Here is a 56768-nt window from a genome sequence, read left to right as displayed (position 1 = left end):
GCCTCGACTTCGCGGTCGCGCGCCGGCGCATGGGTGTGCAGCGAGGTCAGGAGATTTCGCGCAGCCTCGGAGACCTCGGCTACTGCGCGGTCGAACGCCGCCTCGTTGGCCTGCGACGGCTTGTTGAAGCCGGACAGTTTTCGCACGAACTGGATCGCGCTGGCGTGGATCTCATCCTCCGTCGCCGGCGGCTCGAAGTTGAACAGCGTCTTGATGTTGCGGCACATGCAGGGGCCTCTTCCGGATGTTTCCTTGAAGACGATCGGCGGAGCCGAAATCCTACATCCTTCCGTGCACTTCTGCTAAGTTCCACCGCAACGCGGCCGCCGACCATGAGCCGCAATGGGGAGAGAAACATAACATGAAGGCTTCCTGCGCCGCGCTGTCGGCTGCCCTGCTGTCCTTTTCAATGCCGGTCCTGGCCGCCGATTATCCGGCACTCAAGCAGGGCGACTGGATCGCCAGGGACTTCAAGTTCCATACCGGTGAGACCATGACGGAGCTGAAGCTACACTACACCACAATCGGCGAGCCCTCGGGCCAACCGGTGCTGGTGCTGCACGGCACCGGCGGATCCGGCGCAAGCATGCTGTCACCCGCCTTCGCCGGGGAGCTGTTCGGCGCGGGGCAACCGCTCGACGCCTCCAAATATTACATCATCCTTCCCGACGGCATCGGTCATGGCAAATCGTCGAAGCCCTCCGACGGGATGAAGACGAGCTTCCCGAAATACGATTACGACGACATGGTCGTGGCGCAGCATCGCCTGGTGACGGAGGGCCTCGGCGTCAAGCATTTGCGGCTCGTCATCGGCAATTCGATGGGCGGCATGCACACCTGGCTGTGGGGCGAGAAATATCCGAACGCCATGGACGCACTGATCCCGATGGCCTCGCAACCGACCGAGATGGCTTCGCGCAACTGGATGCTGCGGCGGATCATGCTCGACACCATCCGCAACGACCCCGACTACAATGGCGGCAACTACACCAGCCTGCCGCGCATGATGAAATATGCCATCACCGCCTACGGCATCGCCAGCATCGGCGGCACGCTCGCCTATCAATCGCAGGCACCGACCGCGGCCAAGGCCGACAAGATCGTCGACGACCGGCTGGCGACGCCGATCACGGCGGATGCCAACGACTTCGTCTACCAGTGGGAGTCCTCGCACGACTATAATGCCGGCGAGAAGCTGGAAGCCATCGAAGCATTCCTGCTGCTGATCAATTCCGCCGACGACGAGCGCAACCCGCCCGAGACCGGCATCACGGACGCGGCCATGAAGCGGGTCAAAAACGGCCGCCTCTATCTGATCCCGGCGAGCGCCGAGACGCGCGGCCACGGCACCACCGGCAATGCGAAATTCTACAGCGAGCAGGTGCGGCAATTGCTGGAGAGCACGCCCCAACAAACGATCGAATCGGCGCGCCGCTGATTTTGCAGCGCATCATGTGCGGCACTTCGGAGCCGCATATTATTTGGGCATGCAATGCGCTGACAGCTCGGGCTTAATCGCGTCACCAATGGAATCGACGCGAGCAAGACTCGCGCGCGAATAGCGGGACGCGACGAGGAGGGATCGCATGCACAGGCTCGCACTGTGCGTTTGGCTGGTCGCGATGACGGCGCTGACCAGCGCCGCACTCGCATTCGACAACGGGCAATATGACCACATCCCGCCCGATATCCGCGCCTGGTTCAAGAGCGTGATCGCGCCGAACGGCGTGCCCTGCTGCGACGTCTCGGACGGCCATCGCACCGACTACGATGTGCGCAGCGGTGCTTATTGGGTGCCGATCGAAGGACAATGGATGGAGGTGCCCGAGCGCGCCATCATCCGCGACCGGGGCAATCCGGTCGGCCAGGCCGTGGTGTGGTACGTTCGCCACCGCGGCGCTATCATCATCAGCTGCTTCGTGCCGGCGGATGCCGTATAAAACGTCTTATCGATTCCATTGGCTGGAGGCGGCCCGATCGGGTAGCTTGCCGCCAAGCTGAAGCGGAGGCCGCCGTTGACCGATCTTTGCGCCGAAGACCTCGCCACCATCTATGCCAATCCGAGCCCGCGCGTGATCGCGAAAGCGCGTCCCGCGATCGATGCGCATGCGAAGAAGTTCATCGAGATGTCGCCGTTCTGCGTACTCGCGACGTCGGGCGCGGACGGCAGCGTCGATGCCTCGCCACGCGGCGGCGGCACCGGCTTCGTCCACGTCGCCGGTCCCAACCAATTGCTGATGCCTGACCGCTCCGGCAACAACCGGATCGACAGTTTTCGCAACGTCGTCGAAGGCTCGGGCTTCGTGCATCTGTTGTTCTTCGTGCCCGGCATCGACGAGACGCTACGCGTCGGCGGACGCGGCACGCTGTCGGCCGATCCGGATCTGCTCGCCGCGATGGTGGAATTCGGCAAGCCGCCGCGCGCGGTGCTGAACGTCACTGTGAGCGAAGTCTATTTCCATTGCGGCAAGGCGCTGATGCGCTCGAAGCTGTGGTCGCCCGAGAAAGTGCAGCGCTCGGTGATGCCCAGCATCGTCACGGTCATTCACGACCAGACCGGCCTCGGCGAACCGGCGAGCCAGGAGACCGTGGAAGAGATCTACAAGACGCAGTTGTAGTTGGAGCTCAGTCCGCAAGCGAGCCGTCATGCCCGGGCTTGTCCCGGGCATCCACGTTCTCAGTGCTGTGGGCAAGAACGTAGATGGCCGGGACAAGCCCGGCCACGACGAATGGAGGGGGCTGACGCCGGAGCTTAATGCCCCTCGCCCTCGAGCCCACCGACGTGCTTCTGGGTGTAGAGCTCGAGGCCGATGCGGCCGATCAGGTCGAGCTGGGTTTCGAGGAAGTCGATGTGGTGCTCCTCGTCGCTCATCAGCTTCTCGAACAGGTCACGCGTGACGTAGTCCTTGACGCCGTGGCAGTAGGTCGCCGCTTCCTGGTAGAGCGCACGCGCGCTCATCTCGGCAGCGAGGTCGCACTCGATGATCTCCTTGACGTTCTGGCCGATGCGCAAGGGATCGAGCACCTGCATGTTCGGAAAGCCGTCGAAGAACAGGATACGCGCGGTGAGCTTGTCGGCGTGCTCCATCTCCTCGATGGACTCCTTGCGCCAGACCTTGGCCATGTCGAGGAGGCCCCAATTGTCGAGGAAGCGGTAGTGCAGCCAGTACTGGTTGATCGCAGTCAGTTCGTGACGCAGCGCCTTGTTGAGATAGTCGATGACTTTTGCGTCGCCCTGCATGGTTCACTCCAGCTCTTGCAGTCCAAATCGGCCCAAAACCGAATTTAGAATGCTTCTAAGTCAGTTTACGAATGAGGGCAACTGGCTACGGCGGCGCGGCCGGGGGAAAAGCTCAGCCGAGCTGGCGAAGGCTTTCAGCAGGCCGCGAGGGCAAACTGGGCGGGCTCGGCCGCCTCGTCATTGGCAGCCACAGTGTGGTTGTGCGGGCAGCCGGCACAGCAGGACTGGGCGCAGGGGCCAAGGGCTTCGTCGATGATGGTCTTGATCGTCCGGGCGCAGCGGCCGCATTCGGCGCTACAGCCGAGGCATCCATAGACCTGCTTGGCATGGCGCACGGCGTCGTCGGACTCGGCGACGGCGGCGCGGATGTCGTCATCGCTCAGCACGTTACAGGAACAAACGATCATGGAAGCGGTAGGCCCTTCGGTGATGCGTCATCATCGATATTTAACAGGCCCGCCGGATGCAAAAGGAAAAAGCGGTATTTGAAGCTATTCCAAACTGGCCCAAAAGCAGCCTAGAACGGTCCTAAATTTCAGCGTTGCGCTGGATCAAGATTGGAGCGGATCTAATCGCCGCCACCGCCTCCCCCACCGTCGCCGCCGCCCCCGCAATCGCCGCCACTGCTGCCGCTGTCACTGCTGGAACAGCTGCCGCCGTCGGCCGAGCTGCCCGAACTGTCGCTGGAAAACCAGCTTCCCAGCGAGAAGCCGTTATTGCTGCCCGAATAGGTATCGCTGCTGCTGCTGCCGTCGCCGCCCGCCCCGGCGCGGGAGCGCCGCTGGCCGCGGTTCTGGAGATGGGTGATCCAGCCGTAACCGATCGCGGACACCACCCCGGCGGCAATCAATGCATTGATCATCGCGTTGCCCATCATCGCCTCCTGGCCGAGCCTTGCGGTCCATATCAATTGGTCGCCCGCCACCAAGGTGCCGTTCATTGATCATTCAAACGAAGTATGGAACTCTGCTCCCAAAGAGTTCCCGCGTGTTGGTACGAAAGGTCAAGCCGATGAAGAAGTTGCTCCTGACGGTCGCCGCCGTCGCCTCCCTGGCCGTTGCGGCCGGAACCCCGGCCCATGCACAGCGCGGCGTCGCGGCGGGCGTAGCGGCCGGCATCATCGGCGGCGCCATTGTCGGCGGCGCGCTGGCCTCTCCGTATTACTACGGACGCGGCCCCGGCTATTACGAACCCGGCTATTACCCGCCCCGTTACTATGCGCCGGGTCCGGGCTATGTCTCCGACGACTATTATGGCGGCGGCTGCGTCTGGCAGAAGCAGCGCTTCTGGGACGGCTATGCCTGGCGCGTCCGCCGCGTCAGAGTCTGCGGCTGAGGCGACTCGAACCGGTCCATCGCGACTGCTTCGGCTGACCGGTTCGCTACGGATGCGCCGTTCATCTCCGGGCCCGAAAAAGACCGCTTTTTCTCGTCACAGCTCCGTGCGCGTTTACCGTGGGTTGACCAATTGCGCGCTTCCTAGCTGCACGGCCAATTCCATCAGCGTGTGCGTGAACCTTTGAAACCCGGGCGCCTCTAACAAGAGGAACCCATCTCCCAGGAGAGCCAAGAGCATGAAGAAGACTTTAGTTGCCGCCCTCACGGTTGCGACGGTCGCCGGTTCGCTGGTGACCGCCACTCCGTCCGCCAAGGCCCATGACGGCGTTGGCGCCGGCATCGCGGCCGGCCTGATCGGCGGTGCCATCGTCGGCGGCGCCATCGCGTCGAGCCGTCCCGCCTATGGCGGCCCCGTTTACGTCGCCGAGCCCGGCCCGCCGCCCCCGCCCTGCTACTGGCAGCGTCAGCGTTATTGGGACGGTTACGGCTGGGTCGTTCGCCCGGTTCGCGTCTGCTACTGATCTGATCGCACCGGCGCTCGTGAGCGCCGCGATCGAAGCCCGGCCGAGACCATCGGCCGGGCTTTTTCTTTGGTCGCGCGCTATCGCGCCGCCTGGATCGAGCGCAGCACCTCTTCGCTCGGCCAGCAATCGACCTTGAGGCCGGCCGACTTCTGATAGGCACCGAGCGCGGCGCGCGTCTGCATGCCGGCCTTGCCGTCGATCTTGTCCTTGTAGAGCCCGACGCGCGTAAGCCCACGCTGCATGGTCTCGACATCTTTGGTGCGCATTTGCTTCGAGGCCGCCCATGGCGTTGCGAACGGAAGCGGGCTCGTCATGCGGTCGGCAAGGTGCCCGACGAACAGCACGTAGAGATCGGAGAAATTGTATTCCTTGATGACGAAGTAGTTCTTCGTGGTCAGGAACGAGGGGCCATAGATGCCTTCCGGCTGGAGCAGCGAGGCCGGCTGCGCCTGTTCGATGGCACTCAGCTTCTGCCCGCGCACAGGCACGAAACCTTCACGCAGCCACTGGCCGAGCGGCTTCGTCACCTCGGGCACACCGGTGGTGCAATCGACCTTGGCCGGCGCTTGCACCTCGTAGGCCCAGCGCACGCCGCTCTGCCAACCCTTGTTGACGAGCTGCTGCGCGGCCGAGGCCAGCGCGTCCGGCACCGAATGCCAGATGTCGATGCGGCCGTCGCCGTCGAAATCGACGCCGTGCTTGTAATATTCGGACGGCAGGAACTGCGTCAGCCCGGTGGCGCCGGCCCAAGACGAGCGCATGTCCTTGCGCGTCACCACGCCTTCGCCGAGGATCTTCAGCGCAAGGATGAACTCGGTGCGGTATTGATCCTTGCGGCGCCCGACATAGGCCTGCGTCGCCAGCACGCGGACGAGATCGTAAGGCAGCGTGTAGCGGCCGTAATCGGTCTCGCGGCCCCAGATAGCGAGCATCACGGTTGCCGGCACGCCGGACTTCTTCTCGATCTCGCTCAGCGAAGCGCGATATTTCTGCAGCAGCCGCTGCCCCTCGCCCGCAAGCCGCGCGATCGAGGCTTCCTTGACGTAATCGGCCGGCACCTGCACGAACTCGGCCTGCGACGGCGCACCTAGCGCGGGCCGTCCCGGCAGGATCAGATCGGGCAGCTTGTAATCGGGCTCGAGCCCGCGCGTCTGCTCGTCGAACGTCTTGCGCGAGACGCCTTCTGCCTGCGCCTCCGGCCACAGCGAGGCGATGAACTGGGTGAAGGCGGCGTCGGCGGCGCGGGCGGACGACCAGCCGCAGGTGACAACGATCACCGCAGCAATGAGCGCCCGCCGCATCATGCCGAAATCACCGCGTCAGCTTCTTGTACTTCACGCGGTGCGGAATGATGCTGTCCTGACCGAGACGGCGCATCTTGTCCTTCTCGTAGTCCTGGAAGTTGCCTTCGAACCATTCGACATGGCTGTCGCCCTCGAAGGCCAGCATGTGGGTCGCGATGCGGTCGAGGAACCAGCGATCATGGCTGATGATGACGGCGCAGCCGGCAAAATCCTCCAGCGCCTCTTCGAGCGCGCGCAGCGTGTCGACGTCGAGGTCGTTGGTCGGCTCGTCGAGCAGCAGGACGTTGGCGCCGGACTTCAGCATCTTGGCGAGATGCACGCGGTTGCGCTCACCGCCGGAGAGCGCACCGACCTTCTTCTGCTGGTCGGCGCCCTTGAAGTTGAAGGCCGAGCAGTAGCCGCGCGAGTTCACTTCCTTCTTGCCGAGCAGGATCAGCTCGTTGCCGCCGGAGATCTCCTCCCACACGTTCTTGTTGCCGTCGAGCGCGTCGCGGGACTGGTCGACATAACCGAGATGCACGGTCTCGCCGACCGTGATGGTGCCCTTGTCCGGCGTGTCCTGCTTGGTGATCATCTTGAACAGCGTGGTCTTGCCGGCGCCGTTGGCGCCGATCACGCCCACGATGCCGCCGGGCGGCAGCTTGAAGGTGAGATCGTCGATCAGGAGGCGATCGCCAAAGCCTTTGCTGAGACCCTCGAAGTCGACCACGTTGGCGCCGAGCCGCTCGGCAACCGGAATGATGATCTGCGCGGTCTGGGTCTGCTTCTCACTCGCCTGCTTGAGCAAGTCTTCGTAGCGCTGGTAGCGCGCCTTGGACTTGGCCTGGCGCGCCTTCGGCGACGAGGCGACCCATTCCTGCTCGCGGGCAAGCGTCTTCTGGTGCGCGGCGTCCTCGCGTCCCTCCTGCTCCAGCCGCTTCTGCTTCTGCACCAGCCAGGATGAGTAGTTGCCCTCGTAGGGAATGCCCTTGCCGCGATCGAGCTCGAGGATCCAGCTCGTGACGTTGTCGAGGAAGTAGCGATCGTGGGTGACGATCAGGATGGCGCCGGGATAGTTGCGCAAATGGCCTTCCAGCCACGACACCGATTCGGCATCGAGATGGTTGGTCGGTTCGTCCAGCAGCAGCAGCTCGGGCTGGTCGAGCAGCAGCTTGCACAGCGCGACGCGGCGGCGCTCGCCGCCCGAGAGCTTGGTGACATCGGCATCGTCGGGCGGGCAGCGCAGCGCGTCCATGGCCTGGTCGACCTTGCTGTCGAGATCCCAGAGGCCCTGGGCCTCGATCTCGTCCTGCAGCTTGGTCATCTCGTCGGCGGTTTCCTCGGAGTAGTTCATCGCCAGCTCATTGTAGCGATCGAGGATGGCCTTCTGCTTGGCGACGCCCAGCATGACGTTCTCGCGCACGTTGAGTGCCGGATCGAGATGCGGCTCCTGCTCGAGATAGCCGACACGGGCGCCCTGCGCGACCCAGGCCTCGCCGTTATACTCCTTGTCGAGGCCAGCCATGATCTTGAGCAGCGTCGACTTGCCCGAACCGTTGACGCCGAGCACGCCGATCTTGGCGTCCGGGTAGAACGACAGATGGATGTTATCGAGCACCTTCCGGGTCGGGTAGCTCTTGGTCAGGCCCTGCATGAAATAGATGAACTGGCGCGCCATCGGTCCCGAAAACCTTCGATTTGAGGAAATTTGCTTAGCCTGCGATGTAGCGATCCCGCCCCCAAAGGGCAACGTTTTCCGTCCGTTCACCACGGATGAATACGGGACGGACACCATCCGGCCACCGATCCGGACAATTGAAACCATCTTTTAATAAATCAGGCCGAAAGCTCGGTTTCGCGCGGAAACAGCGCCACCCGCTCAGAACGAACGGGAGCACAGCGAGGCCGCATCATGGCTCTGATCGAGACCAACTCACTTCCTGTTCCGGCAGAAGCCGGCCACGTCTCCGGGCTCGTCTCGGAGGTCATGGGATTCTGGAAGCGCTTCTTCGCCACCGCCTTCAATCCCTACCGGCCCGAACTGCACTACATGCGTGGCCCCGGTCCCGCCTGGCGCGCCAAGCACGGCATGGATGCGCCGTTCCGGCTGAAGCCTCGGGATCTCTGAGGGCCTCCTTCCTATCGGACTTTTGAAGACGCAAGCGGCTTGCGCGCCGTCCTGATTGCGCGCAACCATGGCCTGGTTCCGACGGCGGCGCTCGCCCAGCGCCCTCACCTCTCGCCATCAACTCTGGCCCTGGATGAACGCTGATGAGCCGGCTGCGCTGTGCAATTCTCGACGACTATTTCAACCTCGCGCTCGACGTCGCCGACTGGCAGAAACTGTCCGACCGCCTCGACGTTACCGTGTTCAGCCATCCCTTCGCTTCCGAACAGGCCGCAGCCAGCGCACTGGCCGATTTCGAGATCATCTGCGCAATGCGCGAGCGGACGGCCTTCCCGAAGAGCCTGTTCGAGAGCTTGCCGAAGCTGAAGCTGCTGCTGACGTCAGGCATGCGCAATGCCGCGATCGACATGGACGCCGCCAAGGCGCGTGGCGTCACCGTCGGCGGCACGCAATATTCGCGCGATCCCACGGCACCGCTGACCATGGGCCTGATCCTGGAGCTGACCCGCGGCATCGGCCGCGAGAACGCGCGCATGCATGCGGGCGAGCCCTGGCAGACCTTTGCCGGCGTCGAGATCGAGGGCATGACGCTCGGCATTGTCGGGCTCGGCAAGCTCGGCAGCAGGATGGCCGGGATCGCCAAGGCGTTCGGCATGAACGTGATCGCCTGGAGCCCGAACCTCACGCCGGAGAAATGCGCAGGCGCCGGCGTCGGCTACGCCACCAAGGAGGAGCTGTTCGCCAAGGCCGACATCGTCACCATCCACGTGGTGCTGAGCGAGCGCTCGCGCGGGCTGGTCGGCGCCGCCGATCTCGCGCGAATGAAGCCGACGGCGTTCCTCGTCAACACCGCGCGCGGGCCGATCGTGGACGAGCAGGCGCTGCTTGAGGCATTGCAGCAGCGCAAGATCGCGGGCGCCGGCATCGACGTGTTCGCGGTCGAGCCGCTGCCGGTCGACCATCCCTTCCGCAAGCTCGACAACCTCGTGCTGACGCCGCATCTCGGCTACGCCACCGAGGACGGCCTGCGCATCCATTACGGCCAGATGGTCGAGGCGATCGACGCCTTCACCAAAGGCAGCGAGTTGCCGCGCAAGCTGGCCTGAAACGAAGAAGGGCGTGCCGATGGCACGCCCTTCTCAATCTGAATTCTCGCAAAGCGCTTAGCGCACGGTGACCGGCGCGGGCAGCGGCGGCACCACGGTCGGCTGGGTGCCGGGGACCGGACCGGCCTGGGCGGCCATCGGAGCCGGACCTGCGGCAGGACCGGGCGCGGGCGCAGCGGACGCCGTCGCCGTTCCCGGCGGCGGGCCACCCGGCATCACCACCACGCGGGTGCCGACCTTGACGCGATCGAACAGGTCGGAGACGTCCTCGTTCAGCATGCCGATACAGCCCGACGAGACGAACTTGCCGATCGTCGAGGGCTGGTTGGTGCCGTGGATGCGGTAGACGGTCGAGCCGAGATACATCGCGCGGGCGCCGAGCGGATTGCCGGGGCCGCCGGCCATGAAGCGCGGCAGATAGGGCTGGCGCTCGATCATCTCGGTCGGCGGATGCCAATCCGGCCACTCGGCCTTGCGGGTGATCTTCTGCACGCCGGTCCAGGTGAAGCCGTCGCGGCCGACGCGGACGCCGTAGCGGATCGCACGGCCGCCTCCGAGCACGTAGTAGAGATAGGTGTTGGGCGTATCGACCACGAGCGTGCCGGCCGGCTCCTTGGTCTGGAACGAGACCTCCTGGCGGCGCAGGTTTTGCGGCAACTGCACCGGCGCAGCATCGGGCTGCTCCTCGGGCGGCAGCGCCGCCATCGTCATCGGCCTTCCGTCAGCGCCGACCGGCGGCTGTCCGGCCTGGACCGTTCCGGTCGCGGCGGGACCACCAACGGCCTCCGGCGGACGCATGCCGTCACCGGCGGGAGCCTGCCCCTGCTGGCCCGGACGATTGGCGTAGATCACCGGCGGCGGACCGGCGGGGCGGCCGTAGCGGGGATCGTCGGGCGACATCACAGGGCCCTGCGACGGGGCGGCCGAATAGACCGGCGGAGCGCCAGCCGGGCGGCCATAACGCGGATCATCCGGCGACATCACCGGACCCTGCGGCGGCGCTGTCGAGTAGACCGGGGGAGCGCCGACCGGGCGGCCATAGCGCGGATCGTCGGCCGGGCCGGGCGGCGGCAACGATGCCTGCGGCATCGCGTCGTCGTCATCTTCCAGCGCGTCGAAATTCGGCGTGCGGTCGCCGGGCCGATATTCGGCCGGGGCGCCGTAGCTCGGTGCCTGCTGAACCGGATAGCTCTGAGCCTGCGCGAGCGAGGTTCCCGCCGCAGCGACTGTTGCGGCAGCGCATATCGTCAGAAAGTGTTTGATCATCATCGCTCTTGTATAGTCCCCAAGCCCGATCGGACCGTTAACGGCCAGATGGCCGAAGATAGCGGCACATTCAAGACATATCAGGCTTATTTGCGCCGGACCTGCCGATTTGTGATCCGCAAGACTACCGTTGCTCCGTTGCATCACGGGGCGGAAATCAGCCCATGGCGTCAATTGCCGGAGTCTTCGGCCCCGTTTTTTGCGGAACGGGTCGGAATCGTTGCGGTATGTTCGAATCAGCCTGATTCGCCGCCCATTTGAGCTCCCGATCCCCGCGTGGCGAACGCGGCAAACAGTACCGTCACCGCGTTCAGATGGCTCTTGGGCCCTGGCCTCTTCGCCGCCGGGGCGGAAATTCGCAACCGCTCGATGCTTCCCGGCTTTCGCTTCCTGTTTGCCGCGATCCTGCTGTCAGTCTCCATCCTGGTGTTCGGCCTGGGCGCCGCCGCACTGCTGCGGGCGAGCCACGAGCAGTATGTCAGCAACCCCTCCTGGCGGAACGGCCCGCAGGAGCAGGTGTTCGCGCAGGCTCCCGAGCCGGCCCAGCCGGTGCTCGCGGTCCTCCGCGCCGAGCCGGAGCTGACCGCTGAGCCCGAGCCGTCGCTGCGCGACAAGGTGCCGACCATTGGACTGCCCGAAAGCGAGCCCGACCAGGTCGCCGTGCTGACGACCGAGACCGAGTCCCAGGTCGCGGCACCTCCGGCTGACGTGCCGGTCGCCGAACCGGCCAAGGCCGAGACGACGACGGAGGCCGCAGCGCCGGCGCCCGCCGACACGCTCACCCCGGCCGACACCACGGCGTCGATCCCCGCGGCCGAGCCTGCCGCGACCGCCAGCGAGCCGGCGCCGGTCGATCCCAGCGCGGCCCTGGCCTCCTCCGCACTCGATGCCGCCTCGGCCAAGCTGGCCGCTTTGAACGAGCCGGCGACGACGGCCGTGAAGGATACGCCGGCGAAGCCCAAGACCGAGAGCAAGGCAGATACCAAGGCTGACGACAAGGCGACCAAGCGCAAGGCGGCGAAGGCGAAGAAGCGACACCGCGTGGTGCGACGTCCGCCGCCTCAGCAGCTGCAGCAGCAGCTCGATCCGTTCGGCCAGCCTCAGACCTTCGCGACGACGACCACGCGCACGCGTTGATGCGCTTGCTTTACCTCGCCCCGCTTGCGGGGAGGGAGCGCACCTTCAGCGCGGCGATATCCGAATGACTCACGCCGGACCGGTCGCGATCGGCGGGCCTTTTTCCTGGCCCCATTCCGACCAGGAGCCGTCATAGAGCGCGGTGTCGGTGATACCCAGGCGATAGAGCGCGAGCGTCAGCACCCCGGCTGAGACGCCGGAGCCGCAGCTTGTCACGATCGGCGCATCGAGCTTGACGCCGGCGCTCGTGAAGGCGGCGCGCAGATCCTCGAGCGGCTTCATCGTGCCTGTCGCCGCATCGAACAGCAGATTGTAGGGCACGTTGCGCGCGCCGGGGATGTGGCCGGAGCGGATGCCTGCGCGCGGCTCGGGCGCGCGGCCCTCGAAGCGGTCGGCGGCGCGCGCGTCGATCACCTGCTCGGCACGGCTTTCGACATTGGCGATCAGCTGCTGCATGCTGCGCACGCGATTTGAATCGTAGCTCGCCTTGAACGTCGCCGGCTTCGGCCTCACCTCGCCGCTCTCGACCGCTCGCCCCTCGGCGCGCCACTTCTTCAAGCCGCCATTGAGGATGCGCACGTTGTTATGGCCGAAGGCCAGGAACATCCACCAGGCGCGGGGCGCTGCGACCCAGCCGCCGGCATCGTAGAGCACGACGGTGTCGGCGTTGGAGATGCCGAGATTGCCGATGTCACGGCCGAACTGCTCGGCGCTCGGATACATGTGCGGCAGCGGGTTGGAATGATCCGACACCGCATCGACGTCGAAGAACGCAGCGCCCGGCAGGTGCGCGGCGAGATAATCGTCCTTCGGCAGCGGCAGCACGCCCGGCAGCTTGAAGCTGGCGTCGATCACTTTGACGTTGGCATCGTTGATATGGGCGGCGAGCCATTCAGTGGAGACGAGCGGGTCGGTGGCGGTGGTCATGTTTTCTGTACTCTCCAATCGTCATGGCCGGGCTCGACCCGGCCATCCATCCTTCTTGAAATGATGGACACGCGGGTCAAGCCCGCGTGTGACAAGTTTTAGCCCTTCTTCTTCGGCTCCCACTGCTCGGTCGGCCCGCCGGCATCGCGCCAGGCGGCGTAGCCGCCGGCGATGTGGGCGACGGGCTTCAGGCCCATGTCCTGCGCGGTCTTGGCCGCGAGTGCGGAGCGCAGGCCCCCGGCGCAGTGGAAGACGAACTTCTTGTCCTCCTGGAAGACCGGCTTGGCGTAGGGGCTCTGCGGGTCGATCCAGAATTCCAGCATGCCGCGCGTGCAGGCGAACGCGCCGGGGATGCGGCCGTCGCGCTCGATCTCGCGGGGGTCGCGGATGTCGACGATGACGACATCGCCGTTCTTGGAGATCTCGATGGCGTCCTTGGCGTTGAGCGTCTCGATCTCGGCATTGGCCTCGTCGATCAGCGCCTTGATGCCGCGGGTGATGTTTTGGGGCATGTGGTTCTCCCTCTTCTTTGCTGTCATTCCGGGGCGCGACGAAGTCGCGAACCCGGAATCTCGAGCGGCAGTTGATCATCTCGAGATTCCGGGTTCTCTCTGCGCGAGCCCCGGAATGACGATGGATGGCGCTAGTGCGTCAACTCCTTCATCGCACCCTCAAGCCCCTCGATCGTGATCGGGTACATGCGGTTCGCAAAAATGCGTTTGATGATGGTGGTCGATTCCGAATAATCCCAATGCTTCTGAGCGACCGGGTTCAGCCACACTGCATGCGGATAGGTGCGGATGATGCGGTCGAGCCAGACCGAGCCGGGCTCCTCGTTGACGTGCTCGACCGAGCCGCCGGGCACCATGATCTCGTAAGGCGACATCGAGGCGTCGCCGACGAACACGATCTTGTAGTCGTGCGGGTATTTGTGCAGCACGTCCCAGGTCGGCGTGCGGTCGGTGAAGCGGCGCTTGTTCTGCTTCCACACGCCTTCATAGAGGCAGTTGTGGAAGTAGAAATACTCCATGTGCTTGAACTCGCTCTTCGCCGCCGAGAACAGCTCCTCGACCTGCTCGATATGCGCGTCCATGGACCCGCCGATGTCGAAGAACACCAGGAGCTTCACCGCATTGCGCCGCTCGGGGCGCATGTGCACGTCGAGATAGCCGTGATTGGCGGTCTCGCGGATCGTGGTGTCGAGATCGAGCTCATCGGGCGCGCCGGTGCGCGCGAATTTGCGCAGGCGGCGCAGCGCCACCTTGATGTTGCGGATGCCGAGCTCGACATTGCCGTCCAGATCCTTGAACTCGCGCTTGTCCCACACCTTCACGGCGCGGTTGTTGCGGTTCTTCTCCTGGCCGATGCGGACGCCTTCGGGATTGTAGCCGTGGGCGCCGAACGGCGAGGTGCCGGCGGTGCCGATCCACTTCGAACCGCCCTGGTGGCGGCCCTTCTGCTCCTCGAGGCGCTTCTTCAGCGTCTCCATGAGCTTGTCCCAGCCCATGGCCTCGATCTGCTTCTTCTCTTCGTCGGTCAGGTATTTCTCGGCGAGCTTCTTCAGCCACTCCTCGGGGATCTCCGCCTTCTCCATGGCGTCGAGCAGGTTTTCCAGCCCCTTGAACACCGTGCCGAAAACGCGGTCGAACTTGTCGAGGTTACGCTCGTCCTTCACCAGCGAGGTGCGCGAGAGGTAATAGAAATTCTCGACAGAATAATCCGACAGATCGGCGTCGAGCGCCTCCATCAGCGTGAGGTATTCGCGCAGCGTCACGGGGACCTGCGCGTCGCGCAGAGAGGTGAAGAATTGCAGGAACATGGGTGACAGATTGCCCGTCGGGTGGCTGACGTCAAGGGGCGGAGACCGTCGCGGGGTGCTGGACCGGGAAGCTTTTTGCTCTAGAATTGGGGCTCTCACGGGGTTGTTTTGGGGACGTTTGCAATGGGAATTGTCGCAGCGCTCATCATCGGGGCGATCGCAGGCTGGCTTGCGGGCAAGATTGTCCACGGGGCGGGATTTGGACTGATCGGCAACATCGTTGTCGGCATCATCGGCGCGCTGGTCGCAAGCTGGGTGTTGCCCCAGCTGCACGTTCAGCTGGCAACAGGCACGGTCGGCGCCATCGTGGACGCCACGATCGGCGCGGTGATTGTGCTCGTCATCCTTTCGCTGATAAAACGGGTCTGAAAGCCTGACCGAACCAGGAACGGCCGCCGCGAGCGGCCGTTCCCTTGTCGCGACCGGGGCCCGCGCCTCGCGCCGACGATTACCCAAGGACACGCAATGAAATTTACCGGCACCAAGGACTATGTTGCGACCGACGATCTCAAGGTCGCCGTCAATGCCTCGATCGTGCTGGAGCGCCCGCTGCTCATCAAGGGCGAGCCCGGCACCGGCAAGACCGTGCTGGCGGAGGAAGTCGCCAAGGCGCTGAACGCCCCGCTTCTGACCTGGCACATCAAGTCCACCACCAAGGCGCAGCAGGGCCTCTACGAATACGACGCGGTGTCGCGCCTGCGCGACAGCCAGCTCGGCGACGCGCGCGTGTCCGACATCAAGAACTACATCAAGCGCGGCAAGCTGTGGGAAGCCTTCACCGCCGAGCAGCGCCCGGTGCTCTTGATCGACGAGATCGACAAGGCCGACATCGAATTCCCGAACGATTTGCTGCTCGAGCTCGACCGCATGGAATTCCATGTCTACGAGACCGGCGAGACGATCAAGGCCAAGCAGCGCCCGATCATGATGATCACCTCCAACAACGAGAAGGAGCTGCCGGACGCCTTCCTGCGCCGCTGCTTCTTCCACTACATCAAGTTCCCCGATGCCGACACCATGCATCGCATCGTCGACGTCCACTTCCCCGGCATCAAGAAGCGCCTGGTGGAAGAGGCGCTGCGCATCTTCTTCGAGGTGCGCGAGGTGCCCGGGCTGAAGAAGAAGCCGTCGACCTCGGAGCTACTCGACTGGCTCAAGCTGCTGCTCAACGAGGACATGAGCGTCGAGCAGCTGCGCGAACGCGACCCGCGCAAACTGATCCCGCCGCTGCACGGCGCGCTGCTCAAGAACGAGCAGGATGTGCATCTGTTCGAGCGGCTGGCGTTTTTGAGCCGACGGGAAGTGTGAGCTTCTCGTGTCCCGGACGCGCTGCAGCGCGTCGCAAGATGCCGTAGGGTGGGGAAAGGCGCAAAGCGCCGTGCCCACCATTGCTGCGTGATGGATGCAGATCGTGGGCACGCTACGCTTTGCCCACCCTACGATGTCCGCGCATGTGGCAACAGCTTCGCCATTTCAGTCGCGTTTTGAATCGCAGACACGCCTTCGCATCCTCGCGGCTCATCTCGCCCGAGCTTTGCTTCAATCGCTCCACCCTCCAAGAACGAGGGCGCAGGGAAGGCCGGGTGCTGGCTCGCACCCGCGGTCTGCTGCGCAAAAGGCACACGCAGAAAACCGCACAGCAGCATACAGGTGTGGCCGAACACACGGCCTTCCCTGCGCGATGGTCGGACGGCTTATGCCGTGCTCTCCCGGGAGCCGAACTTTCCTTCTGGCCTCCCTCGCCCCTGCGAATTGACAATGCCGTCCACCCGGTTGGGCTCGCGCACATCTCCGCAAAGGCTTGACCGTGGCAACGACGGCCAGGACCACACGGTTTTGCCGTACGCGCTCAGCGCCGTTCGTCTACACGCGGCCTCGGGCTCACAGGGACTACCCGCCCTGCCCGCTACCTCTCGTGCCGACGCTGCCGCGTCCACCGCAACCCGGCCCGCGTTTCGAACGACTCGCGAACCGCCCCTCTTCGTCGGGCCGGGCTGCGTCGATGTATGCCGCAATTCCGAATTTCGGTAAAGCGGAATATATTTGCGAGGAGGGGTTGACGGGCGGCGACACAGCCGGGCTCCGAGCCAGAAACGAGCGTGCGTGTCCCGGACGCGCTGCAGCGTGCAACGCTGCTGCGCAGAGCCGGGACCCAGGAGTCACTGGAGATTGTAGTGAGATGGGCCCCGGCTCAGCAGCGCACCGCCAAGAGCGCTGCGCTGCGTCCGGGGCGCGAGACTGCCTCACGCCACCGCCGCGTCCGGAATCCTTGCGGCTTCCATCGGCGTCTTGCCGCGGATCAGATCCGAGGCGCGGTCGGCGATCATCATGGTGGAGGCGTTGAGGTTGGCCGAGATCATGCGCGGCATCACCGAGGCGTCGATGACGCGGAGGCCTTCGAGGCCGTGGACGCGGAGCTGGTCGTCGACCACCGCCCAGGTCGAATCCGCAGGGCCCATGCGGCAGGTGCAGCCGGGGTGGAAGGTGGTGGTGCCGCGCTCGGTGGCGGCGGCGAGGAATTCGTCGTCGGTATTGATGTTGGGACCGGGGAAATCCTCATAGGCGTAATAGGGCGAGAGCGGCGCGGACTTCAAAAGGCGCCGCGCGAGCTTCATGCCGCCGACGATGACGCGGCGGTCGAGCTCGGCGTCGAGATAATTGGTCTGGATGATCGGCGGCGCGAACGGATCGTTGGAGCGGATGCGGACATAGCCGCGGCTCTCCGGGCGCTGCTGCCAGGACGCCACCGTCATGCCGGGCTCGTCCTCGAGCTGACCCTGCACGCCTTCCTTGTAGCTTGCCGGCGTGAAGGTAAGCTGCAGGTCGGAACTGTCGGCGCTCTCACCTGAATGCCAGAAGCAATAGACCATGGTCGGCGACAGCGAGAGCAGGCCGCGGCGCGCGGTCGCCCATTTCAGCGCCTCGATCCACAGCGAGAAGCCGCGGCGAAGCTCGTTGATGGTCTTGATGTCTTTTACGCGCGCCACCGTTCTCGGGGCGTAATGGTCCTGGAGGCCTTCACCGACGGGCAGCGCATGACGCACAGCGATGCCGTGCTGCTGCAACAGATCGGGCGAACCGACGCCGGAGAGCTGGAGCAGCTGCGGTGAATTATAGGTGCCGCCGGACAGGATCACTTCCTTGTTGGCGCGCACCTCCACCGGTGTGCCGCCGCGGCCCCCCTTGGTGTAGCGCACGCCGACGGCGCGCTTGCCCTCGAAGATGATCTCGGTCGCGTGCGCATGGGTGTGCACATGCACGTTCGGCCGCTTCATCGCGGGCTTGAGGAACGCGGTCGAGCCGGAGACGCGCAGGCCCTTGTCGATGGTGCGCTGGCAGTAGGAGACGCCCTCTTGCTTGGCGCCGTTGTAATCGGGGTTGCGGGGAATGCCGAGCGAGACCGCGCCTTCCATGAAGGCTTCGCAGAGCGGATCGCGCCACTCCATCGTGGTGACGGTGAGGCTGCCGTCGCGGCCGCGATAGGTGTCCTCGCCCTCGCCCACGCGCTTCTCCAGCCGCCGGAAGTAAGGCAGCACGTCGGCATAGCCCCAGCCGCGATTGCCCATCTGCGCCCAGGTGTCGAAATCCATGCGCTGGCCGCGATTGTAGATGTGGCCGTTGATCGAGGACGAGCCGCCGAGCGTCTTGCCGCGCGGCGCGTAGATGCTGCGGCCGCCGGTCCAGGGCCCCGGCTCCTGCTGGTAGGCCCAGTTGATGCTCTTCATGTGGAAGGTCTTGATGAAGCCCGCCGGCAGATGGATGTAGGGATGCCAGTCGGACGGGCCGGCTTCCAGCACGCAGACGCTGACGTTGGGGTCTTCGCTCAGCCGGCTGGTGAGCACGCATCCGGCAGAGCCCGCGCCGACGATCACATAATCAAATCTGTCCATGGTGCCTCGGCCGCTCCTAGCGCGGCTTGTCGTTGAGTTGAAATTCCAGATGCGTCTGCACCGTCGGCCATTCGGCGGCGGTGATGCTGTAGACCACGGTGTCGCGCAGCGTGCCGTTCGGCGCGACCTGGTGGCTGCGCAGGATGCCGTCCTGCTTGGCGCCGAGGCGCTCGATGGCGCGGCGGCTCTGGTGGTTGAAGAAGTGGGTGCGGAATTCCACCGCGATGCAGTTCAGCATCTCGAAGGCGTGGCGCAGCAGCAGCAATTTGCACTGCGTGTTGAGCGGGCCGCGCTGCGCGCTCTTGCCGTACCAGGTCGAGCCGATCTCGACGCGGCGGTTGGCGGCATCGATGTTCATGTAGGTGGTCATGCCGACGACGTTGCCGCCGGCGTCGAACACGGTGAACGGCAGCATCGAGCCCGCGGCCTGCAGCCCGAGGCGCCGGTCGATCTCCTTGGCCATGTTCTCCGGCAGCGGGATCGCGGTGTACCAGAGCTTCGACAGCTCGCCGTCCTTCACGGCCGTCACCAGCCCATCGAGATGCTGATGCGACAGCGGCTCGATACGGGCGTGCTGTCCACGCAGGGTGATGGGATCGGGCCAGGGCATTTGGGGTCTCTCCTTGCGTCACTGTGCGGCGAGGCATTCCGGGTGCCAGATCCTCATCCTGAGGAGCGCGGAACGCGCGTCTCGAAGGATGAAGGCCCGGCTGGTGGCCTCGCCCTTCGAGACGCGCGCGAAGGGCGCGCTCCTCAGGGTGAGGGTCTGAGAGTTACCTCGCCTCTCGCACAATGACGGCTTGGCTCACTTGTTCAAAAAATTCAACGGCAATCCGCCGCGCGGCCAGTCCATGGCGACCAGCTCGCCCTTGCCTGACAGCGTGATGTAGGCGGTCTTCAGCTCAGGGCCGCCGAAGGCGATGTTGGTGGTGACGCGGTCGCCGGTCGGGACCTGCTCGACCAGGGTGCCATCAGGCGCGATCACCGAGATGCAGCCGGAGACGAGGGTGGCGACGCAGATGTTACCGTTTGCTTCCACCGCAAGCGAGTCGAACATCTGGTAGCCGCCGAGGCCGCAGATCGGCTTGCCGCGCTCGCCGCGATAGATCACATCGCGCGGCTTCAGCGTGCCGGGCGCGGAGAGCTCGTAGGCCCACAGCCGGCCGGTCGGCGTCTCCGCGATGTAGACGGTATTCTCATCCGGCGACAGCCCGATGCCGTTGGCCGGCAGGATGCCGTGCACGATCTCGACGAGCTCGGTCATCCCAGGCTTGAGGTAGTACATGCCGCCGACGTCCATCTCGCGCGCGCGGCGCTTGCCGAGATCGGAGAACCAGAGGCCGCCCTGCTTGTCGAACACCAGATCGTTCGGCCCGCGCAGATCGTGCTCGCCGCATCTGGTGACGACGGTCTCGACCTTGCCGGATTGCAGATCGACGCGCTGGATCGAGCCGCCGAGATAATCGTCCGGCTGCGGGCCCGGCATGATCATGTTGCGGGTCGGGATCCAGGAGAAGCCGCCATTGTTGCAGATGTAGATCTTGCCGTCGGGGCCGAGCGCGGCGCCGTTCGGGCCGCCCGGCACTTTCGTCACGATCTCCTTGCGGCCGTCGGGATAGACGCGGGTCAGACGCTGGCCGCGGATCTCCACCAGCACCACCGAGCCGTCCGGCATCACGACCGGCCCTTCGGGAAATTCGAGGTCGGTGGCGAGAACGCGGACGTTGGACATGTGGGACCCTCCCGGCTGCTTGTTATGGCTTGCACGGGATGTCCGGCACGGGCCCCACACGCAAGATTTGCCTGCGGTTATGGCAAAGTCGCCTCGGCTTGCCAAGCAAGCGGGATGGTATGCCAGCGTTGCGGAAGACCTACTGCTTCACCGGCAGCCAGATCTCGAAGCCGCCATTGCCGGTTACGGGATCGAACGCCTCGTCGTAGCGCTCGAAACTCGGCGCGTCCGCGGCCGTCAAACCCGAGGCGGGCAGCCATCGATTCCAGATCGTGTTGACGGTGCGGCGGATCGAGGCGACGTGCTCGGTATGCGTGAACACCGCATAGCGCTGCTCGGGGATGCGGATGCGGGCGAAGCGTCGCGGCAGGTCCGAGAACTCGGCGACCTCGACGCCGGCGATGTAGTCGAAATTGCCGGAATCGTCGCCGTTGCAGCAGACGCCGTAGGCGACCTGTCCGACCCTCGATGGAATGTCGGCGACCTCCTGATGAAAGCGGTGCCACAGGCCGGGGATGACGGCGCCGTTGTCGCAGGAGATGCGCTCGCCGGGACCGGCGACGAGCAACGCCCGTGCGGTCTCGAAGCGCGGCGGGGCGAGATGGTCGAGCATGGTGGAGTCCATGAGGATCGGCTCCTGAAGCTTGAGGTCATTGGCGCACATCGCCGCCCTGACCGCTTCGGGCGTGGTGCCGAATTGGTCGCGGAACGCGCGGGTGAATGCTTCGTGCGAGCCGTAATCCGCCTCCAGCGCGATGCTGAGGATGTCCGGCGCGCCGTTCGCAAGACTGCGCGCGGCCTCACTCAGCCGTCGTGCGCGCAGGTAGCGCATCGCCGGCAGGCCGGTGGCTGCGGCAAACGCCCGCACCAGGTGGAACCGCGACACGCCGGCGACCGCGGCGATCTCGTCGAGCGTCATCGGCTCGGCCAGATGGCTCTCGATGTACCAGAGCGCGCGCTGGGCTGGGTTCATGACGGTCGGACCTCGTTCGAAGCAAGGCCATGATGCACGGAAGGCCGCCGGCTTCGCTTGATCGGCGTTGCGGCCCCTTTAGGAGGATAGCGCCGGAACTGCCACTGGCAACGTCCGGGCGTTCGTGGCTACATTCGACAACTCAAAACCGCTCACAAGAAAGCAGGAGGAACCGCCACATGAAGATCACCGATGTGCGGGCGCACCATATCCGCATCCCCTATGATGCCGGCGTTGCGAGCTTCCGCCAGGGCGCATCCGCGATCACCGCGCTCGACATGGTGCTGATCGAGGTCACCACCGATGCCGGGCTGACCGGTTGGGGCGACGCCTTCGCCTATGTCTGCCCGCGCACCACGCGCAGCGCCGTCGAGGAGATGATCGCACCGCAGGCCCGCGGGCTGAAGGTGCCCGATGCGGCCGGCATTCCCGCCGTGATGGAGCAGATCCAGCGCAATCTTCATCTGTTCGGCCGCTACGGCATCACCATGTTCGCGATCTCAGGGCTCGACATCGCGCTCTGGGATCTTGCTGCCAAGGTCGAGGGCGTGCCCCTGCATCGCCTGCTCGGCGAGACCAGGCGCACGGCCATCGCCGCCTATGCGAGCCTGCTGCGGATCGGCTCGCCCGACAACATCGCGGCCGAATGCAGGAAGGCGCTCGCGCTCGGCTATGGCGCAATCAAGCTGCATGAGACCACGACGCCGGCGGTGCATGCCGCGCGGGAGGCGATCGGGCCGACCATTCCGCTGATGGTCGACATGAACTGCCCGCTGACGGCCGAGCAGGCGATCGCGTTCGCAACGACCTGCCGGGACGCGCGGCCGATGTTTCTGGAGGAGCCGGTCTGGCCGCCCGAGGATTTCGCCGCGCTCGCCGAGGTCCGCAGCAAAGGTGGGCTCGGCATCGCAGCCGGCGAGAATGCCTGCACCGAATATCAGTTCCGCCAGATGATGGAGGCGGGCGCGGTGAGCCACGCCCAGCCGTCGGTGACCAAGGTCGGCGGCATCACGGAATTTCTGAAGGTCGCGGCGCTCGCCGATCAACTCGGCGTCAAGATCGTTCCGCACTCGCCGTATTTCGGTCCGGGCCTGCTCGCGACGCTGCATCTGCTGGCGACACGCGACGACGGGCTGGTCGAGATGTTCTATCTCAAGCGCGAGGCCTGCCTCTGGGGCGGCCGCGCGGACAGCGATGCCACCGGCCATGTCGCGGTGCCCTCGGGCGTGGGCCTCGGCTATGAGCCCGATCGGGACGTGATGGAGCGCTATCGCGTGACGTGACCGGCGCGCTTATTTCGCGTCCTTCGCCGGCGGCGCGTCCTGCTTCTTCTTCAGATCCTCGGCCGTCTTCACCTGGGCGGTCTGGAGATCGCCGAGCGTCTTCTGCAAGCCTGCAAGGTTCGTCTTCAACGCGTCGATCTGGCGGTTTGCTGCATCCAGCTTCTGCTGCTGGTCGAGCGTGAGCTTGGTGATCGTCTTCTGCAGAAAGTCGACATTGCTCTGCAGGCAGCTGGTGCGCCGCTCCATGGTCTTCTCGACCGTGCAGATCTCGATGCCGGGCACGTCCTGCGCGTGCATCGGCGCATTCGCCAGCGTTGCGAGCAGCAATATCCCGAAACAAACGCCGGCGTTTCGAAGCAGCATGAAAGGTTCCTCGTCCAATCGATCACGGCAATGTGCGCTGTTTGCGCACAGCCACTCAAGGCTACCACACTCGCACCGCATTCTCGCGTTGAGCTTGCATCGTTCCCTTGGACGGGGAACGATGATCCGCACGCGGAAGAAGTGGGCGCTGTTCCGCGGCTTTGTTTAGGGGAGATTTTTGGAATGGCAACGCGCGATAGACGACTGGCGGAATTCGACGGCGCCGGAGAACCACCGCCGGGCCTTGCGCTCGAGGTGCTGTGCGAGGATCACAGCGGGACGTACCAGCTGCCGTTCGCCTGCCGTTATGTCGAGGGCCGCTGGCAGAACAACGAAGCCGGCATCGCGGTCGAAGCGACCGTCATCGGCTGGCGCCTGCCGCGCGTGAGGCAGCGCGGGGCCGCCTGACGCCCATATTTGTTCCAAAATGCAACGGGGCCGCGCTCCGTCTTAACCTTCGGAACGCGGCCCGAACGAATCACGTCCGAATCGGCCGAACGGCTGCGTACGCAGCTGTTCACGGCTAGATGTCGATGCGGCTTGGCCGATGCGTACAATATCTGCGCAGCACGGTGGATGGCATGGGCCGCGCACGGGCGCCAAAGGTTAATCGCGACAAGGACATAGCTCGCGGGCCGCCCGGGTCGGCCCCCGCCCTCGAAACGAGCAGGGCTTCGCGCTGCCTGCCTAATATTCGACCTCGAGCTCCTCGATCTCGGCCGGCTCCTCCCTCGCCGCTGCGATCCATTCCTTCATCTCATCCATCGCCATGATGGTGTCGGCATAGGCCTTCAGCTGCGGCTCGAGCTTGACGTCATAGGTGACGAAGCGCGTCACCACGGGCGCGTACATCGCATCCGCCATGGTGCGCCGCTCGCCGAACAGGAACGGTCCGCCGGATTTCTCCAGGCAGTCCCGCCAGATCGACCAGACCCGGTCGATGTCGGCCTGCGCACGCGACCAGATCTTGAAGCCGCGAAAATGTCCTTTCAGATTCACCGGCAGCGAGGCGCGCAAGGTGGTGAATCCGGAATGGATTTCGCCGCAGATCGAGCGGCAATGGGCGCGCTGCACGCGGTCATCAGGCAGCAGGCCGGCTGACGGCATCGCCTCGTTGAGGTATTCGGCAATCGCCAGCGTATCCCACACCACGGCACCGTCGTGCCGCAGGCACGGCACCAGGATCGACGACGACAGCAAGAGGATTTCGGCGCGCGCCGACGGATCGTCCGGCGCGGTGACGATTTCCTCGAAATCGAGCCCGGAGAATTTCGTCAGCAGCCAGCCGCGCAGCGACCAGGACGAGTAGTTCTTGCTGCTGATGGTCAGTGTCGCCTTTGCCATATGGCCCCTTCCCTCACGCCTGGGAGCGCACTGCCGCGCGTGCGTGCCCCGTCCTTCCCGCCCAAAGAGCAGCAAGCGACGTGCCAATTTTCCCGGCGGTCCGGCCCCCATCTGGCTTCGATATTGCATCAAGGAGGGGGGACAGGTGGGCACTTCAGTATGATGTCGATGTATTATCAGGCCTTTCAGAACCAGATGGACCTGACAGCGCCGTGGCGCGCGGGGGCTTCGTCCGCGCTCAGATTCCTCAATCTGGTGCCGCAGGGCATGTCGGACCAGGTCGTCGGCCGGCTGTCGGCGGCGCTGGAGCTGATCTCGCGCTCCACCCTCACCTATCATCGCCCGGCCTACGGCATCGACAGCGTCATGGTGGGCAATCGCGAAGTCGCCGTCACCGAGGAGATCGCCTACGCGACACCGTTCGGCTCGCTGCTGCACTTCAGGAAGGACGGCGTGACGGAGCAGCCGCGCATGCTGCTAGTGGCACCGATGTCCGGCCATTTCGCAACGCTGCTGCGCGGCACCGTGCAGACGCTGCTGCAGGACCACGACGTCTACATCACCGACTGGCACAATCCGCGCGACATTCCGCGTAGCGAGGGCCGCTTCGGGCTCGACGACTACACCGAGCATCTGATCGACTTCTTAGGGCAGCTCGGCCCGCGCCCGCACATGGTGGCGATCTGCCAGCCGTCGGTGTCGGCGCTCGCGGCCGCCGCGATCATGTGCGAGGACAACCATCCGTCGCGCCCGGCGACGCTGACGCTGATGGCGGGGCCGATCGACACCCGCATCCAGCCGACCAGGGTCAACGAGTTCGCCAAGAGCAAGCCGATCGAATGGTTCGAGCAGAACCTGATCAACTACGTGCCAATGCAGTGCCGCGGCGCCTTGCGGAAAGTCTATCCCGGCTTCGTGCAGCTCACCGCCTTCGTCTCGATGAACCTCGAGCGCCACATCAAGCAGCACATGGATCTCGCCAACCACATCGCCAAGGGCGAGAAGGACAAGGCCGCGACCATCAAGACCTTCTACGACGAATATTTCGCCGTGATGGACCTGCCGGCCGAGTTCTACATCGAGACTGTGCGCGACGTATTCCAGGAGCACCTGCTGCCGCAAGGCAAACTGATGCATCGCGGCCGCCCCGTGAACACCAAGGCCGTCGGCCGCATGGGGCTGATGACGGTCGAGGGCGAGAAGGATGACATCTGCTCGATCGGCCAGACGCTCGCCGCGCAGGATCTCTGCACCGGCGTGCGCGCCTATCGGCGCGTCCACCACATGCAGGCCGGCGTCGGCCATTACGGCGTATTCTCAGGCCGGCGCTGGAACAACGAGATCTATCCGCTGCTGCGGGATTTCGTGCACGTGAATTCGTGAACCGACGCCGCGGCGCGCTGGAATTGCTCTTCAAGCCCGTATCGAGCCGGGCCACGCGACGACTTGCCCTGACATCACCAGGCGGTTGCGTCCGCCCTCCTTGGCGGCGTAAAGCGCCTTATCCGCAGCCGCTATCAGCGACGTGCAATCCGCCTTGTCGCCGAACGAATGATGTGTGGCGCCACCAATACTGAGGGTGACCTGCCTGGATGACGGGTTGAGCGCGTGCAGGATGCCGAGGTCCTCAATCGCCTGCCGGACTCGCTCGCCGACCTGCTCGCAACCTCCTGCGTCGGTATTCGGCAGCAGCAAGGCGAATTCCTCACCACCGTACCGGGCCGCCACGTCTGCCGACCGTCTGGCCTGCTGCGCCAGGACCCCCGCGATCGAGCGGAGACATGAATCGCCCGCTTGATGCCCGTACCGGTCGTTGAAGCTCTTGAAATGATCGACGTCCATCAGCAGCAGTGACAGAGGCGTTCCTTCCCGCCTGGCCCGGTCCCATTCCGCCTCCAGCCGCTCGTCGAAGTGTCGGCGGTTTGCCAAGGCCGTCAGGCCGTCCGAACGGGCGAGAGCCGCCAGCCTATCCTCCAGATCCTTGCGTTCGGTCATGTCGCGCGAGATCGCCACCACGCCGTTGATGTGTCCACTCTGCGCACTCCTCGTGACGCGCAGTGCAGTTTCGACCCAGATCGCTTCCTTCTCACGATGACGGGTGCGATACGTGATTCTCGCCTCCTCGGCTTCGCCGTTCATCAATGCGGAGAGCGTTTGCTCAACCCGGGCCAGATCCGCGGGATTGATGCCGGCGAGGGCTGATGTATCCACCAATTCGTTCGGAGCCCAGCCAAGGATTCGAGCGGTGGACGGCGACGCATAGAGGATCCGTCCATCGACTGCGACGCGCATGACCATGTCTCCCGACTGCTCTGCAAGGAGGCGAAAATCCGCCTCCTTGGCGACCAGGGCAGCGGCCATCTTCTGCCGCAGGTGCAACTGGCGCACCAGAAAGAGCCCGGCAACACCGAGCCCACCTGTCAGCGCCAGGACTGCGGCAATGCGCGTCAGCGCGGCGCGGCGCCAGGGGGCCAAGACGTCATCTTCCGATTCCGTAGCAACGAGGAGAACGGGATAGCGGCTGCTGAGTTGATAGAAGCTCAGACGCCGAACGCCGTCGAGAGGCGACGTGAAGTAGTAGACGCCCGCCGCCGGCCGCTCGCGAATAGTCTTGAAAAGCGGAGCACTCGACAGATCGCGGCCCGTGTATCCGTTGTCCGGGGTACGCGCGAGGACAATGCCTCCCGCGGTCGCCAGAGCGATTGAACCGTTCTGGCCAACGTCGAACCCGCGATAAAATTTTAAAAAATAGTCGACATCGATCGTCGTAAGGGCAACTCCGGCAAAACTGCCGTCAGGATGATTGAAGCGCCTTGACGCGGTGATGATCCATTGACCGCCCGATCTACTCTTCACCGGATTCCCAATGAAGGTCCCCCGGTCCGCCACGGCACGATGATGCTGGAAATAATCCCGGTCGCTGTTGTTGAGACGGGCGAAATCCCCTGGCTCGCTGGTTGCGAGCCAGCGGCCGGTCTCGTCGTAGATAAATACGGCGCGGATCCGGTTCGCGGCTTTGCGCCGGGTCAAAAAGGTCTGAATCTTGGCGATTGCCGTTGGCCCGGTTCCCTCCAGTTCGAGTTGACCAACCAGCACATTCAGAACGGTGTCCGCGAGTTCGAACGTGTCGTCCGCGTGTTGCGTCAGCGACCGGGCCAGATTGGCCATGTCCGTTTCGGAACCCTTCAGCACCGCCAGTCGCGAGGACCATTCCCGCCAGCCGCTGAGCGCGACAATCGCCATACAGGCGACCGCCACGAATGCCGAGACCCAGAACGTCAGACGCCCCTGGCGAACATCACTACGGTGATCGATCAAGAGATGTTCCCTCCACCCCAACCCTGTAAACGCCTTGGGCTAAGAGATAGTTGCTCGTTCCGGTTGAGTTTCTGGCAGGGCTTCGAAAGACTGACGGCATCGATGAGGGGCTTGACCATCGATCGAGAACCCATCGACCGGCCGGGCGAGAAGGACACCACAGCAATCAGCCCGACTTGACGGCCTCGCTCAACGTGCCGGCCACTCGGCCAAAGTGAGGCTCAGTGAAACTGGCGGGATGCAGGCTTCGGACTCCGGCAAGATGTGCCAGATCGTCGATCCGCGGTTGAGGCCGAATGACCAGGCTCTCTGCCGGCAAACGCATCGACGGCGAAAGCGATGCGGGCTTCGCGCCAGTTGTAACAATTTGAGGCAACGGCACCGCCATCAACCAGATGTTCTTGAGCATCGCCCTGTTCACGGAGCATGCGACGACACCGTTCTCCTTCAGACGGGCGACGGTAAAGAGCTTGCGAATCAGCAGGTCCCGTTCAAGCGATTGCGGCAAATGGAACTGCATCCCGACCAGGCGGCCTCGTTGCTGTACAACCATGGCGTCGATCCAGCCCACCTGCATGATGTGCACGCGCAGCGGTTCTCCAGCGCCGGGACAGTCAATGCCGGAGCCGAGCAGAACGCCAGCGCCAGAGAGGGAGATGTTGCTCACGCGCCCAGAAAGCCGTTCGCCGGCCCCAGTCTCGATCAAGACCGATTCATCGACTTCGAAACGCTCCTCGGCGCGTCCCATCCGAGCCTGCAGCGAGGTCATGCAGACGAAGAAGAGCACGACGACGTTCACCACCGACCAGAAGGCGACCATCGGTAAAGCGGCCGGATGATCGATCATCCGCCATTCCGGGATGGTGTTCAGAACCAGGCCGACAACCGTCAACGCCATCAGCGCCGCCGACGGCCAGAATATCTCCGCGGCGTAGCTTGCGCACCGCGCAGCAGCTCCCTTGGGCGTCACCTTGAACGCATGTCCCATCGGCTTGACGAGAGTCCCGAGCACCGTCGGCAGAATCTTGAAGCTCTGGATCGTCGCCGACACCTGAGCGGCGAGCGGAAAGTGCACGTGCGGCGCAAACCAAGAGATGCCGCCGTTGAGCGCCAGGATCGCGGGGAACAAGTAAAAGAAGACAGACTCGGGGGTGACGTCGACGACAGGCGCTAAACCGGTCCACATGAACACGATCGGAACCACCACGACCATGAGCGCCCGCAATCCCAATGAGAGCCAATGAGTCGGAAAGAACAGGAGCCGATGCATCAAGCCCAGTCCGGGGCCGAGCGGGCCGGCGGAGAGATACAGAGTCTGGATCGCGCCACGCGCCCAGCGTTGCCGTTGCACGAAAAACGCGTCAAGGCTTTCCGGCGCCAATCCAATCGCCATGGGCTCGTTGAGATAACGGGTGATGTACCCTTTGCGCAGCAGGACCAGCGTCAGCAGAATGTCTTCGGTAATGGACTGGGTTGGCAAGGCATCCCCAACCACGCGAAGGGCTGCACGACGCGTGACGGAGTTGGAACCACAACAAAAGGCACCATCCCAGCCGTCGCGCGCGGGCATGATGGAATCGAAGAAGAACCGTTGTTCGTCCGGCAATCCCCTGTGCAGGCCGAGATTCGCCTGCATCGGATCCTCGTTGTAAAAGGTGTGCGGGATCTGAATGATTCCGATCTTTGGATCCGCGAAGAAGCCGATCGTGCGCATCAGGAACTTGCACTGCGGCACGAAGTCCGCGTCGAAGATCGCAAAGAACTCGCCGCTCGTCTGCGTCAGCGCATGATTGATATTGCCGGCCTTGGCATTCAAGTTGTCGGCGCGCGTGAGATACCCGGCACCCTTTTCCTCGCAGAGTTTCTTGAGCCAAGGCCGGCGACCATCATCCAGAACCCAGACCTGGAAGTTTGGATAGTCCAGACACAACGCGCCGGTGATCGTCTTTTCCAACACCTCGAACGGCTCGTCAAAGGTCGGAATAAGGACGTCGACCGATGGCAGCTCATCATGCGGCAGGCTGCGAAGCCGACGCTCGTGCTGATCTGCCTCGCTGCGGCGGTCGGTCCTGCGAAGGAAAATCAGATAAAGAATGAACTGATCCGTGAAGGTCAGTAGCTCGACGAAGAGACAGAACCAGATCCAGTAGACCTGATACCAAGTCCCGGTTGCAGGCAGCACCGTGGTGAAAATACGCCATTCGAGATAGCGAGCCACGACAAGCCAAACCGCGACAAAGACCGCGACACGTGCCCAAGGGCGCGCGACCGGAAAGGTCGGCGCCAACAGGTACATCGCCGCAAAGATCCCCACCATCGGCGCGAACAGCTGAGAGAGAGACAGAGTCATGGCCGGCATGGAACACCTCGCTCACAGGGACGACTGGTCGAGCTCCAGGCGCGCCGTCAGCCATTTCAACTTCGAGCTGACCAATCGTAGCAAGCCGTCCGCTCTGCGCTCGAAGCGCACTTCGGCCAGTCGTCCGATATCGCAGGAGCCATTGCGGTCAGCCCACGTTTCGTTGGGGGGAAGCGATATCTCAACGGTAATGTTGCCCGGATCAGGCCGCGGCACCCGAGCCGCAAGCAGTCGATCGTCGGCGTAAGCAGCCGATCCGCGGACTTGCCGGACCAGGCCGGTCTTCCATTCGCCGCTCCCAATCAGGCGGACGGTAGCCGCATCTCCGGCCTTGATCTTCTCGAAATCGCGCTCGGGCAGTTCAACGACAATGAATCGGCGTTGGCAGTCTGCAAAATCGAGGACCGATTGCCCTTCCGTGACCATCGAGCCCGGGCTGGCCGCGACCGACCAGACGACATGGGCGGCCGGCAACGACAGATCGTAGTGATCGAGACGATCAAGCCGAGCGCGCTCCTCGGCGATTTCCGCGGCCAGTTGCGCAGAACGTGAGCTGTTTTGCAACTCGTCCGTCTCGAGCTCCTGGCGGCGGAGAACAAGCCGCTCGCGTTGCTGCTGGGAGTAGGGCACGTCATTGGCATCGCCACGAAGATAAAGACCTTTCTCGGCCGCCCCCAACTCGGTCTTGAGGCGCTGCAGGCGTTCATCGGCCATCCGGCACCGCGTTGCGGTTGCCTCCTGCGAGGCTTGGGCCTCGCCGGAGCGGATCTGCGAACTGATGCCGAGCTTCACGAGCCTCTCCATCCGGCCCGCGACATCGTTCCGCTGCCGCGCCTCGGCGAGACAGCCGCCTTTTTCAACTTCCGTTTCGCCGATTTCGTGGCTCAGGCGCGCGACCATCCCCAAACGATAGTCCTCGCTGCGCTCGCCGAGCTTGCGATCGAGCCCGGCGATTTCCTCGAGTTGCCGACGTGCGAGCTCGGCGCGTTTGGTGGACACCGCAAGCTGCTGATCGAGGTCCATGAGGTGTCGGCGGTCCGGCGAACGCGCCCCGACCATCGGCACCACCCGGCTCTGCTGGAAATATTCGCCCTTGCGTGGAAGATCAGGCGAGAGCTGACCCGCGAACGGTGCAGTCACCCGCATGAGCTCGGCATTGACAAAGGCGGAGGGAGCGATTCGGTAGGTCACATACGGCAACAGGGCCCATCCGCTCAGCGCGATGATCCCTAGCGCCAGGGCTCGACGAACAACCCGGCTGCGAATGAAACGTTCGACGTGCAAACGAACCACGACTGGATCTCCAATGGGCTTTGGTCGCTGCGCCTGCCGCAGCGAAGGCAAGCCAATCGCCGGGCGTTGGGATGAAGTCTGCGCCTTGAGGCAAGGAGCAATCCAACAACATTGCCGCCAGCCGAAATCAGGATTCGCCGCCGCGGCAGACTCGCCTTCGCAACCACGAGAAGCATACCTAGGATTCACCACAACAGGTTAAGCCGTGTCAAAACCGGATAACTACGGCTGCCGGATCGAGGATCGAGATATCGCCCATTCCGGCTTGAAGTCGGCGCGGCGTTGCGCCTATCGAATGACGGCGCGGCTAACGCCCATTCCCAAGCAGCTCTCTCGCTTCCAGGACTTCGGGAAGATTTCGCTCCGCATCGAATTCGGCGAGCACAGGAGCAAGCACTTCAGAGACCGCACCAGCTCGGCCATTTGTCTTGTACAGGCGTGCAAGTTCAAGGGCGCCGCGCAGCTCGAAAGTCCTGGTCTGCTGGTGTCGCGCGATGTCCAGCGCTCGCTTGAAGGCTTCTTCGGCACTGGATTCGTCCGAAGGATCATGGCGCGATACAAGTTTACCGCGGACACGATGCAGCTCGGCATCGAGCCAATGCTGGCCGGATTGTCCCGTCCCGGCGATCGATTCGTCCAGGATTTCCAGCCCGGTCCCGACTTCGCCCACCTCTGCATTCGCCAGGGCGACATGCATCCCCCAGAACGGTTCGCAGAGGTAGCAGTCGTTCTCGTGCAGGAAGGCCCAGCCGTGACGCATGTCCGCCAGTCCGGCCATTCGGTCGCCGGCACGCCACTTGGCGAGGCCATTCAGGTAGGTGCCCGCGGCCACGTACAGCGGCATCGTGTGGTCGCGCGCGAGACCGAGCGCCAGGATCGTCTCTGTTTGCTGCAACATGCCCCCGCATACCCCGTCGAACACAGCGCGATGAACCAGCGCATTGGCCTGGGACAACGCCCGTTTTTCGCCCGGAGCACCCACCGCTTCCGCGGCGAGCTTGCGCGCACGAGCGGTGCTACCGAGCGGCCAGAGCACCAGGGCAAGAAATCTCATGATCACGAACGGCAGATCCAGCGCAGACGCCCTGAAGGTCGCGGGATCCGGTTCGGCACCATAGATCCCCAGCGCCCGCTCGAGATGCGTTCTCGCATTCAAGTAATCGCCCTCGAACCAGCAGGTGACGCCGCCCGTCCAATGGGCGACGACGGCGGCCACCGGCGAGTCCGGTCGTCGGTCAGCGGCGCTCCTGATGGCGTCCGCCAGCTCCCGCATCGGAGCGAGTTCGCCGTGGGTCAGGCAGGCATTGAAGAGCCCCGACTGCACCGGCGCAAGCTCAACGGGATCATCGATGTCGGCTGCGAACTGGCGCGCACGCGTCCATGCCGCAACCGTCTCTGGAGCGCTGTGGCCGAGGCTGCCCCGCAAGGCACGGCCATATGCGATTTGGAGGTGCAGCCTGCTCATGATCCGGCGGGAATCATCAGGCAACTGATCGGCGGTCGCAATGGCCTTGCCGAGATGCGCGATCGCCTCGGAATAGGCCGAGCGTTTCAACGCCTGCTGGCCCGCTTTGCGCCACCATTCGAGAGCCGCCTCGCTCAGCCCCGCCTCAGTGAAGTGGTGCGCCAGAACTTCCGGTTCGGTCTCGGCGACGGCTGGAAACTTCTCGCGCAGGACATCGCCAATGCGGGTATGAAGCAGCTGCCGTTTGCTCTTGAGCAGACTCTCGTAGGCCGCCTCCTGAACAAGGGCGTGCTTGAAACTGTAATTTGCTTCGGGCGGCGTGCCACGACGCAACAGCAGTTCGGCCTCTTCAAGTTGTCCCAACGCAGCGTTCAGCGTCAGATCGTCGCGTCCCGCCACGGTTTTCAGCAGCGCGTACGAGAAGTCACGGCCAATGGCAGCGCCTATCTGCGCCACCTCCTTGACCGGAGCGAGCCGGTCGAGCCGCGCCATCAGCGAATCCTGCAGCGTCGCGGGGATAGCAAGCGGCGGGAGCGGACTATTCAGGCGGTAGCGCCCGGCATCTTCGACGAGCAGCCCGGACTCCAGCACCATCTTGGTCAACTCTTCGACGAATAGCGGTATGCCATCGGTCTTGTCGATGATCTGCTTCATCATCTCGCGTGGCAGCTGGCGACCGACGACCACCTGCTCGACCAGCGCGCGCGTGTCCTGCCGATCGAGCCGGTCGAGCCGCAACAGACTGACATTGGCAAGGCCCGACCAGGAGGGCTCGAACTCCGGCCGGGACGTCAAGAGCACCAGTATCTGCAGGCCCCTGATCCGATCGACCGCGAGATCGAACAGTTCAAGTGTCGTCGCATCGGCCCAATGCATATCCTCGCAGATGATGAGCAGAGGCTGGTCTCGCGCCAATCCCTCGAGCTGATCGAGAAGGGCGGCAAATGTCTGTCGCCGCTGCTGCGCCGGGCTCAAGCCGAGTGGCGGGCAATGGTCGCCGGTCGGAATCGAGAGCAGAGCCGCAATGAGCGGCGTGGCCCGGGCGACTTGCCGGGTTCCTATTGCCAGCATCGCCTCGAGCTTGTCGAGCTTTTGTTCTGGCGTGTCGTGGGAGCGGATTCCGGCGGCGCGCTCGAGCTGCGCGACAAAGGGATGAAGTGCGCTGTTGGTGTGGTAGGGCGAACACTGATATCGCACGCGACGATGCGTCCCCAACGAGGGGCTCTCGGACAGCATTGCCACGATGCGCGACTTGCCGATGCCCGCTTCGCCGGAAATCAATACGATCTGGCCCTGACCCTGCCATGCCTCCCGCTGGCGCGAGAGAATGAATTCGATCTCGTCCTTGCGACCGACAAAGCCGATCGAGCGCGCGGCGCGGACCGCCTCGAAGCGACTCTCCGATGAGGTCGCTCCTTCCACCGCCCAGACCGCGATGGGTTCGCCTATCCCCTTAACCTCGCGGCGGCCGAGATTGCGAAAGGTGAAGAGATCGCCAAGCAGCCGGCGCGTCGACGAGGCAACGACGACCGCCCCCGGCTCCGCCAGGCTCTGAAGCCGAGCAGCGAGGTTTGGCGTATCGCCGACGGTTGCGTGCTCCTCTGACGCATCTCCGCTGATGAGGTCGCCGACCACCACAAGTCCGGTCGCAATTGCGATCCGCAATTCAACCCGTTCGCCGGCGCCTGTCTTGAGCTGGCGAATCGCAGCGACAATATCGAGGCCCGCTCGCACTGCCCGCTCCGCATCATCTTCGTGGGCGCGCGGATAGCCGAAATAGACGAGTATTCCGTCACCAACGAACCTGGCGATCCTGCCGTCATAAGCGGCAACGACGCTCCCGCAGGCGGCGCGGTACGCCCGGATCACTTCCCACAGATCCTCGGGATCGAGACGCGCCGAGAGCGCAGTCGAGCCGACCAGATCGCAAAACATGACAGTGAGGTGGCGACGCTCGGCGTCGTGAGGAGGCGCCGGCGATGCGATCAGCGCGGCAGGATCAAGGTCGGCAATCGCACGCAGCATTTTGCGGCGATGCCCGAGCAGGACTCCGAGCTTGTCGAAGTCCTCGACCATCAGCTCGGGAAGGACGCCCATGTCGATCCCATTTTGGACAAAACGCTCTGCGTATTGCCCAAGCCCCAGCTTCTCGAGCCACTCCGCAATCTGCATTGGCTCCACCGATCGTGTGGTTGGCGGTTAGCAGAATTTTGGACCACGGCGCGCAGGGACAATATCCCAACCCCACCATGATGGCACGTCTTGTTTGTTGCGCGACACGTAGGTTGCTCGGTACCGATACCGCTTCCACGCAGCGACATTGTTTGATGCGAGCGGCTGCGCTACCAAAAATCGTCTGCACGCCGCATTGGACGACAGAAGTTGCGATGAGTCGTCAGTCACTCGCTTTCAGGCCTGAAGCCTAATCCCGGTACCGGGCTTGTGCTCACGTCACGACGCCAAGCAGACGTTTTTCCGTGAGCACAATTGTCTTTAGTCCTTGTTGTCGGGCACTTCGTAGTTGCGCGCCATCGTTCCCGCCGCGACTTGAAGCGAAGAGCCAACCACCCAGCAGCCGGCGACAAAGGCCACCAGGCCATTGGGGAGGGTTTGATCAAGGACAAGGATGCTGACGGACAGAGCTGCGGCAATCGCTGCGCCGAACGTTCCGGCCGCACTCATGATCTCAACCATCTCGGAGCCATCGTATTCTTCGGAGGTACTCGAAATCGACCTCCGAGCGGTCGTGCGAGACAAATCAATTCCGACATAATAGCTGAGAGCTCCATAGAACATCGTCAGCAGCACAATCCAGCCGCTTTCAAAAAATCCGCCCTTCTGACGCAACAAGGCCGCACCCACATAGAGGCCGCAGGAGGCCCCGACGGCTGCAAGCCCAATTCTTTCAAGAAGATGGGCCGACTTGATCAGACTGGAACGGGCGATCCGAAGATGGCCGGCGTACCTTGTCAGGGAAAATGCGCTGGGTGCTGCGTTGCTTGTCTTCATTGGGTACTCCTTACTAAGTAGCAGCCTACCGGCCGACCCCGAATAGGAGCTGCGTGGACGCGTTTCGCGATGTCCTCGATTCCAATTTCTGAAAGATCTGTGCTGAGTGATGGGATTGGCTTGCTCGTGACCAGGACGAGAGGCCAATCCAAAGCTGCGAGCACGCGGCTTCGCAGGCATTGCATCTCACCCGTGTCTGTCAATTGGCTCCGGGTGCGGCAATTTCTTGCGGGAGTGATAGCTCGAAAAGAGAGCGATGGAATATGAGGCGGTTCACATGCCGCAGTTCCCTCTCGCTCCATCCAGTCACGATTTCAGGAGGACAAATCCTCATCGTCGCGCCAACCTCCCCCCGCAACCCCCGAGAGGAGAAAGCCCCCACCCGGCGCTTCGCGCCGACCTCCCCCGCAAGCGGGAGAGGCAAGAGGAGCCCCGGGGCCACCTCAGTAACCGCGGCGGCGATCGACACGCCCGGGCAACTCCTCGCCGCGGCGGTGACGGTCGATGACATCGAGCACGAAATCGACGGCCGTGTCCGGCGTCGTCATGCTGGCATTGTGCGGCGTCAGCAAGATGCGGGGATGGCGCCAGAACGGATGTCCCTCAGGCAGCGGCTCGGGCTCGGTGACATCGAGCACCGCGCCTGATAGCGCACCGCTGTCGAGCGCCGCGAGGAAGTCGGCTTCAACGAGATGCGGGCCGCGTCCGACATTGACGAGGGACGCACCGTGCGGCAGGCGCGCGAACAAATCCGCGTTGAGGATGCCGCGCGTCTCGTCGGTCAGCGGCAGCAGGCAGACGAGGATGTCGCTCTGTGCGAGGAAATCTGGCAGCGCATCCGCACCTGCATAGCAGGTCACGCCCTCGATCTCCCGCTCCGAACGATTCCACCCCGACAGAGGAAAGCCGAACACCTTGAGGCGTTCAAGCACGGCCTGGCCGAGCTGGCCAAGGCCCATCACGCCGACACGCCGGCGTTTCGCCGGCGTGATCCGGATCTCGCGCCAGACCTGCTGCTTCTGCTGATTGATGAAATGCAGGAGGTCGCGATGCAGACCGAGCACGGCCATGGTGACGTACTCCACCATGGTCTCGGCGATGCCGGGCTCCAGCATGCGGACCAGTGGAATGTGCGCCGGGACTTTGGTGGCGTCGAACTGATCCACTCCCGCGCCGACCGAGAAGACCAGCTCGAGATTGGGGAACGTCGTCGCGATGTCGTCGGGCGGCACCCACGCCACGAGATATCGGATATCAGCGGGGTCGCCGATGTCAGGCCAGAGCCGGAACGGGATGTCGGGCGCGCGCTCCGCGAAGAAGCGCGCCCATTCGGCACCGCGAACCATGTTGGCCTTGTAGAGAACCGTCATGCGAGCCCTCAGAACGGGCTGACCGGCGCGAGCCGGCGGCCGTCGATCATGCGCTTGTGGCTGTAGGCCGCGGGATCGACCAGCGGCGTGGTGCCGGTCACGATGTCGGCGGCGAGCTTGCCGGCGGCGGGGCCGATGCCAAAGCCGTGGCCGGAGAATCCGGTGGCGAGGAAGAAGCCCGGCAGCGCGTCGACCGGCGAGATCACGGGGATCGTGTCGGGCGTGCAGTCGATGGTGCCGCCCCAGGCTTCCGCGATCTCGATGTCCTTCAATTCCGGGTTGGCCTTGATCAGCGAGGCCAGCGCCGCATTGACCAGTGACATGTCAGGCTCGGGATCGCGCACGCGCTCGGTCTCGAATGGCGACGGCTTGTCAAAGCTCCAGCTGGTGCCGCGCACGATCTGGTCGAAGAAGGACTTGCCCAACCATAGCTTGAGTCCGTTCTTGCGGTGCAGATAGGTCGGCCAGAAGGTGCGCGCGTAACGGAACAGATCGGGCGACAGCTCCACCGTGCCGCGGTTACGCAGCGCCAGCGTAAAGCCGCCGTCAAGGCGGCGGCGGACGCAGTAGAGATCGGTGCCCAGCGCGCCCGAGGTGATCTCCGGTCCCGGCGTGGTCCGGCAGGCCGTCGCATTGACGAGACCGATCGGCAGCTCGATGCCGTGACGGCGGCAGAACAGCGACGACCATGCGCCGCCCGACAGCAGCACGGACTGGGTGCGGATGGTGCCCTTCTCGGTGACGACGGCGCTGACGCGACCGCCTGAAGTCTCCAGCCCGCGCGCGGCGCAGCCCTGATGGATGGTGACGCCATGTTTTCGCGCGGCGGTGGCGAGCGCAGGCACGGCCATCGATGGTTCGGCGCGGCCGTCGCTCGGCGTATGCAGCCCACCGACCCAGGTGTCGGTATTGCCCGGCATGCGCTCGGCGACCTCGGCCGGCGTCAGCACGGTCGAGTGGACCTGCATCTCGCGCGCAACGGCCGCCCAGCGCTCCCAGCTCGCAAGCTCGTCCTTGCTCTTGGTCAGGAACAGCACGCCAGTGCGGCGGAAACCAGCATCGACGGCGGCGTCGTTCTGCATGTCCTCCCACAGCCGCAGCGCCTCGCGGGCGAGCGGGATCTCCTCACGCGCGCGGCCCTGCTGGCGGCACCAGCCCCAATTGCGGCTCGACTGCTCGCCGCCGACATGGCCCTTCTCGACCAGAGCGACCGAAAGGCCCTTCTTCGCCAGATGATAGGCCGCGGAGACGCCGATGACGCCGCCGCCGATGACGACGACATCGACCTGCTGCGGCAGGCGTTCGTCGCTGTTGATACGGTTGAGCGGCGGGGACATGGGGCACTCCTGGAGTTCAGTTCGATCGATCACGCCTCAGTACAGCTGTCAATCGCATTGCTTGTATGCGCGCCTCCTTGCCATGCGATTCGCCCGCAGGTTGAGGCCGAAGAAAGGCTGGCGGCCGACACCACCGCAAATTGCCCCTCGACGCCGCCGCGCGGAGTCTGTAGCTCACATCAAAGCGGCACCCGGGACCGGGCGGCCGATGCGGTAGTCTTCTTTGGTGGGAGACCATGAAACTCCGGGGGCTTCTGACACTCGCGATGGCCGCACAGGTCGTGGTGACCGCGGGGGCCCTCCTCGCCTCCTATGCCGTGGCCGGACCCGGCTTCGGCATGGCCCAGATCGCAGCCCTCATCGCAAGCGCCGCCGTTGCCGCGCTGCTCGTGCACCTCTGCACCCGCGCGATCGAGAGATCGGAGGAGAAGCGCGCCGCCGGACGATCGGCGGAAGACGCGCGGGCACGCAGCGACAGCGCCCAGATGATGCAAGCCGTCATCAAGACCGCGCTCGATGCCTTCATTCAAATCGACGACAGCGGCGCCGTGCTGGAGTGGAGCTTTCAGGCCGAGGCCCTGACCGGATGGACGCGCCAGGAGGCGCTCGGGGCCGACGTCGTCGATCTCATCGTCGCCGAGCCGCTGCGCGCTGCCTTCAGGCAGCGCATGGCGCGGCTCGTTCCGGAATTGTCGGATGCGCCGGCCGGCTTGCGCTTCGAGCTCGCCCTGATCCACCGGAACGGTGACCGCATCCTGGCCGAGGCGTCCAGCACGGTGCTGCGGTTGGGCGGGCGCACCCTCATCAACACCTTCGTCCGGGATATCACCCAGAAGCGTGCGGCCGAGGAGCAACTGGTCCAGTCCCAGAAGATGGAGGCGGTCGGGCAGCTCACCGGCGGCATCGCGCATGAATTCAACAACATGCTCACGGTGATCACAGGCACGATCGAGATCCTGGCCGACGCCGTCAGGGACAACCCGCCGCTTGCGACCATCACCAAGCTGATCAGCGAGGCCGCCGACCGCGGCGCCGCGCTGACCTCGAGCCTGTTGTCCTTTGCCCGCAAGCAGGCGCTGCAGCCAGCCGAGATCGACGTCAACGAGCTGCTGGAAGAGCTGGCAAAGCTGCTGCTGGCGACCTTCGACAAGAAGATCGAGATCGTCACCAAGCTCGACCGCAACGTCTGGCTTGCCTACGCCGACCGCGGCCAGTTGAGCTCGGCCCTGCTCAACCTCGCGATCAACGCGCGCGACGCCATGCTGGACGGCGGCAGACTGACGCTGACGACGCGCAACGTCGTGTTCGGCGTGCGTGAGGCCGTCGCGGTCGGCGCCGGCTATGCCGGCGACTATGTCGAGATCGAGATCGCCGACACCGGCACCGGCATTCCCCAGGCCATCTTGGAGCGAATCTTCGATCCGTTCTTCTCCACCAAGGAGGTCGGCAAGGGCACCGGACTCGGGCTCAGCATGGTGTTCGGCTTCGTCAAGCAGTCCGGCGGCGGCATCAAGGTCGCCTCCGAAGAAGGACGCGGCACGATCTTCACGCTCTATTTGCCGAAGGCGGAGGTGAGCGCGCTGCGCCCGACCGGCTATGACGACCGCAAGATCGTCGGGGGCAAGGAAACCGTCCTCTGCGTCGAAGACGACCGCGACGTCCGCCAATACGTCACGGTCCAGCTCGAAGGCCTCGGCTACAAGGTCATCCCGGCCGCCAATGCGACCGAGGCGCTCGCGATTGCGGCCGAAGGCAAGCCGTTCGACCTGCTCTTCACGGACATCGTGATGGCCGGCGGCATGAACGGACGCGAGCTCGCCGAGCAGATGGTGGCGGCGCGCCCTTCCCTGCGGGTTCTGTTCACGTCGGGCTACGCCTACGATTCGCTACATGCGCAAGGACGCGCGACGATGGGCGCCCCGCTGCTGAGAAAGCCCTATCGCAAGGCCGAACTCGCCCGCATGCTGCGCCGTTGCCTCGACACCGCCGTCGATTCCGCCGGCGACGCGATCCCGACGCCCTATTCGGTGCAGGCCGATGTCGAGGCGTTCCTGCGCAGGCAGGCGGGGGAAGACAACGGCTCGACGCGGCCGCGGAAATAGCTCTCTCGCACTAGCTCATCCTTCGCCGCAGCGTCGCCGACGGCGTCTCGCCGAATTTTTCGCGATAGGCGCCGGCCATACGGCTGAGATGGGTGAAGCCGAGGTCGAAGGCGATGTCGGTGATGGAGGCATCGGGCGCGGCCTGCGCGAGCCGGGCGTGCAGACCTGCGAGGCGCATGTCGAGCAGCATCTGCGAGATCGACAGGCCGAAGTGACGGCGGAAGCCGAGCTGGAGCGCGCGGATGCCGATGCCGGAGGCGCAGGCGAGCTGCGCGAGATCGAGCGGCTCGCCGGCATTGTCGGCCAGATGGTCGCGCGCCGCGCGAAGCGCGCGCGGCAGCCGCTCGGCCTGTCCTGAGAACGTTTGAATCGCATCCGACAGGCCATGGCTCTGGCCGTTGAGCAGATGATCGAGCAGCAGCTCGCGCCAATCGGCCATCGCGACCGCCGACAGCCTGCCGGAGGGACCGAGACGCTCGGCAAGCTTCATCAGCTCGGCAAGGCTGCCTCGCAAAGCCCGCCCGGACGGCGCCTCCAAATCAATCACGGGATCGAACTCGACTGTACCTGATGCCTTGCCCGACAGCGCCGCGGCGCGCTGCTCGACCATGCGGCGGTCAAACAGCAGGATCGCCTGCGCGCAGTCGCGCCACATCATCCGGGTCGGGATCGTCGGCGACAGCAGCGACGCCGTCCGGTCCGGCACGGCGTCGAGCTCGGTGGTGCCGGCGCGAATGTAGGCCGTGCCCGTGAGCGGGACCTGCACCAGGAAGAAGCGCTCGAGGCAGCCGGGATCGATGCCGACCGATCCGCCATAGGCGACGTAATTGATGGAAAAGCCGTCGAAATCAGCGCAATTGTGCCGGGCGGAGAAGCCGGCGGCGCGCGCCTGTGCCGGCTTGAGATCGTGCGGGCAGAAGATGCGCCCGATCTGGTCGGCCGCTTCGTCGACATCGTCGGTGGTGACGCGGGCGAAGTCCGCGAGCCGGTCGGTCGCGGGCGCCCTTGCGCTCATTTCCAGCACGGCTGCGGACATGGTCGACCACGCTTCGCGTCGGGGAATTGCTTTAAGCCTATAATAGTTCCTCGGACGCGAAAAGGGCGGCGTCGACAAAAATCGTCATGCTGCACGGCAACAGGCGCTCGCGGATTCGTTTAGCGGATAGACAGGCGGCCCATTGTTGACTGAAGCTCCATCCTCGCCGGAATCCATTGGGAGCGCGCCATGACTGCACTCGAAAAAGGCATTACCGCTAACGGCACTGGCTACGGCGGCAAGACCTGGAACATCCTGGGCCAGGTTTATTTCCCCAAGGCCGTCACCGACTCCACCTTTGCATTCGAAACCAACAGCGATCCCGGCCAGTTCGTCCCGGTGCACATCCATCCGACCCAGGACGAGTTCATCCTGGTGCAGGAGGGCACGCTCGACCTCAAGCTCGATGGCAAATGGGTCAAGGCCCATGCCGGCGACCTCGTGCGCATGCCGCGCGGCATCCCGCACGGCTATTTCAACAAGTCCGACAAGCCGTGCCGCGCGCTGTTCTGGGTCTCGCCGATGCAGAAGCTGGAAGCGCTGTTCAACCAGCTGCACAATCTGACCGACCCTGCCGAAGTCGTGCGCATCTCGGCGCTGCATGAAGTCGACTTCCTGCCGCCCGAGGCCAACGACTAGGCCCGGGCCCCTCGTCCACTTTCATCTGCTTGCAGGTCCGCCGGCCGCGCCTTGCGGCTGAACGAGGCCGCTTGCGCGCGGAAAACACATCGATTGCGAGCAAACCCATGGTCCCTCCCAAGCATGTCTGCGTAATCGGCGCCGGTGTCTCCGGCCTTGCTGCCGCCAAGGCGTTCTCCAGCCGCGGCCACCGCGTCACCATCGTCGAGCGCAGCGCCGATCTCGGCGGCGTCTGGGAGCCGGCGCGCTCCTACCCGGACGTGCAGACGCAGAGCCCGAAGGAGCTCTATCGTTACACCGATCGCGCCATGCCGGACGCGTATCCGGAATGGCCGACCGGGCCGCAGGTGCATGCTTATCTTGCCGACTACGCCAAGAGTTTTGGTCTCGACCGCATGCTGCGCCTTGGCACCGAGGTCGCCGGCATGGCGCGCCGCGCCGACGACAGACCGGGCTGGACGCTCACGCTGAAGACCAAGGACGGCGCGAGCACGAGCGAGGATTTCGATTTCGTCGCGGTCTGCACCGGCCAATTCAACGAGCCGCGCGAGCTGCATTGCCCGGGCGAGGACGGCTTTGTCGCACAGGGCAGCCAGATCGTGCATTCGTCGAAATACGGCGATCCCATGCTGGCGAAAGGCCGCCGAATCGTCGTGCTCGGCGGCTCGAAATCGGCGACCGACATCGCGGTGAACGCGGTGAAATCGGGCGCGCGCGAGGTCACCATCGTGATGCGCGAGCCGGTTTGGCGCATTCCCTATTTCATCGGCGGGCTCGTGAACTTCAAGCGCATCCTCTACATCCGCGCGCAGGAGGAGATGTTTCCCGGCTGGGGTATCAGCGCGATGACGCGGCTCGCGCACCGCATCGCCGCGCCGCTGGTGTGGGCGAACTGGCGCGGGCTGGAGAGCCTGCTCAAGGCGCAGCTCAAGCTCGGCCGCTGCAAGATGGTGCCGAAGGAGCGGATCGAGGACGGCGTCAACTGCTCGGTTCCGATCGCAACGCCCGGGTTCTATCCGATGGTCGCCGACGGCCGCATCAAGGCGGTGTTCGGCACCTTCGACCATTATGACGGCGACAGCATCGTGATGAACGGCGGCGAGCGCGTGAGCGCCGACGTCGCCGTGCTCGCGATCGGCTACAAGCTCGGCGTGCCGTTCCTGCCCGCGGCTTACAAGCAGAAGCTGGTTGATGCCGACGGGCAATACCGGCTCTACCGCCTGATCGCCAACCCTGACCTGCCCGAGCTCGGCTTCGTCGGCTTCAACTCGTCGTTCTGCACCGTGCTCTGCGCCGACCTCGCCGCCAACTGGCTGGTACGCTATGCCGACGGCCAGCTCGCCAACCAGCCGACGGCGCAGCAGATGCACGACAACATCGAGATGATGCTGCACTTCAAGCGTGTCGAGCGGCCGGCCGCGGGCGTCTATGGCGGCCTGTGCGTCGCGCCCTATCACTACCGCCATTTCGACGAGCTGATGGCCGACATCGGCACCAAGAACCAGAAGACCGGCGGGCTCAAGGGGCGCTTCCAGCCGCCGGATGCGGATGCCTATGCGAAATTCCTGGCGACGGCGCCGGACTACCGGGCGGCATAAGAATTCCGGCTGAGCGGGATTTGCATCTCGCCAGCCCTTGCCTCCAATGCTTACGATCTCCCTGGCCATCGAATCGACAGGAACCGGCCATGGGATCCAGACGTCTTGCCGCCCTTGCGGCTGTTGCCTTCTTCGTCGCGGCGCCCGCCGTCGGACAACAGCGCGCGCTGACGCCCCGGCAATCCGAGGCGATCGCCACCTATGACAAGGCGCTCGCCGAGTTCAAATCGATCCTCGCCGAGCGGCGGCGCCAGATCGAGGCGAAGCAGCCGCTGCCGAACCTGCCGGGACAGGCGCTCTACCTCGCCCGCGTCGCCGTGATCAGTTCTTACAAGGATCTCACCGACGTCATGCCGTCGCGGATCGGCCGGCCCAACAAGTTCGAGATTCCTCCGGCCTATTTCGATGCCGAGATCGAGCCGTTGATCGACGAATATTCAAAGCTCTTCGACGTCATGGAGGCGCCGCCCGCCGGCGCGCAAAATTCGCCGACGCCGTTCAAGGACGTCGTCGATCTCGGGACAGTGATCGCGCGCGCCAAGGGGCTTGCGCCCGCCCACGCCGACGCTGCGGGGCGTATCAGCCTCGGGCTGTTCTTTGCCGAGACCAACGGCAAGCAGAACGTCCGCAACGGACGCTCGAATACCTACATGGGCAGCTTCCAGACGGGCCCGTCCGAGGACCGCAACGGCCGCAGGAAGTGGGAGACCATCAAGGGCGAAATCGCGGCGATCAATCCCGGCTTGAGCGCGCGCGACGACAAGGAAGAGGCGCGGGCCCACGGCACCGATCACCGCTTCAATCACTGGACCAACGTGCGCGATGGGCTGATGAACGCACGTGCGGATGTGTTCCGTGAGATCCCTGGAATCGTGAAGACGCTGCCCGACCCGATCGACCAGATGAAGCTGTTCGAGCTGATCCAGATCGTTCCCACCCCGACGAGATCGGCGCTGAAGTCGGGCGACCTCCTGAACTACAGGGTGTCGAACCCGACCATCATGAAGCATCTGCGCAACAACAGCATCTTCGCTTTCGGACAGGCCGACCGGGCGCGCAGCTCGGCCAGCTTCCGTGAGATCCTCGCCGCCATGTGGCTGTTCAACCGCAAGTTCGAGAAGGCGATGGCGAAATACGCGGAGATCAAGCCGCGCTGACGATCGGTTGCAAATGCTACCGGACGTCTTAGGCTCCCGGCGCCAGATCGGCAGAAGGGCGATCGCATGCGCATTTTAATCCTCGGCGGCAGCCAGTTTCTCGGGCGAGCGATTGCGGCCCATGCCTGTGCTGCCGGCCACGACGTGACCTGCGCGGCCCGCGGTCTTGCGGGGCCGATTGCGGCGGGCGCCCGCTTTGTGCGGATCGATCGCGACGTTGCTGATGGTCTTGCGCCATTGACCGGCGAGACATTCGACGCTGCCGTCGATGTCTCGCGACATCCCGGCCAGGTCCGCCGCGCGGTCGCGGCGCTGAAGCGACCAAATGTGCATTGGACCTTCGTCTCGACCATCAGCGTGTATGCGGACAATCGCATACCGGGACAACGCGCCGACACGGCGCCATTGCGCGAGCCTGCGGCCGAGGATCTGGAGCACAGCACCGATGCCATTTACGGCGCGGCCAAGGTCGCCTGCGAACAGGCGGTCGGCGGCGATGCCTTCATCTGCCGTGCCGGCCTGATCGCAGGGCCGGAGGACCCGACCGGGCGCTTCGCCTATTGGCCGGCGCGGCTCGCGCGCGGCGGCGAGGTGCTGGCGCCGGGATCGCCTGACGACGCCGTCCAGTTCATCGATGTCCGCGACCTCGCGCAATGGATCGTGCATGCGGCGGAAGTTCGCCTCACCGGCATCTATGACGGGATTGGGCCAGTGCGTTCGCGCGGCGAGTTCCTGGCCGAATGCGCATCGGCGCTGAACGCATCCTGCACATTCACCTGGGTCGATCCGGCGTTTCTCGAGGCACACGACGTTCGGCGTTGGGCCGGTCCGCGGTCATTGCCGATATGGTTGCCTTTGCCCGACTTCGCCGGCTTCCTGACACGCGACACCTCGCCGGCACGCGAGGCCGGACTGACCTCGCGACCACCGGGAGACACCGCGCGCGACACGCTGCATTGGCTTCACGTCAGCGGCGGCCCGGTCGTCGGGCTTACTGGCGATGAAGAGAAGGACGTGCTCGCCGCGTGGCACGCGGAAAGAGTGACCTAAGTCTCCGGCCTGTAGCTGTCTGTCAGCGTTTTCGGGAAGGCGAAGAAATCCACCTCAAAGTCGCTTGGTGAAATGGTAGCGGCGAATGCCGCCGCCCAGTGTCTTGTTGCTGGAGGCATCGGCGATCTCTTCGCGCACGTTCTCGTATCCCGCATTACGATACAGCGCCAGCGCATCCTCCTGGAGCTCAGACGTACTCAGCTGCAATTGCAGACGATCGCGGTTGCGGCACTCCTGCTCGGCAAACGCCAGCATCTTTCGCGCAATGCCGCGGCGCCGAGCCGCGGGAGCGACGTACATGCGCCGTAACTCCATCGCATGCTCGCCAAGGGCCTCTAGTCCAAACATGCCAACGATTTCGTCGCCATCGACAGCGACCCAAAAACCGCCGTTCCGGCTCGAATAATAATCGGAGAGCCGATCTATCTCCTCTGCGAGCGAACGGGCGATATATCTTTCAAACGCCTCCTCCAAGCTCGCCGGCGCCAACAGGCGATTTACCCGGATGAACAGCTCCCGCACAGGAACTGCATCGAGCGGTGAGAAGGCGCGAATCTGAATCTCTCTTGTCATGGAGCCGCAGCCGTCACTCCGTCCGGATCTGCGAATCCTTCAGGCCGTTGTCGTCATAGGCCTTGCGCAGCGTGCCGTTGGTCGTGGCCTCGGTCATGAACTTGGTGACGAAGGCCAACGCCTGCTGATGGCCGAGCGGCACGGCGACGGCGGTCACCGTCTTCTTGAAGGTCTCGTCCAGCACCTTCGTCCCCGGAATCTTCTGCGCCATCTTGTTGAGCCGGTCGCGCGACAGTGCGAAGGCGTCGATCTCGCCGCTCCTGAGCAGGCCGAAGATCTCGTCATAGGTCTGATAGCCCGTGACCGTCGCATGCTTCAGATGCGCGATCGCGCCGCGCATGGTGGTGGTGGCATTGACGGCCGCGACCTTGATTCCGGGTTGGTCGAGTGTCGCAAAATTGGTGACGTTCGAGCCGGGCTTGACGATGTAGGTGGCGTCGGCGACCTCGTAGATCGGGCCGAACATCATCTTGGTTTCGCGCTCGGGATCTCTGGGCAGCCAGGTCACGTCCCATGTCCCCTTGCCGGCCGCATCGGTGATCTGTCCGGAATTCTGGTGCACGACATATTCGACGGGCACGCCGAGCTGGGCGGCCATCGCCTTGCCGAGGTCGACGGGAACGCCGGCATAGCCGGCTTCGGTCTTGGTCGACCAGAAAGCGCCGCCTGCGGGGCTGATAGCGATCGCGACCCGCAGCTTGCCGGTCGGTGCGATCTCGTCCTTCAGACCATCTGCTAGCGCCGGCATGGCGACCATCGCTGCGAGAACGAGGCCGGCAAGGCCCGACTGGAGGGACGTGGGCATGTCATGTTCTCCTCGCCTTTTCTTCTTGGCTTCTTCCCGGCTGGCTCGCGCAGCGTCACACCGTCTTTGACACAATTCTGGTCGATCGTGCGCTCGGTGAAAAGCGGTTTGTCATGACAAATCCGTCAAAGGCCACACCGCCCTGTGCAGCGCAAGGCCGGCGACTGCCATGGCTATGGTGTTCCACGGCCGGACATTTGTTGATAGCCTGCCGCACCGACAGACGATACTCGGGGGCTACCGAATGACCTCATCCAATCCCGCATCTGCTGCACGGCGCAACGAAGCGTGGAGACAGGCCGGGCGGACACTGGCCGCTGCGGCGGCCGTGGTCGCACTGGCGGGCTGCGAGGACAAGAACACGTTCGTGGCACCGCCGCCGCCCAAGGTGGACGTGGCAACGCCGGTGCAGCGTCCGGTGACGCGCTACATCGAAGCCACCGGCAACACCGCGCCGATCAAGAGCGTCGATCTCGTGGCGCGGGTGCAGGGTTTCCTGCAATCGATCGACTATCAGGACGGCACCTTCGTCAAGCAGGGCACCCAGCTGTTCACGATCGAGCCCGAGACCTACAAGCTCAAGGTCGAGCAGGCGAAGGCGGCCGAGGTCGGTGCGCAAGCCACGGTCAAGCAGGCCGAAGCCGATTTCAAGCGGCAGGTCGAGCTCGTGCAGCGCCAGGCGGTTTCGCAGTCCACCCTGGACACCTCGACATCGACCCGCGACAACGCCCAGGCCAATCTCCAGCAGGCCCAGGTCAATACGAAGCTCGCGGAGGTCAATTACGGCTACACCAACGTGACCGCGCCGTTCGACGGTATCGTCAGCGCGCACCTGGTTTCGGTCGGCGAGCTCGTCGGCGTCTCCTCCCCGACCCAGCTCGCGACCATCGTCGCCATGGACCCGATCTGGGTGAACTTCACGGTCAACGAGCAGGACGTCCTTCGCATTCGCGCCGAAGCGGCCCGCCGTGGGCTGACCGTCGCCGACCTCAAACAGTTGACGGTCCAGGTGGGCCTGCAGACCGAGGCCGGCTATCCGCATGAAGGCCACCTCGACTACGTCTCGCCGACCCTCAATACGTCGACAGGCACGCTCGCGGTACGCGGCGTCATACCCAACGACAAGCGGGCGCTGCTGCCCGGTTATTTCGTGCGCGTCCGCGTGCCCTTCGACCAGGAGAAGAGCGCCCTGCTCGTCCCCGACACGGCGCTGGGCAGCGATCAGGGCGGTCGCTATCTGCTGGTGGTCAACGGCGACAACGTCGTCGAGCAGCGCAAGGTGCAGATCGGCCCGGTCGACAACGGGCTGCGCGTCATCGAAAGCGGCTTGAAGCCGGACGACCGCGTCGTCATCGCGGGGCTGCTGCGGGTGATCCCGGGCCAGAAGATCGATCCGCAAACAACGAAGATCGAGCAACCGCAGGCGTCTGCCAAGTAGGAGCGCCAGCCATGATCTCAAAATTCTTCATCGAGCGGCCGGTCCTGTCGAACGTCATCGCGCTGTTGATGATCCTGATCGGCGGCGTCGCGCTGTTCAACCTGGCGATCGCGCAATACCCCGACGTGGTGCCGCCGACGGTGCAGGTCACCACGCGCTATCCCGGCGCCAGCGCCAAGACCGTGATCGACACGGTTGCCTTGCCGATCGAGCAGCAGGTCAACGGCGTCGAGGACATGCTCTACATGCAGTCCTATAGCGGCTCCGACGGCAGCTACACGCTGACCGTCACCTTCAAGATCGGCACCGACCTGAACTTCGCGCAGGTGCTGGTGCAGAATCGCGTCTCCAGCGCATTGTCGCAGCTGCCGCAGTCGGTACAGAACCAGGGCGTCACCGTGCAGAAGCGATCGACCTCGATCCTGCTGTTCGTGACGCTGACCTCGCCGGATTCGAGATACGACAGCCTTTACCTGAGCAATTACGCCACCATCAACATCCGCGACGAGCTCTCGCGCCTGCCCGGCGTCGGCAACGTCACCGTGTTCGGTGCCGGCCAGTATTCGATGCGGGTCTGGCTCGATCCCAACAAGCTGCAGGTCCTTGGCCTCGTGCCGCAGGACGTCATCAACGCGATTCAGCAACAGAGCCAGCAGGTCTCCGCCGGCCAGGTCGGCGCGCCGCCGACGCCGCCGGGCCAGGCGTTCCAGTACACGCTCAACGTCAACGGACGGCTCGACGACACCAGCCAGTTCGAGAACATCATCGTCAAGTCGGGGACCAGCGGCGACGTCACGCGCGTGCGCGACGTCGGCTGGGTCGAGCTGGGGGCGCAGACCTACAGCCAGATCTTTTCGCTCAACAAGCAGCCCGCCACCGGCATCGGCGTATTCCAGTCGCCCGGCGCCAACGCGCTCCAGGTCGAGCAGGCCGTCGAGAAGAAGATGGCGGACCTCGCCAAGCGTTTCCCGGAAGGCATCAAATACGACACGCCGTTCGACACCACCAAATTCGTCGAGGCTTCGGTGCACGAGGTCTACATGACATTGATCGAGGCCGGCCTGTTGGTGCTGGTCGTGATCCTGGTGTTCCTGCAGGACTGGCGCGCGATGCTGGTACCTGCGACGACCGTGCCGGTCACCATCATCGGCGCTTTCGCCGCCATGGCGGCGCTCGGCTTCACCATCAACATGTCGACGCTGTTCGCGATCGTGCTCGCGATCGGCATCGTGGTCGACGACGCCATCGTCGTGGTGGAAGGCGCCGCGCACAACATCGAGCAGGGCCTGAACGGCCACGACGCCGCGATCAAGGCGATGGACCAGCTGTTCGCGCCGATCGTTGGCATCACCTTGGTACTGATCTCGGTGTTTTTGCCGGCCTCGTTCCTCGCCGGGCTCACCGGGCGGATCTATTCGCAATTCGCGCTGGTGATCGCGGCGACCGCGCTGCTGTCCGCCATCAACGCGGCGACGCTGAAGCCGACGCAATGCGCGCTGTGGCTGCGACCGACGGTGCCGCCGGAACAGCGCAATTTCTTCTACAGAGGTTTCAACGCGGTCTATGACCGCGTCGAGCGAGGCTACACGCGGCTGATCACCTTCCTGTGCAGGCACGCGACGGTGTCGGTCGCGTTCGCGCTGCTGGTCATCGGCGCCAGCGGCTACGGCCTGTCGCGGGTGCCGACCGGCTTCCTGCCGATCGAGGACCAGGGCTATCTGATCGCCGCCGTGCAGTTGCCCGACGGGGCCGCGCTGGAGCGGACCCAAGCCGTGCTCGACAGAGCGAGCGGGCTGATCAAGGAGACGCCCGGCGTGGCGCAGGTTATCACCATTGCCGGCATCTCCGCGCTCGACAACAGCGCCAGCCTTGCCAATGCCGGGGTCGCCTACATCATCCTGAAGGACTGGGATGCGCGCAAAGGCCCCGGCGAGGATCTGCGCTCGCTGGTTTATGGCCTCAACGACAAGCTCGCGACCATCATGGAGGCGCGCACGCTGGTGCTGCCGCCGCCGCCAATCCAGGGCATCGGCAACGCCGCCGGCTTCTCGATGCAGGTCGAGCTGCGCGACGGCAACAGCGATTTCGCCAAGCTGCAGGCGATCACCGGCGCGATGGTCAGTAACGGCCAGAGCCAGAGCGCGCTGCAGCGCGTGCAGTCCTCGTTCCGCTCCTCGGTGCCGCAGTTCAACGTCGAGATCGACCGGGTCAAGACCCAGACGCTGCACGTCACGACGGACCAGGTGTTCTCGGCGCTGTCGACCTATCTCGGCTCGTCCTATGTCAACCAATTCAACAAGTTCGGCCGCGTGTTCCAGGTCTACACCCAGGCCGATCCCGCGTTCCGCGTCACCGAGCGCGACATCGCCAACATGCAGGTGCGCAACTCGAACGGCGACATGATCCCGATCGGCACCGTCGCCAAGATCACGCCGGCGACGGGACCATCGCTGATCAGCCTCTACAACCTCTATCCGTCCTCGACCGTGATCGGCCTGCCGGCGCAGGGGTACTCCTCCGGCCAGTCGCTGAAGCTGATGGAGGAGATCGCCGACAAGACGCTGCCCCCGGGCACCGGCTATGAGTGGACCGCGATGTCCTATCAGGAGAAGGCGGTCAGCAACCAGATCTACTGGGTGTTCGGCCTTGCCATGCTGCTGGTCTATCTCGTGCTCGCCGGCCAGTATGAGAGCTGGTACGCGCCGATCTCGGTGATCCTCGCGGTGCCGCTGTCGCTGCTCGGGCCGATGCTGATCCTCTCCGGGCTCAAGATCGACAATAACCTGTATTGCCAGATCGGCCTGATCCTCCTGATCGCGCTGTCGGCCAAGAACGCGATCCTGATCGTCGAGGTCGGGCTCGAGCTGCACGGCCGCGACGGCAAGCCGGTGGTGGAGGCCGCGATCGAGGCGGCGCGCGCCCGCTTCCGCCCGATCCTGATGACCTCGTTCGCCTTCATCCTCGGCGTGGTGCCCCTGGTGCTCGCGACCGGCGCCGGCGCCAGCGCGCGCAAATCGATCGGCATCACGGTATTCTCGGGCATGCTGGCCTCGACCTGCCTCGCCGTGCTGTTCGTACCGGCCTTCTTCGTGGTGGTGCAGCGCTTCGAGAACTGGCGGGCGAGCAAGAAGGCGCCGAAGGTGGTGGCGGCGGTCAAGCCTTAGGCCTTCTCTACCGCCACCTGCCTTGCCTCGCCGCTCGACACCAGCAGCACCGACACCTTCGACTGCCTGAGCACGGCGTCGGCGACGCCGCCGAAGGAGAGATGGTCGGCCTGGATGCGGTCGACGCCCATGACGACGAGATCGACGTCGGTGGTGTCGATCTCGCGCAGGATCGCGGCTTCCGGCGCCCGGTTCACCCGCAGCGTGGTGGTGATGTCGACGTCGTAGCGGGCGGCGAGATCGCTGGCGTCCTTGAGGATGCCCGCCTCCTGGCCGAGGCCACGGGAGGCGCCGCGCTGCGCGCCCCTGTCGCGCGTCGTCGCGACATAGATCACCCGGAGCGAGCCTGATCCTCCTTGCGCCAGCGCGACCGCGACCTCGGCGCCGCGCTTGGAGATGCCGCTGCCGGACACGGGAACGAGGATGTTGAGCGCCTCGGGCGCCGGCTGCTTCAGGTGCTTGCCCTTGGCCGCGACGATCGCGAGCGGTCCTTCGAACTTCGCGGCGATGTCGTCGATCTTGCGATCGAAGCGGTCCTTGGTCGCGATGATCTTGTCGATGCCAACCACCAGAAGATCAAAACCCTTGCGCGCCTCGTCGGCGATGGTCTCGCTGAGCTCCGCTTGCCTCGCACGGGTGACGACATCGACGTTGCCGGCCCCGCCGTCGCCATGGGTGGACACGACTTCGGCGGCCTTCTTCACCACCGCTTCGTGGCTCGCCTCCTGGTCGCGGCCCTTCTCCTGCTCCTTGGCGCTCTTGCCGATATGCAGCACGGTGATCGGCAGCCCGCGCATGCCGGCGATCAGGCCGGCGATGTGGGCGGCAAAGGTGGCGTTGACGCTTTCGTCCACCGCCAGCAACGGGCGCTCGAGATTGGCGAGGAAACCGCGCTTCTCGAACTCCTCCCGCTCCAGCCGCTCCTTCTCGTCCTTGTTCATCGGCAGCCTCGCCAGCGCCGCGCGCAGCATCGGCGGCATCGCCATCGTGGTCACGATCGCCATGGTCACGATCATCGTGAACAGGTTCTGGCTCAGCACGCCGATGGACAGGCCAATGGTCGCGATGATCACCTCGGTCGAGCCGCGGGCATTCATGCCGCTCGCCAGCGCCAGCGATTCCCGATGGTTCAGGCCGCCCAATGTGCCGCCGACGAAGGCGCCGCCGAACTTGCCGACGCTGGCGATCACGACCAGGAGGCCGGTGAGCATCAGCAGATTCGGATCACGCAGCACCGACAGGTCGGCGCTGAGGCCGGCGAGGCCGAAGAACACCGGCATGAAGAAGCTGGAGATCAACCCGCGCAGGCGCTCGTCGATCTGCCGCGTCAGGATCGGTGATTCCCCGACCAGGATGCCGGCGACGAAGGCACCGAGCACGGTGTGTACGCCGATCAGATGCGTGATCAGCGCCATCACGCTCATCAACAGCAGGATCACCGTGATCACCGCCGCCGCGCTGACGAGATTGTCATTGGCCCAGCGGATCAGCTGGAACACCAGGCGGCGCCCGATGGTGAAGCTGACGGCGAGGAAGGCGAGCGTGCCTAGCACGGCTTTCGCGACCGAGGCGATATCCAGCGTACCGTGCGAGGCCAGGCTGAAGATGACGGCGATGATGATCCAGCCGATGGTGTCGTCGATCACGGCGGTCGCGACGATGATCTGACCGACATTGCGGCGCATGAAATTCATCTCGCGCACCACCACCGCGACGATCTTGACCGAGGAGATCGACAGTGCCGTGCCCATGAACAGCGAAGCGACCAGGCGGGCTTGCGGATCGGGCAGCAGCGCATCGGGCAGGAACTCTCCGAGCGCGAAGCCGCAGGCGAAGGGCACGAGGATGCCGGCGATCGAGATCGCGATCGCGGCCCTGCCGACTTTCCTGACCAGCTTGAGGTCGGTCTCCATGCCGGTGAGCAGCAGCAGGAGCAGGATGCCGAACTGGGCAATGCCGTCGAGCATCGCCTTCTGCTCGGGTGCCTTCGGGAAGATCGCGTGCTGCGCTTCGGGCCAGATCCAGCCGAACAGCGACGGTCCGAGGATGATGCCGGCGAGCAACTCGCCGATCACCGAGGGCTGGCCGACGCGCTGCATGATCTCGCCGAGACCGCGACCGACCGCGATCAACAGCACGATCTGCGCCACCAGCAGGAATTCGGATGGGCCGGCCGCTTTGCCGCCCTCGGCACCGGCCGCAATGGTGGTGAGGACAAGCGCCGCGGGGACGAGGCCGACCGGTCGGAGCAGGCGCCATGGCATGCTGGTGTCTTCCCCCTTTGCCCGCCCCGAGGTCGGGGCCACGGGGATAGAACCCGCCGGAGGTGGAGCGGGTTCCCGAGACGTGAGGCGTGCCCCGGACGCAGCGCAGCGCCGCTTGGCGGTGCGCTGCCGAGCCGGGGCCCACGCAACACGGGAATACTTGGCCTCTGGGTCCCGGCTCTGCGCTCCGCTTCGCTGCGCTGGTCCGGGACACGGAGCCCTCACACCGGCTGCGGCGTCCTGATCTCGCGGGGCAGGATGATGGCGGCTGCGATTGCCAGCAGGCAGAGCGCGGCGAAGGCGTGCAGCATGGTGACGAAACCGCCCTGCTCGTAGAGCCAGGCCACCAGGCCGACCGAGGCGCCGGCCGCGGTGAAGCCGATGAAATAGCGTACCGCGTAGGCGCGCGAGCGCCATTCCTCGCTGGTGTACTTGCCGACCATGGCATCGTTCACCGTGACCTGTCCGAACGCGCCCATGACGATGCCGATCGAGACCAGGATCAGCGGCAGATTGTTCAGGCTGGCGGCCAGATACAGGAACGGCGCCAGCATGAAGGACAGCGGCAATGCCACCGTCTTTAGCGAATAACGATCGAGCAGCCGGCCGATCGTGTACTGCGTCATCGCGCCGAACACGTAGACGCAGGCCGCGATGACGCCGAGCAGCGCCGGGCTCTTCGTCAAATCGGCGAGCCGTTCCGCGAACAGTTTTGGCAGCGCGACGGTGACGGCGTTGAACGTCGTCGAGATCGCGATCACCACGATCAGCAGCGACAGCACCACGCGCCACATGTCCTGCTTGGCCACCCGCGCCTGCGCCGCCGCCTGCTTCGAGCCCTTGCGGTCCTCGTGCACGACCATCATCGCAAAGGCGATACCGATCAGGATCGTGACCACGCCGGGAACGATGAAGGCGAAACGCCAGCCGAGATACTGGCCGATCACGCCTGTCACCAGCGCGGAGGAGGCAACGCCGAGATTGCCCCAGACGCCGTTGATCCCCATCTCGCGGCCGAGCCGGTCGGCATAGGACACGATCATGGCGGTGCCGACGGGATGGTAGATCGAGGCAAAGATGCCGATCGCCAGCAGCGCCGCGCCGAGCTGCGCCGGGGTCTGCACGAAGCCGACCGCGATCATGGACGCACCGATGCCGACGAAGAAGATCAGCATCATGTGGCGGCGGCTCCAGCGGTCGCCGAGCCAGCCGGTGAGCAGCGAGCCGGCGCCAAAAGCCACGAAGCCAGGTGTCGCGTAGGGCAAAAGTTCCGAATAGGCCATGCCGAGCGCCGGCCCCATGATGATGACGGCGGCAGCGAAGATCAGCATCGCATAATGGTCGATGAAATGGCCTGCGTTGACGAAACTGATGACCCGGCTGGGGCTGTTCATACGAATCCTCTCCTGCTCCGAAATGAGTTATATGTCCTCCCCATGACGGGATGCTGCCAATGACTGTCTTGGAAACGCCAATCCTGAGGGAGGTCCGGAGCAACCACCGCTCGCCTGCGGGGGTGCATCTGGTGGCGCGCGACTATCCCAAGGGCATGCGGATCGATCCGCACCTCCACCGCGAGGCGCAGTTGATCTATGCGGCCAAGGGCACGATGCAGGTGACGACGCCCGGGGGGCGATGGCTGGTGCCGCCGGACCGCGCGGTCTGGGTCCCGGCCGGGCTCGAGCACGCCATCGATCTGCTCGCCGACATCGAGATGCGCACGCTGTATTTCGACCTGTCCTGGCTGAAGCGCGAGCAGCGCTATGACGGCCTGACCCGGGAATTCGTGGTGCGGGTGTCGCCGCTGCTCAATCAGGCGATCCTGGCGCTGTTCGACGTGCGCAATACGGAGGAGCGCACCGAGCTGCTGGTGCGCCTCGTGATGCTGGAATTGCACCAGGCCGAGGATTCCGCGACCTTCGTGCCGCTGCCGCGCGAGCCGCGCTGCCGGCGGGCCGCCATGATCGTGCTCGACGATCCCACCGGCCTGCATGACATCGACACGCTGGCGCGCGAGGTTGGAACTTCCGCGCGGACGCTGTCGCGGCTGTTCTCGACGGAAACGCAGCTGAGCTTCAAGAGCTGGTGCCAGCGCGCGCGGATCGCCGCGGCGATCCAGCGGCTCTCGACGGATGCCAGCGTATCGGTGAAGCAGCTCGCGACCCAGCTCGGCTACGCCAGCGTGCCCGCGTTCTCGGCCGCGTTCCGTCAGGTGACGGGGCGAACGCCGACGGAGTTTGCCACACACTCGGTGTCGTCGCCCGGCTTGACCGGGCGACCCAGTACGCCGAGCCGGCGCGGCTAGAATCGAGAAGCTGCGGCGTACTGGATGCCCCGGTCAAGCCGGGGCATGACGGCGCGTTGTGTCGGCTCCCACCCTCCACCAGCCATCCCGTCATTCCCGCAACGCACGGCCCAACTAAAGTTGCCGCATTCCT

Annotated in this window: 49 protein-coding genes (1 of these 49 only partly in view); 21 read left to right on the top strand and 28 right to left on the bottom strand. The window is 64.7% G+C overall.

Annotated elements, in window-relative coordinates:
• Positions 1 to 227, bottom strand: partial view of a DUF2277 domain-containing protein gene (locus RAD04_RS23340; protein WP_461625638.1) — the 5' portion only. 40 nt of this gene lie to the left of the window's left edge; only the first 227 of its 267 coding nucleotides appear in the window; its start codon is at positions 225 to 227; its stop codon lies off the left edge, out of view.
• 134 nt (positions 228 to 361) lie between these two features.
• Between RAD04_RS23340 and RAD04_RS23335 the strand changes: the two genes are divergently transcribed.
• The 3 genes from RAD04_RS23335 (at position 362) to RAD04_RS23325 (ending at position 2618) form a co-directional block, all read left to right on the top strand.
• On the top strand, positions 362 to 1438 hold the full coding sequence (locus tag RAD04_RS23335) for an alpha/beta fold hydrolase (protein WP_461625637.1): 1077 nt from the start codon (positions 362 to 364) through the stop codon (positions 1436 to 1438).
• Between the two features lie 148 nt (positions 1439 to 1586).
• Entirely contained in the window at positions 1587 to 1940 is a 354-nt protein-coding gene (locus RAD04_RS23330) for a hypothetical protein (protein ID WP_028145598.1), read from the top strand.
• A gap of 75 nt (positions 1941 to 2015) precedes the next feature.
• Entirely contained in the window at positions 2016 to 2618 is a 603-nt protein-coding gene (locus tag RAD04_RS23325; protein ID WP_461625636.1) for an MSMEG_1061 family FMN-dependent PPOX-type flavoprotein, read from the top strand.
• Positions 2619 to 2752: 134 nt separating this feature from the next.
• Here the strand turns inward: RAD04_RS23325 and bfr are convergent, their stop codons facing one another.
• The 3 genes from bfr to RAD04_RS23310 form a co-directional block, all read right to left on the bottom strand.
• Positions 2753 to 3241, bottom strand: a complete 489-nt coding sequence (gene bfr, locus RAD04_RS23320; protein ID WP_011089420.1) for a bacterioferritin — start codon at positions 3239 to 3241, stop codon at positions 2753 to 2755.
• A 134-nt stretch (positions 3242 to 3375) separates the two neighbouring features.
• Positions 3376 to 3648: a (2Fe-2S)-binding protein gene (locus RAD04_RS23315; RefSeq protein ID WP_018318601.1), complete on the bottom strand. Its 273-nt coding sequence runs from the start codon at positions 3646 to 3648 to the stop codon at positions 3376 to 3378.
• Positions 3649 to 3809: 161 nt separating this feature from the next.
• Positions 3810 to 4118, bottom strand: coding sequence for a hypothetical protein (locus tag RAD04_RS23310; protein ID WP_461625764.1), 309 nt, complete (start codon positions 4116 to 4118; stop codon positions 3810 to 3812).
• 134 nt (positions 4119 to 4252) lie between these two features.
• Here RAD04_RS23310 and RAD04_RS23305 point away from each other — a divergent pair, with 134 nt between their 5' ends.
• Together RAD04_RS23305 and RAD04_RS23300 are read left to right on the top strand one after the other, a co-directional pair.
• Positions 4253 to 4576 carry a hypothetical protein gene (locus RAD04_RS23305; protein ID WP_461625763.1) on the top strand — a complete coding sequence of 108 codons (324 nt, stop codon included), beginning with the start codon at positions 4253 to 4255 and terminating at the stop codon, positions 4574 to 4576.
• Positions 4577 to 4814: 238 nt separating this feature from the next.
• Positions 4815 to 5099, top strand: coding sequence for a hypothetical protein (locus RAD04_RS23300; protein WP_028145602.1), 285 nt, complete (start codon positions 4815 to 4817; stop codon positions 5097 to 5099).
• Between the two features lie 80 nt (positions 5100 to 5179).
• Here RAD04_RS23300 and RAD04_RS23295 read toward each other — a convergent pair whose 3' ends face one another.
• Positions 5180 to 6406 (bottom strand): lytic murein transglycosylase, encoded by a 1227-nt coding sequence (locus RAD04_RS23295; protein ID WP_461625635.1) that lies wholly within the window; start codon positions 6404 to 6406, stop codon positions 5180 to 5182.
• 7 nt (positions 6407 to 6413) lie between these two features.
• On the bottom strand, positions 6414 to 8063 hold the full coding sequence (gene ettA, locus RAD04_RS23290; RefSeq protein WP_461625634.1) for an energy-dependent translational throttle protein EttA: 1650 nt from the start codon (positions 8061 to 8063) through the stop codon (positions 6414 to 6416).
• A 234-nt stretch (positions 8064 to 8297) separates the two neighbouring features.
• On the opposite strand from ettA, the gene RAD04_RS23285 reads away from it, so the two are divergent.
• Both RAD04_RS23285 and RAD04_RS23280 read left to right on the top strand, forming a co-directional pair.
• A complete protein-coding gene (locus RAD04_RS23285; protein WP_104464444.1) occupies positions 8298 to 8513 on the top strand; it encodes a hypothetical protein in 216 nt (71 codons plus the stop codon).
• A 143-nt stretch (positions 8514 to 8656) separates the two neighbouring features.
• Positions 8657 to 9619: a D-2-hydroxyacid dehydrogenase family protein gene (locus RAD04_RS23280; RefSeq protein ID WP_461625633.1), complete on the top strand. Its 963-nt coding sequence runs from the start codon at positions 8657 to 8659 to the stop codon at positions 9617 to 9619.
• Positions 9620 to 9676: 57 nt separating this feature from the next.
• On the opposite strand, the gene RAD04_RS23275 is transcribed toward RAD04_RS23280, so the two are convergent.
• On the bottom strand, positions 9677 to 10885 hold the full coding sequence (locus RAD04_RS23275) for a L,D-transpeptidase (protein WP_461625632.1): 1209 nt from the start codon (positions 10883 to 10885) through the stop codon (positions 9677 to 9679).
• 369 nt (positions 10886 to 11254) lie between these two features.
• Here RAD04_RS23275 and RAD04_RS23270 point away from each other — a divergent pair, with 369 nt between their 5' ends.
• On the top strand, positions 11255 to 12022 hold the full coding sequence (locus RAD04_RS23270; RefSeq protein ID WP_461625762.1) for a hypothetical protein: 768 nt from the start codon (positions 11255 to 11257) through the stop codon (positions 12020 to 12022).
• A 69-nt stretch (positions 12023 to 12091) separates the two neighbouring features.
• Here RAD04_RS23270 and sseA read toward each other — a convergent pair whose 3' ends face one another.
• From sseA to RAD04_RS23255, 3 genes are all read right to left on the bottom strand, one after another.
• On the bottom strand, positions 12092 to 12949 hold the full coding sequence (gene sseA / locus RAD04_RS23265) for a 3-mercaptopyruvate sulfurtransferase (protein ID WP_461625631.1): 858 nt from the start codon (positions 12947 to 12949) through the stop codon (positions 12092 to 12094).
• Positions 12950 to 13047: 98 nt separating this feature from the next.
• The gene (locus RAD04_RS23260; protein ID WP_018318589.1) at positions 13048 to 13461 is read right to left on the bottom strand and encodes a rhodanese-like domain-containing protein; all 414 of its coding nucleotides are present in this window, start codon (positions 13459 to 13461) and stop codon (positions 13048 to 13050) included.
• A 131-nt stretch (positions 13462 to 13592) separates the two neighbouring features.
• Positions 13593 to 14768 carry a vWA domain-containing protein gene (locus tag RAD04_RS23255; protein WP_028145611.1) on the bottom strand — a complete coding sequence of 392 codons (1176 nt, stop codon included), beginning with the start codon at positions 14766 to 14768 and terminating at the stop codon, positions 13593 to 13595.
• A 123-nt stretch (positions 14769 to 14891) separates the two neighbouring features.
• Here RAD04_RS23255 and RAD04_RS23250 point away from each other — a divergent pair, with 123 nt between their 5' ends.
• Positions 14892 to 15137 carry a GlsB/YeaQ/YmgE family stress response membrane protein gene (locus RAD04_RS23250; RefSeq protein WP_461625630.1) on the top strand — a complete coding sequence of 82 codons (246 nt, stop codon included), beginning with the start codon at positions 14892 to 14894 and terminating at the stop codon, positions 15135 to 15137.
• A gap of 96 nt (positions 15138 to 15233) precedes the next feature.
• A complete protein-coding gene (locus RAD04_RS23245; protein WP_018318586.1) occupies positions 15234 to 16076 on the top strand; it encodes an AAA family ATPase in 843 nt (280 codons plus the stop codon).
• 935 nt (positions 16077 to 17011) lie between these two features.
• Here RAD04_RS23245 and RAD04_RS23240 read toward each other — a convergent pair.
• The 4 genes from RAD04_RS23240 to RAD04_RS23225 all read right to left on the bottom strand — a co-directional run bounded on the left by RAD04_RS23240 (position 17012) and on the right by RAD04_RS23225 (position 21363).
• Entirely contained in the window at positions 17012 to 18658 is a 1647-nt protein-coding gene (locus RAD04_RS23240; protein ID WP_461625629.1) for a GMC family oxidoreductase, read from the bottom strand.
• Positions 18659 to 18674: 16 nt separating this feature from the next.
• The gene (locus tag RAD04_RS23235) at positions 18675 to 19268 is read right to left on the bottom strand and encodes a GNAT family N-acetyltransferase (RefSeq protein ID WP_461625628.1); all 594 of its coding nucleotides are present in this window, start codon (positions 19266 to 19268) and stop codon (positions 18675 to 18677) included.
• A gap of 195 nt (positions 19269 to 19463) precedes the next feature.
• On the bottom strand, positions 19464 to 20390 hold the full coding sequence (locus RAD04_RS23230; RefSeq protein WP_461625627.1) for an SMP-30/gluconolactonase/LRE family protein: 927 nt from the start codon (positions 20388 to 20390) through the stop codon (positions 19464 to 19466).
• Between the two features lie 139 nt (positions 20391 to 20529).
• Positions 20530 to 21363, bottom strand: coding sequence for a GyrI-like domain-containing protein (locus RAD04_RS23225; protein ID WP_461625626.1), 834 nt, complete (start codon positions 21361 to 21363; stop codon positions 20530 to 20532).
• A 179-nt stretch (positions 21364 to 21542) separates the two neighbouring features.
• On the opposite strand from RAD04_RS23225, the gene RAD04_RS23220 reads away from it, so the two are divergent.
• A complete protein-coding gene (locus RAD04_RS23220; protein WP_461625625.1) occupies positions 21543 to 22646 on the top strand; it encodes a mandelate racemase/muconate lactonizing enzyme family protein in 1104 nt (367 codons plus the stop codon).
• Between the two features lie 9 nt (positions 22647 to 22655).
• On the opposite strand, the gene RAD04_RS23215 is transcribed toward RAD04_RS23220, so the two are convergent.
• The gene (locus tag RAD04_RS23215) at positions 22656 to 23009 is read right to left on the bottom strand and encodes a hypothetical protein (protein WP_461625624.1); all 354 of its coding nucleotides are present in this window, start codon (positions 23007 to 23009) and stop codon (positions 22656 to 22658) included.
• A 183-nt stretch (positions 23010 to 23192) separates the two neighbouring features.
• Here RAD04_RS23215 and RAD04_RS23210 point away from each other — a divergent pair, with 183 nt between their 5' ends.
• On the top strand, positions 23193 to 23417 hold the full coding sequence (locus RAD04_RS23210) for a hypothetical protein (protein ID WP_091966320.1): 225 nt from the start codon (positions 23193 to 23195) through the stop codon (positions 23415 to 23417).
• 279 nt (positions 23418 to 23696) lie between these two features.
• Here the strand turns inward: RAD04_RS23210 and RAD04_RS23205 are convergent, their stop codons facing one another.
• A complete protein-coding gene (locus RAD04_RS23205) occupies positions 23697 to 24353 on the bottom strand; it encodes a glutathione S-transferase family protein (RefSeq protein ID WP_461625623.1) in 657 nt (218 codons plus the stop codon).
• A 159-nt stretch (positions 24354 to 24512) separates the two neighbouring features.
• Between RAD04_RS23205 and RAD04_RS23200 the strand changes: the two genes are divergently transcribed.
• The gene (locus RAD04_RS23200) at positions 24513 to 25736 is read left to right on the top strand and encodes a polyhydroxyalkanoate depolymerase (protein WP_461625622.1); all 1224 of its coding nucleotides are present in this window, start codon (positions 24513 to 24515) and stop codon (positions 25734 to 25736) included.
• A 30-nt stretch (positions 25737 to 25766) separates the two neighbouring features.
• Here RAD04_RS23200 and RAD04_RS23195 read toward each other — a convergent pair whose 3' ends face one another.
• The 7 genes from RAD04_RS23195 to RAD04_RS23165 all read right to left on the bottom strand — a co-directional run bounded on the left by RAD04_RS23195 (position 25767) and on the right by RAD04_RS23165 (position 38504).
• Positions 25767 to 27596 carry a sensor domain-containing diguanylate cyclase gene (locus tag RAD04_RS23195; RefSeq protein WP_461625761.1) on the bottom strand — a complete coding sequence of 610 codons (1830 nt, stop codon included), beginning with the start codon at positions 27594 to 27596 and terminating at the stop codon, positions 25767 to 25769.
• A 241-nt stretch (positions 27597 to 27837) separates the two neighbouring features.
• Positions 27838 to 30030, bottom strand: a complete 2193-nt coding sequence (locus RAD04_RS23190) for a glycosyltransferase family 2 protein (RefSeq protein ID WP_461625621.1) — start codon at positions 30028 to 30030, stop codon at positions 27838 to 27840.
• A gap of 12 nt (positions 30031 to 30042) precedes the next feature.
• Positions 30043 to 31323 (bottom strand): HlyD family efflux transporter periplasmic adaptor subunit, encoded by a 1281-nt coding sequence (locus RAD04_RS23185; RefSeq protein WP_179736309.1) that lies wholly within the window; start codon positions 31321 to 31323, stop codon positions 30043 to 30045.
• Positions 31324 to 31630: 307 nt separating this feature from the next.
• Positions 31631 to 34960, bottom strand: coding sequence for an adenylate/guanylate cyclase domain-containing protein (locus RAD04_RS23180; protein WP_461625620.1), 3330 nt, complete (start codon positions 34958 to 34960; stop codon positions 31631 to 31633).
• 321 nt (positions 34961 to 35281) lie between these two features.
• Positions 35282 to 35797 carry a hypothetical protein gene (locus tag RAD04_RS23175; RefSeq protein ID WP_461625619.1) on the bottom strand — a complete coding sequence of 172 codons (516 nt, stop codon included), beginning with the start codon at positions 35795 to 35797 and terminating at the stop codon, positions 35282 to 35284.
• A 443-nt stretch (positions 35798 to 36240) separates the two neighbouring features.
• On the bottom strand, positions 36241 to 37167 hold the full coding sequence (locus RAD04_RS23170; protein ID WP_461625618.1) for a 2-hydroxyacid dehydrogenase: 927 nt from the start codon (positions 37165 to 37167) through the stop codon (positions 36241 to 36243).
• A gap of 8 nt (positions 37168 to 37175) precedes the next feature.
• On the bottom strand, positions 37176 to 38504 hold the full coding sequence (locus tag RAD04_RS23165; protein ID WP_461625617.1) for an NAD(P)/FAD-dependent oxidoreductase: 1329 nt from the start codon (positions 38502 to 38504) through the stop codon (positions 37176 to 37178).
• A 236-nt stretch (positions 38505 to 38740) separates the two neighbouring features.
• Here RAD04_RS23165 and RAD04_RS23160 point away from each other — a divergent pair, with 236 nt between their 5' ends.
• Positions 38741 to 40606, top strand: a complete 1866-nt coding sequence (locus RAD04_RS23160; protein ID WP_461625616.1) for an ATP-binding protein — start codon at positions 38741 to 38743, stop codon at positions 40604 to 40606.
• A 10-nt stretch (positions 40607 to 40616) separates the two neighbouring features.
• Here RAD04_RS23160 and RAD04_RS23155 read toward each other — a convergent pair whose 3' ends face one another.
• Positions 40617 to 41642, bottom strand: a complete 1026-nt coding sequence (locus tag RAD04_RS23155; protein ID WP_461625615.1) for an AraC family transcriptional regulator — start codon at positions 41640 to 41642, stop codon at positions 40617 to 40619.
• A 189-nt stretch (positions 41643 to 41831) separates the two neighbouring features.
• Here RAD04_RS23155 and RAD04_RS23150 point away from each other — a divergent pair, with 189 nt between their 5' ends.
• The 4 genes from RAD04_RS23150 (at position 41832) to RAD04_RS23135 (ending at position 46086) form a co-directional block, all read left to right on the top strand.
• On the top strand, positions 41832 to 42281 hold the full coding sequence (locus RAD04_RS23150) for a cupin domain-containing protein (protein WP_063689614.1): 450 nt from the start codon (positions 41832 to 41834) through the stop codon (positions 42279 to 42281).
• Between the two features lie 107 nt (positions 42282 to 42388).
• Complete coding sequence (locus RAD04_RS23145) at positions 42389 to 43879, top strand: flavin-containing monooxygenase (protein WP_461625614.1); 1491 nt, start codon at positions 42389 to 42391, stop codon at positions 43877 to 43879.
• 89 nt (positions 43880 to 43968) lie between these two features.
• A complete protein-coding gene (locus RAD04_RS23140; RefSeq protein WP_461625613.1) occupies positions 43969 to 45036 on the top strand; it encodes a hypothetical protein in 1068 nt (355 codons plus the stop codon).
• Positions 45037 to 45102: 66 nt separating this feature from the next.
• On the top strand, positions 45103 to 46086 hold the full coding sequence (locus RAD04_RS23135; RefSeq protein ID WP_461625612.1) for an NAD-dependent epimerase/dehydratase family protein: 984 nt from the start codon (positions 45103 to 45105) through the stop codon (positions 46084 to 46086).
• Between the two features lie 54 nt (positions 46087 to 46140).
• Here RAD04_RS23135 and RAD04_RS23130 read toward each other — a convergent pair whose 3' ends face one another.
• Together RAD04_RS23130 and RAD04_RS23125 are read right to left on the bottom strand one after the other, a co-directional pair.
• A complete protein-coding gene (locus RAD04_RS23130) occupies positions 46141 to 46659 on the bottom strand; it encodes a GNAT family N-acetyltransferase (protein WP_461625611.1) in 519 nt (172 codons plus the stop codon).
• Positions 46660 to 46672: 13 nt separating this feature from the next.
• Positions 46673 to 47464: an ABC transporter substrate-binding protein gene (locus RAD04_RS23125; RefSeq protein WP_461625610.1), complete on the bottom strand. Its 792-nt coding sequence runs from the start codon at positions 47462 to 47464 to the stop codon at positions 46673 to 46675.
• Between the two features lie 244 nt (positions 47465 to 47708).
• Here RAD04_RS23125 and RAD04_RS23120 point away from each other — a divergent pair, with 244 nt between their 5' ends.
• Positions 47709 to 48902 (top strand): efflux RND transporter periplasmic adaptor subunit, encoded by a 1194-nt coding sequence (locus RAD04_RS23120; protein ID WP_461625609.1) that lies wholly within the window; start codon positions 47709 to 47711, stop codon positions 48900 to 48902.
• A gap of 11 nt (positions 48903 to 48913) precedes the next feature.
• Positions 48914 to 52066: an efflux RND transporter permease subunit gene (locus RAD04_RS23115; RefSeq protein WP_461625608.1), complete on the top strand. Its 3153-nt coding sequence runs from the start codon at positions 48914 to 48916 to the stop codon at positions 52064 to 52066.
• Here RAD04_RS23115 and RAD04_RS23110 read toward each other — a convergent pair.
• Both RAD04_RS23110 and RAD04_RS23105 read right to left on the bottom strand, forming a co-directional pair.
• The gene (locus RAD04_RS23110) at positions 52063 to 54330 is read right to left on the bottom strand and encodes a cation:proton antiporter domain-containing protein (RefSeq protein WP_461625607.1); all 2268 of its coding nucleotides are present in this window, start codon (positions 54328 to 54330) and stop codon (positions 52063 to 52065) included. The two genes, RAD04_RS23115 and RAD04_RS23110, sit on opposite strands and share 4 nt — an antisense overlap.
• Positions 54331 to 54551: 221 nt before the next feature.
• Positions 54552 to 55724 carry an MFS transporter gene (locus RAD04_RS23105; RefSeq protein WP_461625606.1) on the bottom strand — a complete coding sequence of 391 codons (1173 nt, stop codon included), beginning with the start codon at positions 55722 to 55724 and terminating at the stop codon, positions 54552 to 54554.
• Between the two features lie 59 nt (positions 55725 to 55783).
• On the opposite strand from RAD04_RS23105, the gene RAD04_RS23100 reads away from it, so the two are divergent.
• On the top strand, positions 55784 to 56635 hold the full coding sequence (locus RAD04_RS23100; RefSeq protein WP_461625605.1) for an AraC family transcriptional regulator: 852 nt from the start codon (positions 55784 to 55786) through the stop codon (positions 56633 to 56635).
• The last annotated feature ends 133 nt before the right edge of the window (positions 56636 to 56768 follow it).

The organism is Bradyrhizobium sp. 25ACV, from assembly GCF_054863005.1.
Note: the sequence above shows the minus strand (reverse complement) of the source record. Positions and strands in the feature narration are given on the sequence as shown.

What these genes read in the sequence shown, in the direction of transcription:
- RAD04_RS23115 (WP_461625608.1), top strand. Translation starts at nt 48,914, where the DNA reads ATGATCTCAAAATTCTTCATCGAGCGGCCGGTCCTGTCGAACGTCATC.
- RAD04_RS23170 (WP_461625618.1), bottom strand. Translation starts at nt 37,167, where the DNA reads ATGACGGTTCTCTACAAGGCCAACATGGTTCGCGGTGCCGAATGGGCG.
- RAD04_RS23305 (WP_461625763.1), top strand. Translation starts at nt 4,253, where the DNA reads ATGAAGAAGTTGCTCCTGACGGTCGCCGCCGTCGCCTCCCTGGCCGTT.
- RAD04_RS23135 (WP_461625612.1), top strand. Translation starts at nt 45,103, where the DNA reads ATGCGCATTTTAATCCTCGGCGGCAGCCAGTTTCTCGGGCGAGCGATT.
- RAD04_RS23175 (WP_461625619.1), bottom strand. Translation starts at nt 35,797, where the DNA reads ATGAAGACAAGCAACGCAGCACCCAGCGCATTTTCCCTGACAAGGTAC.
- RAD04_RS23225 (WP_461625626.1), bottom strand. Translation starts at nt 21,363, where the DNA reads ATGAACCCAGCCCAGCGCGCGCTCTGGTACATCGAGAGCCATCTGGCC.
- RAD04_RS23235 (WP_461625628.1), bottom strand. Translation starts at nt 19,268, where the DNA reads ATGCCCTGGCCCGATCCCATCACCCTGCGTGGACAGCACGCCCGTATC.
- RAD04_RS23240 (WP_461625629.1), bottom strand. Translation starts at nt 18,658, where the DNA reads ATGGACAGATTTGATTATGTGATCGTCGGCGCGGGCTCTGCCGGATGC.
- RAD04_RS23120 (WP_461625609.1), top strand. Translation starts at nt 47,709, where the DNA reads ATGACCTCATCCAATCCCGCATCTGCTGCACGGCGCAACGAAGCGTGG.
- RAD04_RS23130 (WP_461625611.1), bottom strand. Translation starts at nt 46,659, where the DNA reads ATGACAAGAGAGATTCAGATTCGCGCCTTCTCACCGCTCGATGCAGTT.
- RAD04_RS23330 (WP_028145598.1), top strand. Translation starts at nt 1,587, where the DNA reads ATGCACAGGCTCGCACTGTGCGTTTGGCTGGTCGCGATGACGGCGCTG.
- RAD04_RS23160 (WP_461625616.1), top strand. Translation starts at nt 38,741, where the DNA reads ATGAAACTCCGGGGGCTTCTGACACTCGCGATGGCCGCACAGGTCGTG.
- RAD04_RS23285 (WP_104464444.1), top strand. Translation starts at nt 8,298, where the DNA reads ATGGCTCTGATCGAGACCAACTCACTTCCTGTTCCGGCAGAAGCCGGC.
- RAD04_RS23215 (WP_461625624.1), bottom strand. Translation starts at nt 23,009, where the DNA reads ATGCTGCTTCGAAACGCCGGCGTTTGTTTCGGGATATTGCTGCTCGCA.
- ettA (WP_461625634.1), bottom strand. Translation starts at nt 8,063, where the DNA reads ATGGCGCGCCAGTTCATCTATTTCATGCAGGGCCTGACCAAGAGCTAC.
- RAD04_RS23270 (WP_461625762.1), top strand. Translation starts at nt 11,255, where the DNA reads ATGCTTCCCGGCTTTCGCTTCCTGTTTGCCGCGATCCTGCTGTCAGTC.
- RAD04_RS23300 (WP_028145602.1), top strand. Translation starts at nt 4,815, where the DNA reads ATGAAGAAGACTTTAGTTGCCGCCCTCACGGTTGCGACGGTCGCCGGT.
- RAD04_RS23100 (WP_461625605.1), top strand. Translation starts at nt 55,784, where the DNA reads ATGACTGTCTTGGAAACGCCAATCCTGAGGGAGGTCCGGAGCAACCAC.
- RAD04_RS23280 (WP_461625633.1), top strand. Translation starts at nt 8,657, where the DNA reads ATGAGCCGGCTGCGCTGTGCAATTCTCGACGACTATTTCAACCTCGCG.
- RAD04_RS23210 (WP_091966320.1), top strand. Translation starts at nt 23,193, where the DNA reads ATGGCAACGCGCGATAGACGACTGGCGGAATTCGACGGCGCCGGAGAA.
- RAD04_RS23245 (WP_018318586.1), top strand. Translation starts at nt 15,234, where the DNA reads ATGAAATTTACCGGCACCAAGGACTATGTTGCGACCGACGATCTCAAG.
- RAD04_RS23255 (WP_028145611.1), bottom strand. Translation starts at nt 14,768, where the DNA reads ATGTTCCTGCAATTCTTCACCTCTCTGCGCGACGCGCAGGTCCCCGTG.
- RAD04_RS23140 (WP_461625613.1), top strand. Translation starts at nt 43,969, where the DNA reads ATGGGATCCAGACGTCTTGCCGCCCTTGCGGCTGTTGCCTTCTTCGTC.
- RAD04_RS23155 (WP_461625615.1), bottom strand. Translation starts at nt 41,642, where the DNA reads ATGTCCGCAGCCGTGCTGGAAATGAGCGCAAGGGCGCCCGCGACCGAC.
- RAD04_RS23180 (WP_461625620.1), bottom strand. Translation starts at nt 34,960, where the DNA reads ATGCAGATTGCGGAGTGGCTCGAGAAGCTGGGGCTTGGGCAATACGCA.
- RAD04_RS23150 (WP_063689614.1), top strand. Translation starts at nt 41,832, where the DNA reads ATGACTGCACTCGAAAAAGGCATTACCGCTAACGGCACTGGCTACGGC.
- RAD04_RS23230 (WP_461625627.1), bottom strand. Translation starts at nt 20,390, where the DNA reads ATGTCCAACGTCCGCGTTCTCGCCACCGACCTCGAATTTCCCGAAGGG.
- bfr (WP_011089420.1), bottom strand. Translation starts at nt 3,241, where the DNA reads ATGCAGGGCGACGCAAAAGTCATCGACTATCTCAACAAGGCGCTGCGT.
- RAD04_RS23125 (WP_461625610.1), bottom strand. Translation starts at nt 47,464, where the DNA reads ATGCCCACGTCCCTCCAGTCGGGCCTTGCCGGCCTCGTTCTCGCAGCG.
- RAD04_RS23190 (WP_461625621.1), bottom strand. Translation starts at nt 30,030, where the DNA reads ATGCCGGCCATGACTCTGTCTCTCTCTCAGCTGTTCGCGCCGATGGTG.
- RAD04_RS23145 (WP_461625614.1), top strand. Translation starts at nt 42,389, where the DNA reads ATGGTCCCTCCCAAGCATGTCTGCGTAATCGGCGCCGGTGTCTCCGGC.
- RAD04_RS23335 (WP_461625637.1), top strand. Translation starts at nt 362, where the DNA reads ATGAAGGCTTCCTGCGCCGCGCTGTCGGCTGCCCTGCTGTCCTTTTCA.
- RAD04_RS23205 (WP_461625623.1), bottom strand. Translation starts at nt 24,353, where the DNA reads ATGGCAAAGGCGACACTGACCATCAGCAGCAAGAACTACTCGTCCTGG.
- RAD04_RS23200 (WP_461625622.1), top strand. Translation starts at nt 24,513, where the DNA reads ATGATGTCGATGTATTATCAGGCCTTTCAGAACCAGATGGACCTGACA.
- RAD04_RS23110 (WP_461625607.1), bottom strand. Translation starts at nt 54,330, where the DNA reads ATGCCATGGCGCCTGCTCCGACCGGTCGGCCTCGTCCCCGCGGCGCTT.
- RAD04_RS23295 (WP_461625635.1), bottom strand. Translation starts at nt 6,406, where the DNA reads ATGATGCGGCGGGCGCTCATTGCTGCGGTGATCGTTGTCACCTGCGGC.
- RAD04_RS23165 (WP_461625617.1), bottom strand. Translation starts at nt 38,504, where the DNA reads ATGTCCCCGCCGCTCAACCGTATCAACAGCGACGAACGCCTGCCGCAG.
- RAD04_RS23315 (WP_018318601.1), bottom strand. Translation starts at nt 3,648, where the DNA reads ATGATCGTTTGTTCCTGTAACGTGCTGAGCGATGACGACATCCGCGCC.
- RAD04_RS23220 (WP_461625625.1), top strand. Translation starts at nt 21,543, where the DNA reads ATGAAGATCACCGATGTGCGGGCGCACCATATCCGCATCCCCTATGAT.
- RAD04_RS23275 (WP_461625632.1), bottom strand. Translation starts at nt 10,885, where the DNA reads ATGATCAAACACTTTCTGACGATATGCGCTGCCGCAACAGTCGCTGCG.
- RAD04_RS23260 (WP_018318589.1), bottom strand. Translation starts at nt 13,461, where the DNA reads ATGCCCCAAAACATCACCCGCGGCATCAAGGCGCTGATCGACGAGGCC.
- RAD04_RS23195 (WP_461625761.1), bottom strand. Translation starts at nt 27,596, where the DNA reads ATGGCGATTGTCGCGCTCAGCGGCTGGCGGGAATGGTCCTCGCGACTG.
- RAD04_RS23310 (WP_461625764.1), bottom strand. Translation starts at nt 4,118, where the DNA reads ATGATGGGCAACGCGATGATCAATGCATTGATTGCCGCCGGGGTGGTG.
- RAD04_RS23105 (WP_461625606.1), bottom strand. Translation starts at nt 55,724, where the DNA reads ATGAACAGCCCCAGCCGGGTCATCAGTTTCGTCAACGCAGGCCATTTC.
- RAD04_RS23250 (WP_461625630.1), top strand. Translation starts at nt 14,892, where the DNA reads ATGGGAATTGTCGCAGCGCTCATCATCGGGGCGATCGCAGGCTGGCTT.
- sseA (WP_461625631.1), bottom strand. Translation starts at nt 12,949, where the DNA reads ATGACCACCGCCACCGACCCGCTCGTCTCCACTGAATGGCTCGCCGCC.